The organism is Leifsonia sp. 10L418, from assembly GCF_056395445.1.
Map to the genome: position 1 here is coordinate 55,897 of NZ_JBFTJN010000008.1, position 56,231 is coordinate 112,127.

At 64.1% G+C, this 56,231-nt stretch carries 52 protein-coding genes (1 of these 52 running past the window's edge); 25 read left to right on the forward strand and 27 right to left on the reverse strand.

The window, feature by feature from the left end; all coding sequences use genetic code 11:
* Positions 1-48, forward strand: partial view of a hypothetical protein gene (locus tag AC1DCF_RS15310; protein ID WP_441789701.1) — the 3' portion only. Its footprint begins 237 nt before the window's first position; the window shows 48 of its 285 coding nt (coding positions 238-285); its start codon lies beyond the left edge, outside the window; its stop codon occupies positions 46-48.
* Here the strand turns inward: AC1DCF_RS15310 and AC1DCF_RS15315 are convergent.
* Positions 45-1,718 (reverse strand): FAD-binding dehydrogenase, encoded by a 1,674-nt coding sequence (locus AC1DCF_RS15315; RefSeq protein WP_477211786.1) that lies wholly within the window; start codon positions 1,716-1,718, stop codon positions 45-47. The genes AC1DCF_RS15310 and AC1DCF_RS15315 overlap by 4 nt on opposite strands.
* Before the next feature lie 69 nt (positions 1,719-1,787).
* Entirely contained in the window at positions 1,788-2,537 is a 750-nt protein-coding gene (locus AC1DCF_RS15320) for an SDR family NAD(P)-dependent oxidoreductase (protein ID WP_477211787.1), read from the reverse strand.
* 97 nt (positions 2,538-2,634) lie between these two features.
* Here AC1DCF_RS15320 and AC1DCF_RS15325 point away from each other — a divergent pair, with 97 nt between their 5' ends.
* From AC1DCF_RS15325 to AC1DCF_RS15335, 3 genes are all read left to right on the forward strand, one after another.
* Complete coding sequence (locus tag AC1DCF_RS15325; RefSeq protein WP_477211788.1) at positions 2,635-3,243, forward strand: TetR/AcrR family transcriptional regulator; 609 nt, start codon at positions 2,635-2,637, stop codon at positions 3,241-3,243.
* Between the two features lie 74 nt (positions 3,244-3,317).
* On the forward strand, positions 3,318-3,785 hold the full coding sequence (locus AC1DCF_RS15330) for a hypothetical protein (protein WP_477211789.1): 468 nt from the start codon (positions 3,318-3,320) through the stop codon (positions 3,783-3,785).
* A 1-nt stretch (position 3,786) separates the two neighbouring features.
* The gene (locus tag AC1DCF_RS15335; protein ID WP_477211790.1) at positions 3,787-4,590 is read left to right on the forward strand and encodes a hypothetical protein; all 804 of its coding nucleotides are present in this window, start codon (positions 3,787-3,789) and stop codon (positions 4,588-4,590) included.
* 9 nt (positions 4,591-4,599) lie between these two features.
* Here the strand turns inward: AC1DCF_RS15335 and AC1DCF_RS15340 are convergent, their stop codons facing one another.
* From AC1DCF_RS15340 to AC1DCF_RS15370, 7 genes are all read right to left on the reverse strand, one after another.
* Positions 4,600-5,010: a VOC family protein gene (locus AC1DCF_RS15340; protein ID WP_441789921.1), complete on the reverse strand. Its 411-nt coding sequence runs from the start codon at positions 5,008-5,010 to the stop codon at positions 4,600-4,602.
* A 25-nt stretch (positions 5,011-5,035) separates the two neighbouring features.
* Positions 5,036-5,467 (reverse strand): helix-turn-helix transcriptional regulator, encoded by a 432-nt coding sequence (locus tag AC1DCF_RS15345; RefSeq protein WP_441789707.1) that lies wholly within the window; start codon positions 5,465-5,467, stop codon positions 5,036-5,038.
* A 41-nt stretch (positions 5,468-5,508) separates the two neighbouring features.
* Complete coding sequence (locus tag AC1DCF_RS15350) at positions 5,509-5,943, reverse strand: globin (protein WP_477211791.1); 435 nt, start codon at positions 5,941-5,943, stop codon at positions 5,509-5,511.
* Positions 5,933-7,069, reverse strand: coding sequence for a mechanosensitive ion channel family protein (locus tag AC1DCF_RS15355; protein ID WP_477211792.1), 1,137 nt, complete (start codon positions 7,067-7,069; stop codon positions 5,933-5,935). Before AC1DCF_RS15355 ends, AC1DCF_RS15350 begins: the two co-directional genes overlap by 11 nt.
* 265 nt (positions 7,070-7,334) lie before the next feature.
* Positions 7,335-9,878: an aminopeptidase N gene (gene pepN, locus AC1DCF_RS15360; RefSeq protein ID WP_477211793.1), complete on the reverse strand. Its 2,544-nt coding sequence runs from the start codon at positions 9,876-9,878 to the stop codon at positions 7,335-7,337.
* 192 nt (positions 9,879-10,070) lie between these two features.
* On the reverse strand, positions 10,071-10,289 hold the full coding sequence (locus AC1DCF_RS15365) for a hypothetical protein (protein ID WP_477211794.1): 219 nt from the start codon (positions 10,287-10,289) through the stop codon (positions 10,071-10,073).
* A gap of 120 nt (positions 10,290-10,409) precedes the next feature.
* On the reverse strand, positions 10,410-11,516 hold the full coding sequence (locus AC1DCF_RS15370) for a magnesium and cobalt transport protein CorA (RefSeq protein WP_477211795.1): 1,107 nt from the start codon (positions 11,514-11,516) through the stop codon (positions 10,410-10,412).
* 186 nt (positions 11,517-11,702) lie between these two features.
* Between AC1DCF_RS15370 and AC1DCF_RS15375 the strand changes: the two genes are divergently transcribed.
* Positions 11,703-11,843 (forward strand): hypothetical protein, encoded by a 141-nt coding sequence (locus AC1DCF_RS15375; RefSeq protein ID WP_441789713.1) that lies wholly within the window; start codon positions 11,703-11,705, stop codon positions 11,841-11,843.
* A gap of 102 nt (positions 11,844-11,945) precedes the next feature.
* Here AC1DCF_RS15375 and AC1DCF_RS15380 read toward each other — a convergent pair whose 3' ends face one another.
* Positions 11,946-13,436 (reverse strand): SDR family NAD(P)-dependent oxidoreductase, encoded by a 1,491-nt coding sequence (locus tag AC1DCF_RS15380; RefSeq protein WP_441789714.1) that lies wholly within the window; start codon positions 13,434-13,436, stop codon positions 11,946-11,948.
* Positions 13,437-13,505: 69 nt separating this feature from the next.
* Here AC1DCF_RS15380 and AC1DCF_RS15385 point away from each other — a divergent pair, with 69 nt between their 5' ends.
* Positions 13,506-14,108 carry a mycothiol-dependent nitroreductase Rv2466c family protein gene (locus tag AC1DCF_RS15385; protein ID WP_477211796.1) on the forward strand — a complete coding sequence of 201 codons (603 nt, stop codon included), beginning with the start codon at positions 13,506-13,508 and terminating at the stop codon, positions 14,106-14,108.
* Positions 14,109-14,208: 100 nt separating this feature from the next.
* Here the strand turns inward: AC1DCF_RS15385 and map are convergent, their stop codons facing one another.
* Positions 14,209-15,075 (reverse strand): type I methionyl aminopeptidase, encoded by an 867-nt coding sequence (map, locus tag AC1DCF_RS15390; RefSeq protein ID WP_477211797.1) that lies wholly within the window; start codon positions 15,073-15,075, stop codon positions 14,209-14,211.
* 12 nt (positions 15,076-15,087) lie between these two features.
* Here map and AC1DCF_RS15395 point away from each other — a divergent pair, with 12 nt between their 5' ends.
* Complete coding sequence (locus AC1DCF_RS15395; protein ID WP_477211798.1) at positions 15,088-15,276, forward strand: SPOR domain-containing protein; 189 nt, start codon at positions 15,088-15,090, stop codon at positions 15,274-15,276.
* On the opposite strand, the gene panB is transcribed toward AC1DCF_RS15395, so the two are convergent.
* Entirely contained in the window at positions 15,277-16,140 is an 864-nt protein-coding gene (panB, locus tag AC1DCF_RS15400; protein ID WP_477211938.1) for a 3-methyl-2-oxobutanoate hydroxymethyltransferase, read from the reverse strand.
* A gap of 90 nt (positions 16,141-16,230) precedes the next feature.
* Here panB and AC1DCF_RS15405 point away from each other — a divergent pair, with 90 nt between their 5' ends.
* Both AC1DCF_RS15405 and AC1DCF_RS15410 read left to right on the forward strand, forming a co-directional pair.
* The gene (locus AC1DCF_RS15405; RefSeq protein WP_441789718.1) at positions 16,231-17,568 is read left to right on the forward strand and encodes a glutamine synthetase family protein; all 1,338 of its coding nucleotides are present in this window, start codon (positions 16,231-16,233) and stop codon (positions 17,566-17,568) included.
* Between the two features lie 24 nt (positions 17,569-17,592).
* Positions 17,593-20,598 (forward strand): bifunctional [glutamine synthetase] adenylyltransferase/[glutamine synthetase]-adenylyl-L-tyrosine phosphorylase, encoded by a 3,006-nt coding sequence (locus AC1DCF_RS15410; protein ID WP_477211799.1) that lies wholly within the window; start codon positions 17,593-17,595, stop codon positions 20,596-20,598.
* Between the two features lie 49 nt (positions 20,599-20,647).
* Here AC1DCF_RS15410 and AC1DCF_RS15415 read toward each other — a convergent pair whose 3' ends face one another.
* From AC1DCF_RS15415 to glnA, 3 genes are all read right to left on the reverse strand, one after another.
* Positions 20,648-21,262, reverse strand: a complete 615-nt coding sequence (locus AC1DCF_RS15415; RefSeq protein ID WP_477211800.1) for a hypothetical protein — start codon at positions 21,260-21,262, stop codon at positions 20,648-20,650.
* Between the two features lie 278 nt (positions 21,263-21,540).
* A complete protein-coding gene (locus AC1DCF_RS15420; protein ID WP_477211801.1) occupies positions 21,541-21,972 on the reverse strand; it encodes an SRPBCC domain-containing protein in 432 nt (143 codons plus the stop codon).
* A gap of 161 nt (positions 21,973-22,133) precedes the next feature.
* A complete protein-coding gene (gene glnA, locus AC1DCF_RS15425) occupies positions 22,134-23,558 on the reverse strand; it encodes a type I glutamate--ammonia ligase (protein WP_441789721.1) in 1,425 nt (474 codons plus the stop codon).
* A 286-nt stretch (positions 23,559-23,844) separates the two neighbouring features.
* On the opposite strand from glnA, the gene AC1DCF_RS15430 reads away from it, so the two are divergent.
* The gene (locus tag AC1DCF_RS15430) at positions 23,845-24,447 is read left to right on the forward strand and encodes a hypothetical protein (RefSeq protein ID WP_477211802.1); all 603 of its coding nucleotides are present in this window, start codon (positions 23,845-23,847) and stop codon (positions 24,445-24,447) included.
* Positions 24,448-24,456: 9 nt separating this feature from the next.
* Positions 24,457-24,885 (forward strand): RDD family protein, encoded by a 429-nt coding sequence (locus AC1DCF_RS15435; RefSeq protein WP_477211803.1) that lies wholly within the window; start codon positions 24,457-24,459, stop codon positions 24,883-24,885.
* Positions 24,886-24,933: 48 nt separating this feature from the next.
* Here the strand turns inward: AC1DCF_RS15435 and AC1DCF_RS15440 are convergent, their stop codons facing one another.
* Positions 24,934-25,644: a DUF4191 domain-containing protein gene (locus tag AC1DCF_RS15440; RefSeq protein ID WP_477211804.1), complete on the reverse strand. Its 711-nt coding sequence runs from the start codon at positions 25,642-25,644 to the stop codon at positions 24,934-24,936.
* 176 nt (positions 25,645-25,820) lie between these two features.
* Here AC1DCF_RS15440 and AC1DCF_RS15445 point away from each other — a divergent pair, with 176 nt between their 5' ends.
* Positions 25,821-27,464, forward strand: a complete 1,644-nt coding sequence (locus tag AC1DCF_RS15445; protein ID WP_477211805.1) for a hypothetical protein — start codon at positions 25,821-25,823, stop codon at positions 27,462-27,464.
* A 46-nt stretch (positions 27,465-27,510) separates the two neighbouring features.
* Here AC1DCF_RS15445 and AC1DCF_RS15450 read toward each other — a convergent pair whose 3' ends face one another.
* The 3 genes from AC1DCF_RS15450 to AC1DCF_RS15460 all read right to left on the reverse strand — a co-directional run bounded on the left by AC1DCF_RS15450 (position 27,511) and on the right by AC1DCF_RS15460 (position 31,928).
* Positions 27,511-28,917 carry a 2-oxo acid dehydrogenase subunit E2 gene (locus AC1DCF_RS15450; RefSeq protein ID WP_477211806.1) on the reverse strand — a complete coding sequence of 469 codons (1,407 nt, stop codon included), beginning with the start codon at positions 28,915-28,917 and terminating at the stop codon, positions 27,511-27,513.
* 66 nt (positions 28,918-28,983) lie between these two features.
* Positions 28,984-30,357 carry a dihydrolipoyl dehydrogenase gene (gene lpdA / locus AC1DCF_RS15455; protein WP_441789727.1) on the reverse strand — a complete coding sequence of 458 codons (1,374 nt, stop codon included), beginning with the start codon at positions 30,355-30,357 and terminating at the stop codon, positions 28,984-28,986.
* Between the two features lie 107 nt (positions 30,358-30,464).
* The gene (locus AC1DCF_RS15460) at positions 30,465-31,928 is read right to left on the reverse strand and encodes a leucyl aminopeptidase (protein WP_477211807.1); all 1,464 of its coding nucleotides are present in this window, start codon (positions 31,926-31,928) and stop codon (positions 30,465-30,467) included.
* A gap of 135 nt (positions 31,929-32,063) precedes the next feature.
* Between AC1DCF_RS15460 and AC1DCF_RS15465 the strand changes: the two genes are divergently transcribed.
* The 5 genes from AC1DCF_RS15465 (at position 32,064) to AC1DCF_RS15485 (ending at position 37,901) form a co-directional block, all read left to right on the forward strand.
* On the forward strand, positions 32,064-32,987 hold the full coding sequence (locus AC1DCF_RS15465) for a proteasome assembly chaperone family protein (RefSeq protein ID WP_441789729.1): 924 nt from the start codon (positions 32,064-32,066) through the stop codon (positions 32,985-32,987).
* 75 nt (positions 32,988-33,062) lie between these two features.
* The gene (locus AC1DCF_RS15470) at positions 33,063-34,391 is read left to right on the forward strand and encodes an MFS transporter (protein WP_477211808.1); all 1,329 of its coding nucleotides are present in this window, start codon (positions 33,063-33,065) and stop codon (positions 34,389-34,391) included.
* 243 nt (positions 34,392-34,634) lie between these two features.
* The gene (locus AC1DCF_RS15475) at positions 34,635-35,900 is read left to right on the forward strand and encodes an RNA polymerase sigma factor (protein WP_441789731.1); all 1,266 of its coding nucleotides are present in this window, start codon (positions 34,635-34,637) and stop codon (positions 35,898-35,900) included.
* A 10-nt stretch (positions 35,901-35,910) separates the two neighbouring features.
* Positions 35,911-37,176: a MurT ligase domain-containing protein gene (locus AC1DCF_RS15480; protein WP_477211809.1), complete on the forward strand. Its 1,266-nt coding sequence runs from the start codon at positions 35,911-35,913 to the stop codon at positions 37,174-37,176.
* Positions 37,173-37,901 (forward strand): type 1 glutamine amidotransferase, encoded by a 729-nt coding sequence (locus tag AC1DCF_RS15485; protein WP_477211810.1) that lies wholly within the window; start codon positions 37,173-37,175, stop codon positions 37,899-37,901. Before AC1DCF_RS15480 ends, AC1DCF_RS15485 begins: the two co-directional genes overlap by 4 nt.
* Positions 37,902-37,977: 76 nt before the next feature.
* On the opposite strand, the gene AC1DCF_RS15490 is transcribed toward AC1DCF_RS15485, so the two are convergent.
* Positions 37,978-38,214, reverse strand: coding sequence for a DUF7455 domain-containing protein (locus AC1DCF_RS15490; RefSeq protein ID WP_345062831.1), 237 nt, complete (start codon positions 38,212-38,214; stop codon positions 37,978-37,980).
* Between the two features lie 172 nt (positions 38,215-38,386).
* On the opposite strand from AC1DCF_RS15490, the gene AC1DCF_RS15495 reads away from it, so the two are divergent.
* Positions 38,387-40,465 carry a DNA gyrase/topoisomerase IV subunit B gene (locus AC1DCF_RS15495; RefSeq protein ID WP_441789734.1) on the forward strand — a complete coding sequence of 693 codons (2,079 nt, stop codon included), beginning with the start codon at positions 38,387-38,389 and terminating at the stop codon, positions 40,463-40,465.
* A gap of 373 nt (positions 40,466-40,838) precedes the next feature.
* Here the strand turns inward: AC1DCF_RS15495 and AC1DCF_RS15500 are convergent, their stop codons facing one another.
* On the reverse strand, positions 40,839-43,313 hold the full coding sequence (locus AC1DCF_RS15500; protein WP_477211811.1) for a DNA gyrase/topoisomerase IV subunit A: 2,475 nt from the start codon (positions 43,311-43,313) through the stop codon (positions 40,839-40,841).
* Between the two features lie 98 nt (positions 43,314-43,411).
* Between AC1DCF_RS15500 and AC1DCF_RS15505 the strand changes: the two genes are divergently transcribed.
* On the forward strand, positions 43,412-44,554 hold the full coding sequence (locus AC1DCF_RS15505; protein ID WP_477211812.1) for an alkaline phosphatase family protein: 1,143 nt from the start codon (positions 43,412-43,414) through the stop codon (positions 44,552-44,554).
* A 66-nt stretch (positions 44,555-44,620) separates the two neighbouring features.
* Here the strand turns inward: AC1DCF_RS15505 and AC1DCF_RS15510 are convergent, their stop codons facing one another.
* Complete coding sequence (locus AC1DCF_RS15510) at positions 44,621-45,220, reverse strand: DUF3043 domain-containing protein (protein ID WP_441789737.1); 600 nt, start codon at positions 45,218-45,220, stop codon at positions 44,621-44,623.
* Between the two features lie 38 nt (positions 45,221-45,258).
* On the opposite strand from AC1DCF_RS15510, the gene AC1DCF_RS15515 reads away from it, so the two are divergent.
* The 6 genes from AC1DCF_RS15515 to AC1DCF_RS15540 all read left to right on the forward strand — a co-directional run bounded on the left by AC1DCF_RS15515 (position 45,259) and on the right by AC1DCF_RS15540 (position 51,088).
* On the forward strand, positions 45,259-46,680 hold the full coding sequence (locus tag AC1DCF_RS15515) for a M20/M25/M40 family metallo-hydrolase (protein ID WP_477211813.1): 1,422 nt from the start codon (positions 45,259-45,261) through the stop codon (positions 46,678-46,680).
* A gap of 196 nt (positions 46,681-46,876) precedes the next feature.
* Positions 46,877-47,248: a HesB/IscA family protein gene (locus AC1DCF_RS15520; RefSeq protein ID WP_477211814.1), complete on the forward strand. Its 372-nt coding sequence runs from the start codon at positions 46,877-46,879 to the stop codon at positions 47,246-47,248.
* A gap of 213 nt (positions 47,249-47,461) precedes the next feature.
* Positions 47,462-48,349, forward strand: coding sequence for an aa3-type cytochrome oxidase subunit II (gene ctaC, locus AC1DCF_RS15525; RefSeq protein WP_441789740.1), 888 nt, complete (start codon positions 47,462-47,464; stop codon positions 48,347-48,349).
* Between the two features lie 3 nt (positions 48,350-48,352).
* Positions 48,353-50,098, forward strand: coding sequence for an aa3-type cytochrome oxidase subunit I (gene ctaD, locus AC1DCF_RS15530; RefSeq protein ID WP_477211815.1), 1,746 nt, complete (start codon positions 48,353-48,355; stop codon positions 50,096-50,098).
* Positions 50,099-50,521: a cytochrome c oxidase subunit 4 gene (locus AC1DCF_RS15535; protein WP_477211816.1), complete on the forward strand. Its 423-nt coding sequence runs from the start codon at positions 50,099-50,101 to the stop codon at positions 50,519-50,521.
* 120 nt (positions 50,522-50,641) lie between these two features.
* Complete coding sequence (locus tag AC1DCF_RS15540; protein WP_477211817.1) at positions 50,642-51,088, forward strand: hypothetical protein; 447 nt, start codon at positions 50,642-50,644, stop codon at positions 51,086-51,088.
* A 24-nt stretch (positions 51,089-51,112) separates the two neighbouring features.
* Here AC1DCF_RS15540 and AC1DCF_RS15545 read toward each other — a convergent pair whose 3' ends face one another.
* The 5 genes from AC1DCF_RS15545 to qcrC form a co-directional block, all read right to left on the reverse strand.
* The gene (locus AC1DCF_RS15545) at positions 51,113-51,691 is read right to left on the reverse strand and encodes a GNAT family N-acetyltransferase (protein ID WP_477211818.1); all 579 of its coding nucleotides are present in this window, start codon (positions 51,689-51,691) and stop codon (positions 51,113-51,115) included.
* A gap of 96 nt (positions 51,692-51,787) precedes the next feature.
* A complete protein-coding gene (locus tag AC1DCF_RS15550) occupies positions 51,788-52,630 on the reverse strand; it encodes a methyltransferase domain-containing protein (protein ID WP_477211819.1) in 843 nt (280 codons plus the stop codon).
* Between the two features lie 42 nt (positions 52,631-52,672).
* Positions 52,673-54,292, reverse strand: coding sequence for a cytochrome bc1 complex cytochrome b subunit (qcrB, locus tag AC1DCF_RS15555; protein WP_441789746.1), 1,620 nt, complete (start codon positions 54,290-54,292; stop codon positions 52,673-52,675).
* Entirely contained in the window at positions 54,289-55,359 is a 1,071-nt protein-coding gene (gene qcrA, locus AC1DCF_RS15560; protein ID WP_441789747.1) for a cytochrome bc1 complex Rieske iron-sulfur subunit, read from the reverse strand. Before qcrA ends, qcrB begins: the two co-directional genes overlap by 4 nt.
* A gap of 48 nt (positions 55,360-55,407) precedes the next feature.
* Positions 55,408-56,223, reverse strand: coding sequence for a cytochrome bc1 complex diheme cytochrome c subunit (gene qcrC / locus AC1DCF_RS15565; protein WP_441789748.1), 816 nt, complete (start codon positions 56,221-56,223; stop codon positions 55,408-55,410).
* Between the last annotated feature and the right edge of the window lie 8 nt (positions 56,224-56,231).

The following is a 56,231-nucleotide window of genomic DNA, read 5'->3' on the forward strand; positions in this document are numbered from 1 at the left end:
GATCCGAAGGCGCAGGTCGCTGAAATCGTGGAGGCGTCGGTCGTCTAGAGTGCCGCCGCAACCGCCCGCCCGGCCACACGACCCGAGAACAGGCATCCGCCGAGGAACGTGCCCTCGAGCGAGCGGTAGCCGTGCACGCCTCCGCCGCCGAATCCGCTCGCCTCGCCGGCCGCATAGAGACCGGGCACCGGTTGCCCGTCGGCGCCGAGCGCCCGCGCCGAGAGATCCGTCTCGATGCCGCCGAGGCTCTTGCGGGTGAGAATGTGCAGCTTCACCGCAATCAGCGGTCCGGCTGCCGGGTCGAGGAGCTTGTGCGGACTGGCCACTCTGATCAACTTGTCGCCGCGATAGTGGCGCGCCTGCCGGATCGCGTTGATCTGGGCATCCTTCGAGAAATCGTTGTCGACCTCCCGGTCGCGCGCGGCGATCTCCCGTTCGATGCGTTCGAAGTCGAGGGCGACCTCGGGGGAGAGCTCCTGCATTCCGGCCAGCAGCTCAGGGAGGGTGTTGGCGACAACGAAGTCGACGCCCTTCTCCTTGAACGCCTCGACCGGACCAGGCGCGCCGGGAGCAACACGCTTGGCGAGGAGTTTCAGGTCTTTGCCGGTCAGATCGGGATTCTGCTCGCTGCCCGACAGCGCGAACTCCTTCTCGATGATCTTCTGGGTGAGCACAAACCAACTGTGCTCATACCCGGTCTGCAGAATGTGTTCAAGCGTGCCGAGGGTGTCGAATCCCGGAAAAAGCGGGCCGGGAAGTCGCTTGCCGGTCGCGTCGAGCCACAGCGATGACGGGCCGGGAAGAATTCGGATGCCGTGGGCCGCCCACACCGGATTCCAATTGGTGATTCCCTCGGTGTAGTGCCACATCCGGTCGCCGTTGATCAGGCGGGCCCCGGCTTTTTCGGCAATGCCGAGCATCAGGCCGTCGACGTGCGCAGGGACCCCGGAGAGCAGATGCGCCGGGGGAGTGCCCATCCGTTTCGGCCACTGTTCGCGCACCAGGTCGTGATTGCCGCCGATGCCGCCGCTCGTGACGATCACTGCCGAGGCGCGCAGTTCGAAGTCACCGATCACCTCGCGGGAGCTGGCTTCGCCCCTCGCAGCATTCGACTCAGCCAGTCTGCTGCCACGCACACCGACGACCGCGGCGCCCGGCGCGGTGCCCTCCACAATGAGTTCCTCGACCCGGTGCCGGTGCAGTGCGGTGACGAGTCCGGCCTGCACGCCCTCGCGCACCCGGGTGATGAAAGGTTCGAGCACGCCGGGACCAGTGCCCCAGGTGATGTGAAAGCGAGGCACCGAGTTGCCGTGTTCGAGGGCGGTGTATCCGCCGCGCTCGGCCCACCCGACGACGGGAAAGAATCGCACGCCCTTCTCGTGCAGCCAGGCGCGTTTCTCGCCGGCGGCGAAGTCAAGATAGGCCTCGGCCCAGCGTTTCGGCCAGGCGTCCTCCTCGCGGTCGAAGCCGGCACTGCCATACCAATCCTGGGTGGCGAGAGCGAGGGAGTCCTTGACGCCCATGCGGCGTTGCTCGGGGGAGTCGATCAGAAAGAGTCCGCCGAATGACCACCAGGCCTGGCCACCCAGTGAGGCGGCGGGCTCCTGGTCGACAAGCAGCACGCGTTTGCCGGCATCCACCAGCTCAGCCGTGGCGACGAGCCCGGCGAGGCCGGCCCCCACGACAATGACATCGGCTTCAGTGGGCGGGTACGACATGCGTGTCTCCTTCGTCACAGTGTGTGCCGAGTCTAGGCGTCGGCACACACTGTGAACGGAAGGCGCGGGTCAGCGTGCCGAGTAGGCGCCGTCGACGAGGTGGTAGCTGCCGGTGATGAATGAGGCGTCGTCGGAGAGCAGGAAGACGACGAGGGCGGCGACCTCATCGGCCGTGCCGAGGCGTCCGATCGGGTGCAGAGCGACGAGGCCGTCGAGCAGGGCCTGCGGCGCGGAGGAGAGCAGCGGGGTGTCGATGTAGCCGGGGCCGACCGCGTTCACCCGGATGCCGTGGGGCGAGACTTCGAGAGCGGCCGACTTGGTCAGGCCGACGACGGCGTGCTTGGCCGACACGTACGCGGCCGAGTTCGCCTGACCGTTGGTGCCGAGGATCGAGGAGAGATTGACGACCGAGCCGGTGCCGCGGCTCATCATGTGGGCCAGCTGGTGGTGCAGACCGTAATAGACGCCATTGAGGTTGATGTCGATGACGCGGCGCCAGTTTTCGAGGGTGCCTTCGGCGATGGACTCCTGGCCGCCACCGATTCCGGCGTTGTTCACCGCGTGGTCGAGCTGGCCATAGGTCGCGATGGCGAAATCGACGGCCTTCTTCGAATCCTCTTCACGCGCGGTGTCCTGTTGCAGCGCCTCGGCGGTTCCGCCGGCGGCGCGAATCTCCGCGACGACACTCTCGGCTCCGGCCAGGTTGATGTCCGTCACGACGACGGATGCGCCGGCTGCGGCCAGGCGCTTGGACACTGCCTCGCCGATGCCAGAGCCTCCGCCGGTGACGAGTGCGACGCGTGAATTGAATGATGACATTGAGTACCTTCCGTTTGGCTACATGTGTAGTTGAAACAAGACTACGCTCGTGTGCCAGAGTCTTCAATGCGATAGTCGCTTCTCAAAGGAGTTCAGGATGGATGTTCGCGCCGAGCGCACCGTCACGGCACTGTACGGGGCGATTCTGTCGTTGGCCGAAACTCACGATGTCTCCGAACTCACCGCGTCGCAAGTCGCCCAGGCCGCCGGCATCAACCGCGTCACCTTTTACAACCACGCATCGTCACCGGCGCAGCTCCTTGTTGATGCGTTGCGGGTCGAGCTCGACGGCATCCGTCAGCGCTTTCTGATCTCGTCGGGGGAGACGTCCCTGCAGAGCACCGCACGTCGGACGACATTGGCTGTCGCGGCCCACATGATCGAGCGGCGCGCGGTGTACCGGCGGTCCCTCCCGGCCGACGCCCATGGGATCCTCGCCGACTTTCTGAGCGAGCATTTCGCCGCCTCGGTGCGGTTGTTGTTGGCCGATCGCCCGAACGTTCACATCGGGTCATCTCGTCGTTCCCCGGTTTCCGCCCCGGTCTTCTCTGAGGCGACTGCGCAGTTCGTCGCGCACGGCTGCATCGGTGCGTTCGCGGTCTGGCTGCACACCGACGACCCGCTCATTCCCGCAGACGTCGTCGATCTCATTGAAGACCTCATGCCGGCCTGGTGGTCGGCGGCCGACGACGCTTCCTCGCGCTGAGTAAGAAGACTCTGAATATGGAAAGCCCGCCCCCGCATCCCCTCACCAGAGAGAAGGCGACCTAGGATCACCGTATGAGACGACATTCTTTTCTGACCGTCACTCTCGCGGTGATGGGGCTGACGGCAGGCCTCACGGCGTGCACCGCTGGCCCGGTTCCGACGACGAGCGATTCCGCCCCCACGTCGCCCGCCACATCGACCCCCAGTCCCACGTCCAAGTCGGAGACCGCTGGCGCCTGGCAACAGCAGTTCCTTGACGGAGGAGACAATCTGGTCCGCTGGGGAGATGACGTCAGCCCGCACATCATTCTCTCGACGTACGGCAGCGGGACCTGCCCAACGACGCCGGCAACATTGGAACTGACCAACTCCACGACACTCACCGTGACACTCGCGCCACCGCCCACCGGCCCGTGCACAGCGGATTACCGTCGTACCTCATTCGCAGCTGAGCAACCTCCGAATCTCGACTTGTCCCAGGTGATCACCGTCATTGTCGACGGAAAACCGTATGGAACTCTTCCCGCACTGACCAGCTGAGATGAGTGACCGCAAGCGAAAACTCGCACTCCCGGCCCTCATAATGCTGTGCCTGTCGGCTGCTGCCACCGGATGCGCCGGGATTCCGGGCGGTGCGCCGAGCTCGGTACCCACCTCGACCTCTTCTGTCGGCGCATCGGTCACGCCCAGCGCCGGGCCGACCGGAACGCCGACATCCGCTGTTCCCGTCCCGACGGCGTCGGCTGCCGGCTGCGCACCGAACGGCGCGAGTGTCCCCGTCGGAGCTACGACGGCCACGATCGAGGATGTCGATGGCGACGACAAGCCAGACGTCGAGTTTTACTCGGAGTCGCCGGCATTCGAGTACGGCATTCAGACCGCTTCGGGTGCGACGATTTCACTTGCCGACGACCTGGCCGGTCCGGGTCGTCACAGTGGCTGGTCAGCACCACTGGAGAGCGGCGTGGTCGTGACCGTTCTCGATGACAGTCGGACGGCGACGCTCCACGCCTTCGTCGGCTGCGCATTTGTGACGACGAAGGGTGTCGACGGAAACCCATACCGGTTCACTCTCAACGGATTCGGTGACTATGGCACCGGCGTCCAATGCAGCAACGGCAACGGCGGGCGCCAACTGCTCGGGGTGCTCGCGACGCAGCAGCAATCGGATGGCCTCTACGACATTGCGCGCACGGTCGTGGACGTGTCGCGCGACGGACTCGTGGCGACCAACGGATCGGCGGCGACCGGAGCGTCTGGCCTGGCGGCCAGCGATCCGCAGGTTGTTCTCGCTCTGACGTCGAGTTGTGGTGACATTCCGAAGGTGCAGACGAGTGGGAGATAGCGGGTCGGGCTACGCAGCTGCCGCTTGCGAAATCCGCACCATGTTGCCCGACGGGTCGCGGAAAGCGCAGTCGCGGGGTCCCCACGGCTGGTCGATAGGCTCCTGAAGCACTTCGGCTCCCGACGCCCGCAGTCTTTCGAATGTCCCGTCGAGGTCATCGGTGCGAAAGACGAGCATCGGCAGCACGCCCTTGGTGAGCAATTCCTGCATGGTGTCGCCATCCGCCTTCGAACGTCCGGCATGTGGGTCGGAGATCACGATCTCGACATCCGGCTGCGCATCACTGCCGAGTGTCACCCAGCGGTGGTTGCCTGACGCGACATCGTTGCGCACCTCGAGGCCAAGCGCATCGCGGTAGAACGGAAGTGACTCGTCTACGTCGTGGACGGTGATGTTGGTGTAGTGAAGTGAGATTGTCATGACACCAACACTAGGATCGCCACAGTTAGACCGCTTCTTGAATCCTGCTCGATCTCGTCTTCATCGGAGCCGGACGCGTGCGCACCTGCGCGACGCAGGAGGGCATCGCCTCGACGGCGTCATGTTCACGGGCGCGGTACGCACTCGGCGTCTCCCCAACCAGTTCACTGAAGCGTGAGCTGAACGAGCCGAGCGACGTACACCCGACGGCCATGCACGCGTCGGTGACGCTGACCCCGGCCCGCAGCAGGGCCATGGCGCGTTCGATCCGGCGGGTCATCACGTAGGCGTAGGGCGTCTCGCCGTAAGCGGCCCGGAACTGCCGGGAGAAGTGGGCAGGCGACATCATCGCGTGCGCCGCGAGCGACGGTACGTCGAGCGGGAGCGCATAGTCCCGATCGATCAGGTCACGTGCTCGGCGCAGGTGCGCGAGAGTCGCGAGCTCATACGGGGTCATACAGCGAGGCTAGCACTGGGAATCCGGTGCTGCGCGGGAACCTACTCGTCGAACGTGTTGACCATGGCGTGCGCGGCACGGTCCAGGTAGTCCCACAAAACCTCGCGGTGCAGCGGGGAGATCTCCATCGTGTCGAGGGCATCGCTCATGTGCCCCAGCCAGCGATCGCGGGCATCCGGATTCACCTTGAAGGGCTGGTGCCGCATCCGCAGGCGGGGGTGCCCACGCTGCTCACTGTAGGTGCCGGGGCCACCCCAGTACTGCTCGAGGAACATCGTGAAGCGTTCGATCGCCCCGGCGAGATCTTCCTCGGGGTACATCGGCTTGAGCACGGGGTCGCCGGCAACGCCGCGGTAAAACTCGGTGACGAGTGCCGAGAAGAATTCACGGCCGCCGACCTGCTCGTAGAAGGAGGGGCCGATGGCTGCGCCGTTCTCGCCGTCGCGGAGGTGCACTCCTGTGGGGTCAGGCTTCATGAGGGTTCTCCGGTGGGGTGGCCTTCGGCGTGGGGCGCACGCGAGGCATGGATGCGGGATGTGCGGTCGTTGAGGTCGACGTCGCCGTCTTCGAGGTGCTGGCCGCGGGCGCGTCGGCGGCCGGCGCCGAGCGCTTCGACTTGCGCAGCGGCTTGAGCTCGGGAACGACCGGCATCGGGCGGGTGCGCGGCGGGCGTGCACCGGTGATGCTGTCGGCGCCGTCGAATCCGGTCAGCACAACGCTGTTGAGCGATGGCAGCTTGACGCCCATCTCGTCGAGCGCCTTCTTGAGTCGCATGCGCAGCTCGCGCGATACGTCGTCTTTAGTGGAGGTGCGTGTCTTGACGACGAGGCGGATGAGGAGGGCATCTTCGGAGATCGACTCGAGACCCCAGACCTCGGGCTTTTCGAGAATGCGCGAACGCCACTTTCCGGCCGAGGCCATCTCTGTCGCGACGCGCAGGACCTCCGCCTGCACGGCGTCGACGTCAGATTCGTAGGGCACGGCGAGGTCGATGATCGCCCGAGCCCAACCCTGGGACATGTTGCCGACGCGCAGGATCTCACCGTTGCGCACAAACCAGAGAATGCCGTTCACGTCGCGCACCTGAGTGATACGGATGCCGACGCCTTCGACCATTCCGGTCGCGGGGCCGACGTCAACGACGTCGCCGACACCGAGCTGGTCTTCCATCACCATGAACAGGCCGTTGAGCGTGTCTTTCACGATGTTCTGGGCGCCGAAACCGAGGCCGGCGCCGATGGCGGCGGTGAGTAGCGCGAAGGATCCGAGGATCGTGTTGTCGAGCACATTCACGATCAGAAGAACCGTCACAACAAGGATGATGACGTTCACGACGTTCGTCAGCACGGAGCCGAGGGTACGGGTGCGCTGTACCAGCCGAACGGCGGCTAGCGGCGAGACGATGAGCGCCTGCGTGTCGATGGCGTTCTGTTTCTTCTTCGCACCGGTGACGATCTGCTGCACCACGCGGTCAATGACGAAATGCAGCACCCACCGCACGAGGAGTGCGACGGCCAGGATGATGATGATTGCGATGAGTTTGGGGAAAAACTCGACGCCGAAGAAGGTGCCGAGGTCTGCCCAGAAAGAGTCAAAATTCATATCCGGTCCAGTCTACTGAGAGCCACCTCGGCAAACCCTGAAGCTACCGACTGCTCGTCCCGGCATCCGCCGGGTCCCGAAATTAGGAGTGGAGGTGTGTCGGCACCCCTCCGTCCGCGGAGGAGTCCGGCCGTCGCTGCCCCGACACGCCTCCACTCCTTACTTTGGTGCCGGTGAGCTCACCGGATTAACGACCGACAGGCCCGGCCCCCGGAACACCGGGGATCGAGCCTGTCGAGATCGTACGATCGAGTGAGCGAACTCCCTACTCGGCGTCGCGCGCCTGCACGGCGAGTGCCCGCTCGACGCCGGCGACGTTCTCGATCACGAGACGGCGGAGGGCCGGCGGTTCGGCGTTGGCGTTCAGCCAGGCGTGGGTCGCGTCGACGAGTTCCTGGTTCGCCAGCGGCGACGGGTACAGGCCGATGATGAGCTTCTCGGCGATCGCGTAGGCGCGCGACTCCCAGACGGTCTGCAGCGCGTCGAAGTATTTCGCGACGAACGGTTCGAGCAGCGCGGTGTCGTTGGCGCGGAGGAACCCGGCCGCGGTCACCCGCACGATGGTGTTCGGTGCGGTGTCGACGTCGATCAACGACGACCACGCGGCGAGCTTGCCCTCGGCGGTCGGGATCGACGCGCGGGCCTGGGCGGCGGACTGGGCGCCGTTCGCCGTGTTGTCCTTCGCCAGCGCGGCGTCGATCTCGGCGGTTCCGGCGCGGCCGCCGGCGACGAGTGCGGTGAGCAACTCCCAGGCCAGGTCGGTGTCGATTTCCAGCGAAGCCAGCGGCGCTGAGCCGTCGAGGAGCGCCGCGATGGCGTCGAGCTGCGCGTCGGTGCCGGCGATCGCGGCGAAGAACTTGACGAACTGGAACTGGGCGTCGCTGCCGGCTTCAGCGTTCTGAGCCAGAGCCCAGAGCGCGTCGCCGACCTCGGTGACCGTCGCGGCACGGTGCGCCTCGGACACATAGTTGGTCGCGGTCAGCACGACCTGGCCGAGCACCGTGCGGAGCGTCGTCGACTCGGTCTCGGTGGCGATGTTGTTCAGCACCAGGCGCACGAAGTCGCGCGGCGACGTTTCGGCGTCGCGGGTCGCATCCCAGGCCGAACCCCAGACGAGTGAGCGGGCCAGCGGGCTTTCGATCGCGGCCAGGTTCTCGATGGCGACCGCCAGCGACGCGTCGTCGAGACGGATCTTCGCGTAGGCGAGGTCGTCGTCGTTGAGCAGAATGAGGTCGGGACGGGCCTGACCGACGAGCTCGGCGACGTCCGTGCGCACACCGTCGACATCGAGTTCGATGCGGTTGTTGCGCACGAGAGCGCCGTCCTGCATTGAGTAGAAGCCGATCGCGAGGCGGTGCGGGCGGATCGTCGGGTAGTCGGCGGCGGCAGTCTGCAGCACGGCGAAACCGGTGATGACACCGGACGCGTCCACCTCGATCTCGGGACGCAGCGTGTTCACGCCGGCCGTCTCGAGCCACAGCTTCGTCCATTCAGAGAGGTCCCGGCCGCTGGCGGCCTCGAGCTCGACCATCAGGTCGCCCAGTTCGGTGTTGCCCCAGGCGTGCTTCTTGAAGTACGCGGCGACACCGGTGAAGAACGCGTCGATGCCGACCCAGGCGACGAGCTGCTTGAGCACCGAACCGCCCTTGGCGTAGGTGATGCCGTCGAAGTTGACGAGCACGTCTTCGAGGTCGTTGATCGTCGCGACGACGGGGTGCGTGGACGGCAGCTGGTCCTGCTTGTAGGCCCAGCTCTTCTCCATCGCGGCAAAGGTGGTCCAGGCTTCAGTCCACTCGGTGGCCTCGGCGGTGGCGATCGTCGACGCCCACTCGGCGAACGACTCGTTCAGCCAGAGGTCGTTCCACCACTTCATGGTGACGAGGTCGCCGAACCACATGTGGGCCAGCTCGTGCAGCACGGTGACGACGCGGCGTTCCTTCATCGCGTCGGTGACCTTGGAGCGGAAGACGTAGCTCTCGGTGAACGTGACGGCGCCGGCGTTCTCCATCGCTCCCGCGTTGAATTCGGGAACGAAGAGCTGGTCGTACTTGTCGAACGGGTAGGCGAAGTCGAACTTCTCCTCGAAGTAGCCGAAGCCCTGGCGGGTCTTCTCGAAGAGGTAGTCGGCGTCGAGAAACTCCGACAGGCTCTTGCGGCTGAACAGGCCGAGCGGGATGGTGCGTCCGTCGCGGGAGGTGAGCTCGCTGCGCACGACGGCGTAGGGGCCGGCGATCAGCGCGGTGATGTAGCTCGACATGATGTGCGTCGGGGCGAACGCCCACGTCTTCGCGCCGTTGCCGGCATCCACGGGCTCGGGCGTGGTGGAGTTGGAGACGACCTCCCACGCGGCCGGGGCGGTCACGGTGAAGGCGAAGGAGGCCTTGAGGTCGGGCTGCTCGAACACCGCGAACATGCGGCGGGAGTCGGGCACCTCGAACTGGCTGTAGAGGTAGACCTCGTTGTCGACGGGGTCGACGAAACGGTGCAGGCCCTCACCGGTGTTGGTGTACTCGGCGTCGGCGACGACGGTCAGCTCGTTCTCGTCGTCGAGATCGTCCAGCTGAATGCGGATGCCGTCGCTCACGACGGCCGGGTCGAGCTCGACCCCGTTGAGGGTGACCGAGTGCACGGTGCGCGTGATGGCGTCGATGAAGGTCGAGGCGCCGGGCGTCGACGCGAACGTCACGGTGGTCGTGCTCGCGAAGGTCTCCGCACCGGTGGTCAGGTCAAGCACGACGTCGTAGCTGTGAACGGTGACGAGCGCGGCACGCTCCTGGGCTTCGACCCTGGTCAGGTTTTCTCCGGGCAACGATTTCTCCAATTCAGTTCAGGGAATCACCAGCGCTCGTGGCGCCGGTGCACAGAGATCAAGCCTAGCCATCTCTGGAGGTCGACACCCCGTTTTCTGGGGTGCAGCAGGGCGCAACACATGCGCCGAATTCACTGAACGAACTCAGTGGTTGAACTGAGCGGTTGAACTGGACGAGTGGGGTGACCGATCTCAGTCGACTGACTCCATTTGCGTGGTGATGAAGTTGTGTTCGGCAGTGGTGAGCTTGATCTCGCCTTCCGGCGTGATCTCGAGGTTGCAGAGCAGGGAGATCTCGGTGACTATATGCACCGGCAGCGGCTCCTCGGGGTGCTCCAGCAGCCAACGCTTGGCCGGGATATCAAGCCCGGGCCACCACCGCTCGATTGACGGTAATTGTGTCGTGTTCATGAGGGTCCTCCTCTGGGCGCACTTCGACAGCACTGAGGCCATCGATGTCTACATCTCACGATACGCGCGTCAGTTGTGCACGGGCAGGGGTGGTCGGAGGCGGTGGAGCTTCGGCCTGCGCTACATCCATTTCTTGAGTTTGAAGGTGATGTACAGTACGGCGGCGAATGCGAGCATTCCACCGACCGCGAGCGGATACCCGAACGCCCAGTGCAGCTCAGGCATGGTGTCGAAGTTCATTCCATAGACGGCAGCGATCAGGGTGGGGGCGAAGAGAATCGCGGCCCAACCGGAGATCTTCTTCATGTCTTCGTTCTGCCGTTGCGACACGAGTGTCGCGTTAACGCTCAATATCTGCGACAGCGCATCTCGAAGCTCCGAGACGCGGGCGTCGACCACGGTCAGATGATCGGCAACGTCTTGCAGGTAGGTCTGCAACGCGTCGGGGATGCCATATCGATCAAATCCCTTTCTGAGCGACTCGAGCACGTCGATGAGTGACGAGGTTGCGTGCCTGAGATCGATCACTTCTTGACTCAACCGATAAATGCGCTCTGTGACGGCGGAATCCCCGCTGAACACCTGTCGTTCGATCTGTTCCTTGTCGATCGCCAACCCGCGCAGCACGGGCGTGTAGCCATCGACGATGGCGTCGAGCAACCGGTAGACGACCGCTTCCGGGCCGAGGCTGAGAAGGCTTTCGTTGTCAAGAAGGGTTTTCCCTTCGATGTCGACATCACTGTTCGGGAGAGTCGAATCATCGGTCCCGTCTATCCACCGGCCGTCCTGGCACAGTACAGCGACGGCGTTGGGCCGCACGAGGATGTGGAACTCAGAGAAGTCGACCTCTTCAACCTCGTCGACGTAGCGCGCCGACCGCACAACGAGAAACAGCACATCGCCATAGCGCTCCAACTTTGGACGCTGGCCGGCCTGTTGCAAATCCTCGATGAGCACGGGATGCAGGTCCCATGCCTCCGCCAATTCGTCGATGTCTGCACCGGTCGGGGTGGGAAAAAGGCACAACGCGATGCGGCCTGGCGCCGCGGCGGAGAACGTGAGGGCCTCCGCTATCGAGGTGTTCAGCGGCGCAGTGGTCAGCCGTCCGTCGACGATGTAGCGGGTGCGTCGAGTCGTCGCGGCGTCGCTGGGCGCGTCGCCCGCCGTGCCACGTCGAAACAGGCCGCTCCGCCGCGGTTGTGCGCCGTCCTGCTGTCGCTGAGGCATCTCATTCGCTTTCGTTGGTTCGGGCGAGGTATCCCTGCAAGCGTAATGTTCGACCGCGATCGCCCGTCGCGAGACATAATGACGCTCAGCGTGAAAGTCGGGTGCGTTTTGAGGAAAAAGGCGTACCGTGCGCTGTAGCAAAACGCAGAGCCCCGGGCCTCCGGGCCCCCAACGGAGGAGCAGACAATGCCTGACAAGTCGCCGCACCATCACAACGACAAGAAGCACGGGCTGACCATCAAACAGAAACGCGCGGCCAAGAGGGAAAAGGCTCACCCCTCGGAGGAGGATGTCGATACCATCGCGCATATGAGGAAGCGCACCTAAGCGCGTGAGACAGCCCCGATGTGCGCTGTGCGGCGAAGAGTGCCGCACAGCGCACTGTGCTGACTACTTGGCGCCAGTCGATTGAGCCGCCAGCGGCAATGGCTACCAGGTGCCGGGCTTGTAGTCCTTCATGAAGACACCGGTCAGATCTTCGCCGGCCTCGCCGCGCACGATCGGGTCGTAAACCCGCGCCGCGCCGTCCACCAGGTCGAGCGGAGCGTGGAAGCCCTCTTCGGCCAAGCGCACCTTGGTCGGGTGAGGCCGCTCGTCGGTGATCCAGCCGGTGTCGACGCTCGTCATCAGAATGCCGTCGCTGAGCATCTCCTTGGCGCTGGTTCGTGTGAGCATGTTCATCGCAGCCTTCGCCATGTTCGTGTGCGGGTGGCCTGGACCCTTGTAGCCGCGACCGAAGACACCCTCCATCGCTGAGACGTTGACGACGTAGGTGCGTCGGGCCGGTGACGAGGCCATGGATGCGCGCAGCCGACTGACCAGGATGAATGGCGCCGTCGTGTTGCAGAGCTGCACTTCGAGCATCTCCAGCGGATCGACGTCTTCGACGTTCGCCGTCCAGCTGTTTTCCTTGTGCAGATCGGGAACGAGGCCGCCGGCGTCGATGGCGGTGCCTGCCGCGAGGCGGGCCAGCGACGAGGAGCCGGGTGCCAGCGCCAGGTTGGTCAGGTCTTCGGCGGTCAGCGGTCCGGCGCCGGCGAGCGACGCGGCGGCCAGAATCGGGTGGCTGGCGACCGAAGCGGCCAGGGCAAGCGGATGCGCATCGTTCGTGTGCCCGAAGCTCACGATCTCCGGCATCTCGCCCTCGGGCAGCGGCGACGACTCCGCCTCGACCAGCGGGGAGTAGGAGCCGGGGGAGCGGCGCACGGTCTGCGCAGCGTTGTTGATCAGGATGTCGAGCGGACCCTGCTCGGCCACGGAATCGGCCAGGCCGATCACCTGGGCCGGATCGCGCAGGTCGATGCCGACGATGCGCAGGCGGTGCAGCCAATCGGCGGAGTCGGGCATCGCGGCGAAACGGCGCACCGCATCGCGCGGGAACCGCGTCGTGATCGTCGTGTGCGCGCCGTCGCGCAACAGCCGCAGTGCGATATACATGCCGATCTTGGCGCGTCCCCCCGTGAGCAGGGCACGCTTGCCGGTGAGGTCCGTGCGGGCGTCACGCTTGGCGTGGCTCATCGCCGCGCAGCTCGGGCAGAGCTGGTGGTAGAACGCGTCAACCAGGGTGTAGCGCTGCTTACAGATGTAGCAGGGGCGTGCGACGAGCAGCTCGCCGGCGGTGGGGGCATCCGTGCCCCGTGTCAGTTGGGCGCCACGCGTTTCGTCGTCGATGCGGGTCGGAGCGCCTGTTGCGGTGGCGGCGATGACGTCGCGGTCGGCTTCGGCGATGGCCTGGCGCTTTTCGGCGCGGCGCACGACCTTGACCGACTTGAACATCTTGGCGGTCGCCTGGCGCACCGTCGTGAAGTTGGGGTCGTCGGGGTCGACGTCGGCGAGCGACGCCAAAACCCGCAGGGTGACCTCAAGGTCGTGAGGGTCGATGTGCGAGGCGGTCGCGGGGGATTCAGGCTCCGAGGTCATCAGATAATTCTACGATGACCACGCTGGGAGTCGGCGTTGCATGCAGGAGCCCACGTTTAGGGTTATCGCATGACTGATTCCGTTGAGTTCTGGTTTGACCCGTCGTGCCCTTGGGCCTGGATGACTTCCCGCTGGGTGGATGAGGTGGCCGCGCAGCGCGATCTCGACGTCACCTGGAATGTGATGAGCCTGGCCGTGCTCAACGAGAACAACGATGTCAGCGAGGAATACAAGGCGTTCTTCCCGCGTGCACTCAAGTACACCCGCCTGGTCGCGGCGGCGAAGGAAGTGCACGGCCAAGAGATCGTCAAGCCGCTCTACGACGCTCTCGGAACCCGCATTCACCCCGGCGGTAGCAACGACCCCGACGAGGTCATCCCCGCCGCACTGGCCGAGCTCGGCCTTCCCGCCGAGTTCGCCGCGCACGCCGACAGCGACGCGCACGACCCGCAGATGCGCGCCAGCCACTTCGAAGGAATCAGCCGGGTCGGCCAGGATGTCGGCACGCCCGTGATCTCGGTCAACGGCGTCGCTTTTTTCGGCCCGGTGGTTTCGCCCGCGCCGAAGGGCGAGCAAGCCCTCGCGCTCTGGGACGGTGTCGTCGCGGCTGCGGCCTACGACGGCTTCTTCGAAATCAAGCGTTCGCGCACGCGCGAGCCGATCTTCGACTAACGAGCCAACCCGCCGCATCCGCCGAGTGTGGCCGTTCAGACCGAGAGTCGCCGTTCCTGCGGCGATTCTCGGCAGAAACGGCGACTCTCGGCACGTTGAGCTACGGGAGCGTCAGAATTTCGGCACCACGCTCGGTCACCACGAGAGTGTGCTCGAACTGTGCGGTGATGCTCTTGTCTTTGGTCGTGACCGTCCAGTCGTCGGCCCACATGTCCCACTCGTGGGTGCCGAGGGTGAGCATCGGCTCGATCGTGAAGACCATGCCCGGTTCCATCACCGTGTTGTAGGTCGGGGCAGAGTCGTAGTGGGGGATGATCAGGCCCGAGTGGAAGGCCTCGCCGACGCCATGACCGGTGAAGTCACGCACGACACCGTAGCCGAAGCGCTTGGCGTAGCTCTCGATGGCCCGACCGATCACGTTCACCTCGCGGCCGGGGGCAACGGCCTTGATGCCGCGGGCGAGCGCCTCACGCGTACGCTCCACGAGATCGGTGACCTCGGTGCTCGCCTCGCCGACGATGAACGTCATGTTGCTGTCGCCGTGCACACCGTTCTTGAAGGCGGTGATATCGATGTTCACAATGTCGCCGTTCTCCAGCACCGTGTCGTCGGGGATGCCGTGACAGATCACTTCGTTGACCGAGCTGCAGAGCGACTTGGGGTAACCGCGGTAGCCGAGCGTTGACGGGTACGCGCCGTGAGCAATCACGAACTCGTGCCCGATGACATCCAGCTCTTCGGTTGTCACGCCGGGACGCACAGCACGGCCGACGGCCTCGATCGCCTGCGCCGCAATCCGACCCGACTCACGGATCAGCTCGATCTTCTCCGGCGAGTACACGTCGGAGCCGGTGAAGGGCGACGGCCCCTTCTTTCCAACATATTCCGGACGCGGAATAGAAGAAGGGACGGGACGGGTCGCTGAGACCGTTCCAGGAACAAGGTGACCGGCAGAATCCTTAGGCATAGGATCAAGCTTATGGCCGAGGACACTGAGAAACTGTTTTGGTACAACATGCGCACCGGTGATGTCGAGCAAGGCTACGTCTCACCGTCGATCGATCGCGTTGGTCCATTCAACACGCGCGAGGAGGCTTCGCACGCCCTGGAGAAGCTGCGTGAGAACAGCGCCAAGTGGGCTGAGGAAGACCGCGAAGAGGGTCGCTAGCTACTCGTAGTTGTGTTCCGGCGCCGGGTACGCGCCGGTGGCGACGTCGTCTCTGAACTGATGCACGGCATCATTCAGAACGTTGCGCACATTCGCGTATTGCTTGACGAACCGGGGAACCCGGCCTTCGCTCATGCCCGCAAAATCAGTCCAGACCATCAGTTGGCCGTCGACATCCGGTCCGGCGCCGACGCCGATCGTCGGGATTTCCAGCCGCTTGGTCACTTCGGCGGCCACTGAGCCCGGCACCATCTCCAGCACGACGGCGAACGCGCCGGCATCCTGAACGGCCAGGGCATCTTCGATCAATTTCTCGGCGCCTGAACCGCGGCCCTGGATGAGGTGCCCGCCCAGCCCGTGCTCGCTCTGGGGCGTGAAGCCGATGTGTGCCATCACCGGGATACCGGCCGAGACGATGCGCTTGATCTGCTTGCGGCTGCGCACCCCGCCCTCGAGCTTGACCGCGTGTGAGTGTGACTCCTTCATGAAGCGCACTGCGGTGTGCAATGCCTCTTCCTTGCCGCCTTCATACGAGCCGAACGGCATGTCGGCAATGACCAGCGCGCGCTTCACAGCCAGCGCCACCGCGCGGGTCAACGGAATGAGCTCGTCAACAGTAACCGGCAGGGTGCTCTCGTAACCGAAGACGTTGTTGCCCGCCGAGTCGCCCACAAGCAGAAAGTCGATGCCGGCCTGATCGAAGATCTGCGCCGTCATCATGTCGTAGCTGGTCAAACCCGTGATCGGGATACCCTGCTGTTTCGCCGTCTGAAAGTGCCGGGTGCGCACCCGTTTGGGTCCGGCCGGAGCCGCCCCATACGGATTCTGTTCTGAGGGCGTGCTTGAGGCGTCTGATGCTGTCATCTCTGGCATGAGTTCAGTGTAGTCACGGCCCGATTTCGCTCGTAAACCAGGACAGAGCAAGTAGCCTAGACACGACAAGAAAGGGCGTGGATGGATAAGCAACGCGACTTCGTACTTCGAACTATCGAGGAACGGAGCATCAAGTTCATTCGACTCTGGTTCACGGATGTCGTCGGCACCCTCAAATCAGTTGCCATTGCGCCCGCAGAGGTCGAGGGAGCCTTCATCGAAGGCCTCGGGATCGACGGCTCGGCCATTGAGGGACTGACCCGGTCGTTTGAGGCCGACGTGCTCCTGCATCCGGACCCCACCACGTTCCAGATTCTGCCCTGGCGCGGTGAAGTCGACCCGACCGCTCGCATGTTCTGCGACATCACCACGCCCGACGGGCAGCCGGCTGTCGCCGATCCGCGCAACGTCCTGAAGCGCACCCTCGCGAAGGCCGCCGAACGCGGGTTCACGTTCTACACGCATCCAGAGATCGAGTTCTACCTGCTGAAGTCGTCGAAGGTCGGCAAGGACGGGCCGGTTCCGGTCGACTCGGCCGGCTACTTCGACAACGTTCCCGGTGGCACCGCCCACGACTTCCGTCGCCGTTCCGTTCGCATGCTCGAAGACCTCGGCATCTCGGTGGAGTTCAGCCACCACGAGGCCGGCCCCGGTCAGAACGAGATCGATCTGCGCTATGCCGACGCGCTCACCACCGCCGACAACATCATGACCTTCCGCACGGTCATCAAAGAGGTGGCCATCGAACAGGGCGTCTACGCCACGTTCATGCCGAAGCCGATGTCGGACCACCCGGGATCGGGCATGCACACCCACGTGTCGCTGTTCGAGGGTGACACCAACGCCTTCTACGAAGCCGGTGCGCAGTACCAGCTGTCGAAAATCGGTCGTCAGTTCATCGCCGGCCTGCTGCGTCACGCGCCGGAGATCACTGCGGTCACCAACCAGTTCGTCAACTCCTACAAGCGTCTCTGGGGTGGCGACGAAGCTCCGAGCTTCGTCTGCTGGGGTCACAACAACCGTTCAGCGCTCGTGCGTGTTCCGCTCTACAAGCCCAACAAGGGCCAGAGTTCACGCATCGAGTACCGGGCCATGGACTCCGCGGCCAACCCCTACCTCGCCTACTCGCTCATGCTTGCCGCCGGCCTCAAGGGCATCGAAGAGGGCTACGAGTTGCCGCCCGAGGCAGAAGACAACGTCTGGAGCCTGACCGACACCGAACGTCGTGCGCTCGGTTTCCACCCGCTGCCGGCCAGTCTCGATCAGGCCATCGAAGCAATGGAGAACTCAGAGCTCGTCGCCGAAACGCTGGGGGAGCAGGTGTTCAACTACGTGCTACTCAACAAGCGTCAGGAGTGGAGGGACTACCGCGCCCAGGTGACGCCGTTCGAGCTTCGCAAGAACCTCGAGATGCTCTAACCGCCAGGGGTGTAACGCAACACCATGGCACGTGATCAACTGAACCTCACTGCGCTGGCCCGCGTCGGCTTCAGCGAGCTCAGCGCCGTGCGCGCTCGGCTCGCTGAAGCCGAGGACCTCGGTGCTCCCGACACGGCCGAATTGTTGCCGATGCTGGCTCGGGCGGCGAGTCCGGATGCCGCGCTCGGCTCGCTGCTCGAGCTGCTCCGTCAGTCGCCGGAGCAGGTGAAGGCGCTCCTGGCCGACCCGGTCGCCGCCCAGCGTCTGCTGGTCGTGCTCGGCGCCTCAGACGGGGTGGCGGAATTCTTCTTGCGGCATCCGTCTGAGCTGTCGGTGCTCGCCGCCACCCGCACCGACGTTCCGGATGCCGCCGAACTCCTGGCCGACCTTCTCGACTCCGTCGGGGCCGTCAACGGTTTTGCGACGCTCGTCGCCGAGCCGGCCTGGGTCGCGCTGCGCGTCCGCTACCGGCGGCGCCTGGCCGAACTCGCGGCCTTCGACCTCGAGCAGGAGGATCCCGTCGCCGGGGTTCCCCGCATCGCCGAAACGCTCGCGCATCTCGCCGCTGCCGCACTGGAGGCCGCGCTGGCCGTTGCCCGCACTATGTCGGCTGCCGAGGTTCCCGCTCCGGGCGTCTATCCGACGGCCGAGGTCACCGCCACCCGGTTCGCGGTGATCGGAATGGGCAAAGCCGGCGCGTCTGAACTCAACTACGTCAGCGACGTCGACGTCATCTTCGTGGCCGCCGGCGACGAAGAGGCCGGGCTGTCCAGCGCGCGCGCTGTCGAGGTCGCCACCCGCCTGGCCATTGTGATGATGCGAGGCATCAACGAGGCGGCGCTGGAACCCGAGTTATGGGAAGTCGACCCCAATCTCCGCCCCGAGGGCAAAGACGGCGCGCTCGTGCGTTCTTTGGAGTCGCACCTCGCCTACTACGACCGGTGGGCGAAGAGTTGGGAGTTCCAGGCGTTGCTCAAGGCGCGTCCGCTTGCCGGCGATCTCGAACTCGGACGTACCTATGTCGACGCCCTGGCGCCGAAGGTGTGGTCGAGCGCGAGCCGCGACAACTTCGTCGAGTCGGTGCAGCGAATGCGCGAGCGCGTCACGGCCAATATCCCCGACGACGAGGTCGACATCCAGCTGAAACTGGGTCCCGGCGGCCTACGCGACATCGAATTCACCGTGCAGCTGCTGCAGCTCGTGCACGGGCAAGTCGACCCGGCGGTGCGCCAGCCGGGCACGCTGCCCGCCCTCACAGCGTTAGCCGACGCCGGCTATATCGGCCGTGCAGAAGCCACCGACTTCGCCCACGATTACCGGGTGCTGCGATTGATGGAGCACCGGCTTCAGCTCGCCCGTCTCCGACGCACCCATCTGCTGCCGCGCGATGAGGAGCACTTGCGGGTGCTGGCCCGCGCAACCGGCTTGGCCACGAGTGCGGCAGGCCTCCGCACGCTCTGGTCGGAAACGAAACAGCGAGTGCGTGGGCTGCACGAGCGACTGTTCTACCGCCCGCTACTCTCCGCAGTCGCTGCACTTCCGGCTGAGGGATTGAACCTCACGAGCGGGCAGGCTGAGGCCCGCCTGGCGGCGATCGGTTTTCGCAACACCGCCGGCGCCCTGGCCCATATCGCCGCGCTCACCGGGGGAGTGTCCCGCCGGGCGACGATTCAACGGCACTTACTACCGGTGCTGTTGCAGTGGTTTTCGGAGGGTGCTGACCCGGACTACGGACTTCTCGCGTTCCGCCGGCTGAGCGACGACCTCGGCTCGACGTATTGGTTCTTGCGCATGCTACGGGACTCCTCGGGGGCGGCCGAGCGGCTCACCCGGGTGCTCTCCGGATCGCGTTTCATCGGCGAACTCCTCGAAACCATTCCCGAGGCCGTCGCCTGGCTTGAAGATCCCGATGATCTGCGCCCACGCCCGCTGTCGGTGCTGCAGGAAGAGGCCAGGGCGGTTCTGTCCCGCCATTCCAGCGCGGATGCCGCGGCCGGCGTCTTGCGCACCGCGCGCCGCCGTGAAGTGCTGCGTCTCGCTTTCTCCGCGCTCCTCGGCGAGCTCAGCCTCGACGAGCTGGCGCGCGGCCTGTCGGATGTCACGGCGACCCACATCCAGGCGGTCACTGCCGCAATTCGCGGGAGCGGCCTCGCCGCCGACGAAGGCGACGGCGACGGCATCGAGTTCTGCGTGATTGCCATGGGACGGTTCGGTGGGGCCGAGCTCGGTTTCGGTTCCGACGCCGACGTGATGTACGTCTTTCGTGCCGCGGCCCTGGAGGGCGATGCCGCTCACGACCGTGCCAAGTTCATCGTGCGCGAGCTCAACCGGCTCACCGAAGACAATCGGTTGCCGCTCGATCTCGACATCGGGTTGCGGCCAGAGGGCAAGAACGGCGTTGTCGTGCGGTCGCTGGACTCCTACGCCGCGTACTACCGTCGCTGGTCGCTGACCTGGGAGGCGCAGGCTCTCCTCCGCGCGCGTGGCGTTGCGGGTAACAGAGATCTACTGCGCGACTTCGAAGAGATCGCTGACACCGTGCGCTACCCGACGGCGATCGCCGAGCAAGACGTGCGTGAGGTCAAACGCATCAAGGCCCGGGTCGAGAGCGAGCGTTTGCCGCAGGGCGCAGACCCGACCCGGCACCTGAAGCTCGGCCGCGGGTCGTTGAGCGACGTCGAATGGTTCGTGCAATTGCTGCAGTTGCAGCACGCTGCGGACATCCCGGCGCTTCGCTCGACTTCGACGCTGCACACCCTGCACGAAGCGAGTTTGGCCGGACTGGTCGCCGAGCCGGATGCGGCGACGCTGCGTGCGGCGTGGGTGTTCGCGTCGCGGGCGCGGTCGGCGATCACCCTGTGGACGAACAAGACCTCTGATGTGCTCCCCATCGATCGCACCCAGCTCGAGGGGATCGCCCGAGTGATGGAGTATCCGCCCGGGTCGGCCAACCAACTCGACGAGGACTACCTTGCCGTCACCCGTCGCTCGCGTGCAGTCTTCGAGCGGGAGTTCTACGGGCCGGCCTAGCCACGCTGCTCTCTGTGCCGGCCGTCTGAGCACCTAAAAGAGCGAGCATCTAAAAGAGGCTGAGATTCCAGAGGCGCGGGCGCGGAGTCGTATATGAGTCAAAAACGGTAGCTGTGGCATCTGGACCGGCTTCAGTAACGAGGACATCGTTGCCGAATTCTTGGTGAATTTGATCCGCGATCGCAGATGTCAGCCCCCGAACTGAAATAACGACCTGGGGACCCGGGCCAATGCCGCTCGACCTGATGTCGATGCCCTCCGCGGAGAGAGATCCGAATCTGCTGGTCACCAGATCGTTCTGTTCCGTCACCGAGGAATAGGTACGGGGCGCGGGTTCGAACGTCACCAGCGTGGGATCGGCCGAGGCAGCCTGCAAGAGCGCGGATTCGAGAGACAGCGTTGGGTTGATGAGGCGAACGATCAAGCCATCCCCGGCCGCATTAAACTCGACGCCCCCAAAGGAGCTCGCAAACTCAGTTGTTGCGCCGACGCTCGCAAGGGCGTCTGCCGTTTGAATCAACGTCATGGTGGTGGAGGCATCTTGGGAGGTCGACAGCGGCCGTTGTGGTTCTGAGGCGGCCGACGGCAGCCCACTCAGGACGACGGCCCCAGCGGTCAGGCCGAACGCCACAATGATTCCAGCCGTTTTTTGCAATACGTTCACGACAACCCCCTTGAGAAACACCGCGTTCTGGCTCTCGCTTCACAACGCTGCGTGAAATCAGTCCTTGATGCTCCCGAAATCCTGTCACAACGTGAGCGGCCTGTCGAGGGTCCCGCTCGTATGGACGGGCTGCCGTTGGTGACGGTTTGTGCAGCTCGTTGCGGACTGAAGTAAGTTCAGCCAGGTGAATTGGCCGGGGTTCGCGTGCGTTGTTCGAGCGGGAGTACGGGCCGACTCAGTCGTATCTGCCTGCTGGGCCTGGCGAGTAGCGAGAAGCTCTACTCGTGCTCGGCGATGGCCTTCACCTTCGCGACCAGGCGATCCCACATCTCTTTCGAATGCGCGGCAGCTGCGGCGCTGGGATTATTGTCTTGCGACAGCGTGAGCGTCGTCGTGTCGCCCTCATCATCGAGAGTCCATGTCAGCGTATGGCGGTTCTCCGGCGCATCCGTTTGTCCGCTCAACGGACTGAAGTGGGTGTTCACGAGTCGTCGGCCCGGTTCGATTTCCACGATCACGCCCGTGTCGGCGTAGGGCTTGCCCTCCCAGATGCCATGCCAGGCAATCGGACCGCCGACGGACCAATCGGTCTCGACATCCGTGCCGAACATGAACTCCTTGATCGCTGCAGGGTTGGTGAGTACCTGCCACACTCGCTCCCGCGGCGCGATAATCGTGATGCTCGAGGTCGCTACATAGTTCTCGGCCATCGTGTCTCCTCCTCGTTCGCCAGCATTCTGGTGCGGGCTGTGTCAGCTCGCTGGCCGCCACGCTACTCCGCAGGCCCGACAACCCCCTTGCGCACCCGCCGTTAACGACGTTGGGGCCGAATCCTCGAAAGGATGCGGCCCCAGCGTGTGCGCTGTGCGGCTTAGACGCCGTAGTACAGCTCGTACTCGAACGGGTGCGGACGTGCAGCGAGCGGCTTGATCTCGTGCTCGCGCTTGAATGCAATCCAGGTCTCGATGAGCTCCGGCGTGAAGACGTTGCCGGCGAGCAGGAAGTCGTGGTCGGCTTCCAGCGCGTCGAGCGCGGCGTCGAGCGACGCCGGCAGCTGCGGGATGTTCTTGGCTTCTTCGGGCGGCAGCTCGTAGAGGTCCTTGTCGACCGGTTCGTGCGGCTCGATACGGTTTTTGATTCCGTCGAGGCCGGCCATCAGCTGGGCGGCGAAGGCGAGGTACGGGTTGCTCGCGCCGTCGGGCACGCGGAACTCGATGCGCTTGGCCTTCGGGTTGGTTCCCGTGATCGGGATGCGGATGCATGCCGAGCGGTTTCCGGCCGAGTAGACCAGGTTGACCGGGGCTTCGAAGCCCGGAACCAGGCGACGGAACGAGTTCACGCTCGGGTTGGTGAAGGCGAGCACAGCCGGGGCGTGCTTGAGCAGGCCACCGATGTACCAACGGGCCAGGTCGGAGAGTCCGCCATAGCCGGCCTCATCGTAGAACAACGGCTTGCCGTCGGCCCAGAGCGACTGGTGGGTGTGCATGCCAGAGCCGTTGTCGCCGAAGAGGGGCTTCGGCATGAAGGTGGCGGTCTTGCCCCACTCGTGCGCCGTGTTCTTGACGATGTACTTGAACTTGAGGATGTCGTCGGCTGCGGCGACCATCGTGTCGAAGCGGTAGTTGATCTCGCCCTGTCCGCCGGTGCCCACCTCGTGGTGGCTGCGCTCGAGGATGAGTCCGGCGTCGATCAGCTTGAGGCAGATGTCGTCGCGCAGGTCGGCGTGCTGGTCGACCGGGCTGACCGGGAAGTAGCCGCCCTTGAAGGGGGTCTTGTTGGCGAGGTTGCCGCCCTCTTCCTTGCGGCCCGAGTTCCAGGCGCCTTCGCTGGAGTCGACCGAGTAGAAGCTGGAGTGCTGGTTCACTTCGTAGCGCACGTCGTCGAAGATGTAGAACTCGGCCTCGGGAGCGAAGAACGCGGTGTCGGCGATGCCGGTGGAGGCGAGGTATTTCTCGGCCTTCTTGGCAACCTGACGCGGGTCCTTCGAGTAGATCTCGCCGTTGCGCGGGTTGTAGATGTCGAAGAGCATGATGAGCGTGCGCTCGGCGCGGAACGCGTCGATGTACGCCGTGGTGACGTCGGGGATCAGCTGCAGGTCCGACTCGTGGATCGACGCGAAACCGCGGATCGAGGAGCCGTCGAACAACTGGCCGACGGTGAAGAACTCCTCATCGACTGTTGCTGCCGGGATGTTGAAGTGCTGCTGCACACCCGGCATGTCGGTGAAACGGATGTCGAGGAACTTGACATCGGTTTCTTTGATGAATTTGAGCACTTCTGAGGAATCGCGGAACATGCTGGAACTCCAAACGGCGTGGTTCTGGGACAGTCGCGCACTGCGGCCATGGTCGAGCGTAGTCGAGCGTCGTTTCTCGAGAGTGACGCGAATGTTTCGCGCATGTTACGTGGCGCCCCCGCGAACTGCCTCGTTCTTGCTCGACCAACGTCGCAGGACTAGATTCACGAGCAAACGAACCAGGGTGGTGGCATCAGTGACGCACCATCGCGAAACCGAGAATGTCCGACGGAATCCCGTACCAGCAGCCGCAGCCAGCGTGATGCACCGCGCTCCCGCTCGACGCATGGCGATCATCGCGTTGGGCGCCCTCTGCGGACTGGCCTGGGCCGCAGGGTTTCGCGCCTACATGGTCGAACTCGCCGGCGCCGCATCTGCCTTCTCATGGTGGGGCACATTCGGCGCGTTACTCCTCCCGGGCGCCCTGGTCGGCGGACTGCTCGGCTGGGCTGAAGTGATGAGACGCGACGGCGGGCGCAGAGGATGGCGCTGGCTCGCACTCGCGCCGCTCGCGTTTGCGATCGCCCCACTCCTCGGTCCCGGAGCGATCGTCGTCCTGTTGACGCAAGGTCTCGGCGGTGGGGCCGTCGCGGTAGCCCTGATCGGACTCGGTGGCGGCTACGCCGTGTCCCGCCGGGGTCCGGGCTGGGCGCGCATTCTCTGCGGAGTTGTGAGCGCCGCCCTGGCTATAGCACTCGTACTCGCGACTCCCGCGATTGGCGGTTCCCGCCTTGCCCTCACCGAACCGAGGGGTGCCTGGGTCGGAGTGTTGGCGTTCTCCTTCCTCATTCTGCTGGCGCTTGCCTCGGCCATCCCGCACCGGCGGGTTTGCACGGCCACGGTCCCACCGTCGGTGCCCGGCGGCACATCGTCCAGACGCGCTGGTTAGAATTGAGACGTGTCTGACTCCTCATCGAAATCCGTCTCTTTTGGGCAGCTTGCCCCGAGCGAATGGCCGGGGGAGCGCCTCGGTCTTCCCGAACGTGGACCCCGCTCTGTGGCACGGGTCGGGCGCCGCTTCGCTGCTTTGGCGATCGACTGGGCTCTCGCCGTCGTCGTGTCGAGCCTCTTCTTCGACTACAACGGCTTCGCCACGACGCTCGTCTTCGTCGGCATGCAGATCATCTTCATCCCCACACTCGGCGGCAGCATCGGCCACCGCCTGCTCGGTCTGCGCGTCGTCGCATTGGCAGGCGGCTGGGTCGGCCCCTGGCGACCGGTCGTCCGATCGGTGCTACTCGGCATCGTCGTACCGGCACTCGTCTGGGACTCAGACCAGCGCGGCTTTCATGACAAAATCGCCGGCACGGTTCTGATCCGCGCGTAGCGAACCGAGATACCGTGCCGGCGATGAATGACGCTGGCGGGGTGAGGCCTAGCGGCCGCGCTGCGGACGTGCCTTGAACGGGTCGACGCCCTTCGGAATCGGCAGTGCGGTTCCGAGCGAGCTGAGACGGTTGTTGACCGCGAGCACTTCGGCCTTGGTGAGGGTCGGCTTGATGCGCGTCAGGCGACGGGCCAGCTTGTGCAGCGGCACGGCATCCGCGTCGGGGCCAACCGAAATCGTCGTCACTGTAACGTTGCCGAGCACCTTGGTGACCTTGCGACGCTCATCGTCGATCATCCGAGCGGTGCGGGAACGCGGGCCCTCGCTGATCAAGACGACGCCACCACGGCCGACAGCCCGGTAGACGGCATCCTGCGTCTTGCCGTTGACGGCAACCGGCATTTCGCTGCCGACCCAGCCGCGCTTCAACGAGCTGCGTAGAACGGCGCCGACGGCGCCCGGCTGGCCTTCGATCTGGGAGTAGGCGGCCTTCTCGGCACGACGGCCGAGAATGATGAGCATGGCCAACACGCCACCGAGAACGCCGGCGACGATCCAGAGCACCAGCGACAGCACGTTGCCGGGCGAGAAGATGAAGGCAAGTGCAAGACCGAGCGCAACCGGAACGAGGAACGCCAGAATCAAGAAGAGTGTGATCTTCGAGTCGTAGCGTCTCGTCATCTGGAAGACCTGCCACATTTGCTTCAAGCGGCCTGGTTCTTTGGGTTTGCGGGGAGTCTTATCCTTGCTGCGTGCCATGGTTCTAACACTACCGAGTCCGTCGAATGCCGCGTGACCGATTCCGGCCCCTGACTGACGCTCAATCCTCGTTTCAGCAGATTCCGAGGTTCTCACCAGGGCGTGTGACTGGCCGGTTATCCACGAATCGTGACAGGTAGCGGATGTCCGAGCGCCGGTCAACGACGATGGCAGGCGTGAGATCACGCAAACAGAAGTCGCCTCATGCCGGCGACCCCCTCAGCCCAGTTGATGCCGTGACGTGGAACGTCGAGCCGACACCGACGGCAGCGGCTGAGAGATTGTCGGAGATTGCCGGCTACCAGCTCGGACGGAAGCTCGGCACCGACGCCGACGCCGATCTCTACCTCGGCCACAGCGCGCATGGTGCACCTGGCGATGGCGCCTCAAACAACATCGTGACACTCAAGCTGTTTCGGACTGAGTCAGCGAGCTCCCAGATCGACCACGAGCTCGCCGTGCGGTCCGTGCTCGTCCCCGGTTCGATCGGTGCTCTTCACGACGTGGCGACCCTGGCCGACGGACGAGTGGTTCTGGTGCTGGAGCATCTGGCCGGCGGTTCCCTGGTTCATTACCTGCGCGCGTACACGCCGCTGTCCCCGGGCGAGGCCGTGACCATCCTGGCCCCGATCGTGTCCTCGCTCGCGGCGTTGCACGAAGCCGGGTTCGCCCTGCCCGACCTGTCGGTGACAGCGATCACGCTCACCGCCGAAGGGCGGCCTGTCATTGACAGGTTCGGTGCACTCGAGCTTCTCCCACCGCCGGCGACGGCTGCGCGAGTGCGCCGGGACCTGCTGCGCAACGACTACGAGCGGTTGATCAGAGTGATGCGCGAGGTTTTCGCAGCGGTTGACCCCGCCAGCGGCGGAGCACGGCATGCCGAGGGGATTGCGGGTTGGGGCGAAGAAGCGGCCGATCACCTCTCGATTCCTGAGTGTCTCGACGGGCTGGAAGCCGCATTGTTCGCGTGGGCGCCGGGCGAGGCGCTGCGGATGCGCCGACCGGTCGTCGCCCACGATGCACCGCTGACGGACTTCCCCCTGCGGAGGATTGAACAGGTCGCCGTGCCGCCGCCACGTGAGCGCGCTGTTGCGGAGCGACCGCCGCCAGTCGTGCGATTCGGAATCCAGCGTGCGGCCGATCGGATCGCGACTGCCCTCCGCGGCCCGTTTGCCGAGCGCGATAGTGCCGAGCATGGAGTAGCCGAGCTGAGCACGTTCTCGGCACGGCTGCGAAAACGTCTTCTTTCCCGGCCGATTCTGGTTGCGGCGGCTCTGGCGATCGGGCTCAGCAGTCTCGCTTTCGGCGCGCTATCGACGGGGGCGGTCGACGAAGAGGTTGCGGCCGAGAACTCCGATGCGGTGACCGCCGAGTCTGATCCTTTGCCAATCGTCGCTGGCACGGCTGCCGAACGTGAGGCGATCGCCGCTGACGACCCGGTGGCTGCTGCAATGGCCCTGCTCGCCATGCGAGCCGTCTGCCTCGCCGAATCGTCGGTGCTGTGTCTTGACACGGTGGATCAGGCCGGCTCGGCAGCGATGGCAGCTGACCGAAATACCGTACGCATTGCACAGCAGAATGCGGGCGATCCGGTGGTGCAGGTGTTCGAAATCGATGCTCGGCTCGTCGAACGGAACGGAGACTCGGCACTGGTTGAAGTCACCATGAAGCCGGCGGCGGAAGATTCAGCTGGCGCAACCGCAGCAGCGACTGAGCCAGGAGAAGCGCCGGCAGACGAACGGGGATACAGCAAACCGGCCTCGCTCCTGGTGATCAGGGGCGAGGCCGGTTGGCGTGTACGTGAGATCTTCGACTACTGATTCCGACAGACGCCACAGTGACGTGGGCTGTCAGAACCGATTCGACCTACAGGCCGAGGTTTGCTTCGAAAGCTCCGGCTTCCAGGCGCTTCTTCATGGTGACGAGGAAGCCGGCTGCGTCGGCACCGTCGATGATGCGGTGGTCGTACGACAGCGCCAGGTAGACGGTCGAGCGGATGGCGATCGAGTCGAGGCCGTCATTGGTGACAACGACCGGCTTCTTGTACACGATGCCGGTGCCGAGGATGGCGCTCTGCGGCAGGAAGACGACGGGGGTGTCGAAGAGTGCGCCACGCGAACCGGTGTTGGTCAGCGTGAACGTTCCACCGGACAGCTCGTCGGGCTTCAGCTTGTTCTCGCGAGTGCGCTCAGCCAGATCGGCGATCTGTGCTGCGAAACCTGCGATGTCGAGGCCTGCAGCGTCGCGCACGACGGGCGTGAGCAATCCGCGCTCGGTCTCAACGGCAATGCTGATGTTCTCCTGCGCCGGGTAGACGATGGAGTCGCCCTCGATCGTCGCGTTGATGATCGGGTTTGCCTGCAGCGCTTCGGCAGCAGCCAAAGCGAAGAACGGCAGGAACGAGAGCTTGTTGCCGGTCTTCGCCAGGAACTCGCCCTTGATCTTGTCGCGAAGAATTGCGACGCGGGTGACGTCAACCTCGACGACGGTGGTCAGCTGGGCTGACGTGTTCATCGAGATGACGGCGCGCTCGGCCACAACCTTGCGCAGTCGCGACATCGGGACGGTGGTGCCGCGCAGCGGTGACACTGCAACGACCGGTGCGGCTGCCGGAGCAGTCGAGGCCGAAGCCGAAGCGATGTCCTGCTTGCGGATGCGTCCACCGACACCGGTGCCGGTGATCGTCGACAGGTCGACGCCGGCCTCGTTGGCGAGCTTGCGCACAATCGGGGTGACGTAGCCGGAGGTGCCGGCGTGCGAGCCGCGGGCAGCCGGGGCTGCTGCGGGTGCCGGTGCGGCTGCGGGTGCCGGTGCGGCGACGGGTGCCGGAGCCGCAACCGGTGCCGGTGCGGCGACAGGTGCGGGAGCTGCAACCGGGGCTGGTGCGGCGACGGGTGCCGGTGCAACGGGTGCTGCTACCGGTGCGGCAACGGGTGCCGGTGCGGCGACAGGTGCCGGGGCGACGGGCGCCTCAGCGACGGGCGCCTCAACAACAGGTGCCTCAGCAACAGGGGCCGGTGCTGCGGCAGCAGCTGAACCGTCACCGATGGTGACGAGAATCGTTCCGACCTCGACGGTCTCGTCTTCCTGAACCAGGATTGCCTCGATCACGCCGGCGACGGGGGAGGGGATCTCCGTGTCAACCTTGTCGGTCGACACTTCGAGCAGGGGCTCGTCGACCTCCACGCGGTCGCCTACATTCTTGAGCCAGCGGGTAACCGTGCCCTCTGTGACACTCTCTCCGAGTGCCGGGAGGCTGACGGATTCGCTCATGCGCTTGTCTCCTTTGAAACCATTTGTCTGGGGTTAGATTAGTGAAATCAGTGAACCGGAAGCCGGTTACATTGCGTGAAGCGGCTTGCCGGCGAGGGCAAGGAACGCTTCGCCGAGTGCTTCGTTCTGCGTGGGGTGGGCGTGGATCAGCGGGGCGATGTCTTCTGGGTATGCTTCCCAGTTGACCGCCAGCTGGCCTTCACCGATCAGTTCGCCGACGCGGGCGCCGATCATGTGTACGCCGACGACGGGGCCGTCGTTGACACGAACAACCTTGACCGAACCCGTGGTGCCGATGATCGCGCTCTTGCCGTTGCCGCCGAGGTTGTACTCGTAGCTCGTGACCTGGTCAGCGCCGAACTTCTCAGCAGCCTTCGCTTCGGTGTAACCGACAGACGCTACCTCGGGGTCACAGTAGGTGACCTTCGGGATGTTGACGTCTTCAACGATGATCGGGTTCAAGCCGGCGAGCTCTTCGGCGACGAAGATGCCCTGCTGGAAACCGCGGTGTGCAAGCTGCAGGCCGGGAACGATGTCGCCGACGGCGTAGACGCCGGGCACGTTGGTGGCGAGGCGCTCGTTGGTGAGAACGAAACCGCGGTCCATCGCGATGCCGACTTCTTCGAAGCCGAGGCCGGCGGTCGACGGGCCACGGCCCACGGCGACGAGCAGGAGTTCGGCTTCAATCGTCTTGCCGTCTTCGAGCGTGACGACGACGCCGGTCTCGTTCTGCGTGACACTTGCAAAGCGCACGCCGAGCGAATACTCGATGCCGCGCTTGCGGAACGCGCGCTCCAGCTGCTTGGAGATCGACTCTTCTTCGTTCGGAACGAGGTGGGGCAGAGCCTCAATGATCGTCACGTCGGCGCCGAAGGACTTCCAGACGCTCGCAAACTCGACGCCGATGACGCCGCCGCCGAGCACGGCAACCTTCTTCGGAACGAAGTTCAGCTCGAGAGCCTGCTCGCTGGTGATGACGCGGCCACCGAGTTCGAGACCCGGAAGCGAACGGGAGTAGGAACCCGTGGCGAGGATGACGTTCTTGCCGACGATGGTGTCTTCGCCGACCTGCACGGTCGTCGGGGAGATCAGGCGACCTTCACCCTGGATGACCGTGATGCCGCGAGCCTTGATCAGGCCCTGCAGACCCTTGTACTTGCTCGAGACGATGCCTTCGCGGTACGCGGTGACGCCCTGGATGTCGATGCCACCGAACGTGGTCGACACCCCGTACTTCGACGACTCACGGCTCACATCGGCTACCTCAGCCGAGTGCAGCAGCGCCTTGGTCGGGATGCAACCACGGTGCAGGCAGGTGCCGCCGAGTTTGTCCTTCTCAATCAGACCAACGGAGAAACCGAGCTGGACTGCACGCAGCGCTGCTGCATATCCACCGCTTCCTCCACCGAGAACGACAATGTCAAAATTCTGTTCCGACACCCAGCTACTCCCTCGCGCATTACGAATTCAGCTACGACTCCGCCAACGGATTCATGATCTACATGGCGGGCCTTCTGCGGCAAGATATTCTTGCCTCTACGACTGTACTACGGGCGAGAAAAGTCCTCGGCCAGTCTGATCAGGGCACGCACAGAAACACCGGTGGGTCCCGGCTTCGTGAAGCCCCATGCTCCGCCTTCGTTCTGGGCGCTTCCGGCGATGTCCAGGTGAGCCCACGGAATCGTCGTGTCGGTGAACTCCCGCAGAAACACGGCGGCCAGGAGCATCCCGGCAGCTTTGTTTCCGATTTTCGCGTTGGCGATGTCCGCCACATCGGAGTTGAGCAGCGCCCGCAATTCGCCGGGCAACGGCATCGGCCAGGCGAGCTCGCCCGTTGCCGTGCTGGCCGCGAGCACCTGGTCGACCAAGGCGGTGTCGCCCATTGCCGCGAAGTAGCGCGTGCCGAGTGCGACCGTCGCCGCACCGGTCAGCGTCGCGACGTCGACGATGGCGTCCGGCTTCTCCTCGGCTGCGGCGACCAAGCCGTCGGCCAGAACAAGGCGGCCCTCGGCATCCGTGTTCAGCACCTCGACGGTGCGCCCACCGCGGATACGCAGAACATCCTCCGGACGAGTCGCGGTGCCCGACGGCATGTTCTCGGCGATGCACAACCAGGCGGTGATGCGCACCGGAAGGGCGAGCTTCGCTGCGGCGACTGCCACAGCCAGAACTGTCGCAGCGCCGGTCATGTCGTACTTCATGCCGACCATCGAGGCCGCGGGCTTCAGTGACAGGCCGCCGGTGTCGAACGTGATTCCTTTGCCCACGAGCGCCAAGTGGCGGGAGGCATCGGCGGGGGAGTAGCTGACCTTCACCAAACGTGGGGGCCGCGTCGACCCCTGGCCGACGCCCAGGATGCCGCCGAAACCGTCGGCGGCCAGGGCTGCCTCGTCCCAGATCGTCACGTCGATCGGCAAATCGCGCGCCGCAGCCTCTGAGCGTTCGGCGAGTGACTGCGGGAACAGGTCGGAGGGCGGGGTGTTGACGAGGTCCTTGACCAGTTGCATCGCCTCGGCGATCGCCAGTGCGTGAGCGACGGAGTCCTGATTGCCGAGCGTGGAGTGAACGTCGATGCGTGTGGCGCTGAGCTTGGCGTCGGCCAGGGAAGTGGTGCGGTATTCGGTGAAGGAATAGGCGCCGAGCAGTGCGCCCTCCAACAGGGCGTCGAGCTGCTGTTCATCGGCCAGGGGGAGTGCAAAGGCGAGGTGGTCAGCACCGGTCAGCTGACGCACGGCCGAGCCTGCAGCCAGGCGGAGCGCATCCGGCGTCATCACGGTGCCGATTCCGACAATGGCGATGGCGCCGGCCGCGCCGATTGTCGCGGGAAGCCGGACGACCTCGTCACGGCGACCTGTGACGCCGAGAGCGGTGAAATGCTCGGCCAGCCTGGCGAAGGCGGGGTCGGCGACCAGTGTTGGCCCGTCGGGAGTACTGACCGCGGCGAGCACGAGAATTTCGGCGACAGAATCGACAGCGGGCTGGGTGGACAGTGACAACGACGGGAGAACCATAGGTCAATGCTAATCACCGGGCGTCGGTACTCCGTTCCCGACCGTCCCGCTCGCTCCGTCAGTTGTTCGCTCTCGGCACTATCGCCAAGACCGCTTTTCAGTTTGCTTCGAGAGGGCGCGGCCTAGAGTTAATGCATGCGTGATCCAGGTGACCTCTACGAACTGACCGATGCCGCCGCCGGCATCCCCGAGGGCCTGCATCTCGTCGCCGGATTGACGGGTTTCGCGGATGCCGGTGGTGCAGTTTCGCAGTTCACCGAATATTTGCTCGGTGCGCTTCCGAACACCGTGGTCGCCAGATTCGATGCCGACGTGCTTCTCGACTACCGGGCGCGTCGCCCGATCATCTATTTCGATCAGGATCACCTCAGCGATTACCAGCCGCCGACGCTCAGCCTCTATCTGGCGCGAGATGAGGTCGGGCAACAGTTCCTGCTGCTCGCCGGCTACGAGCCCGATTTTCGGTGGGAACAGTTCACTGCTGCGATTCTTCAACTGGTCGAACGCTTCACCATCTCGTCGACCACGTGGGTGCACGCCATCCCGATGCCGGTGCCGCACACGCGCCCGATCGGAGTCACCGTCAGCGGTAGCCGCTCAGACCTGGTGGAGAGCATGTCGGTCTGGCGCCCCCACACGCAGGTGCCCGCAAACGTGCTGCACCTGGTCGAGTACCGGCTGCTCGAGTCTGACGCGTCGGCCGTCGGCTTCGTGCTCTTGATTCCTCACTATCTTGCCGACACCGAGTTTCCGTTCGCCGCCTTGTCGGCGCTCGAAAGCACGAGTGCGGCGACGGGACTCATCTTCCCGACCGATCACCTGCGCGAAAAGAACCGGGAGTTCATTGAGCGGATCGACGAGCAGGTGGCGGACAACCCCGAACTCGCGAAGCTGGTCGGCACGCTCGAACAGCGCTACGACTCCTATATGGAGGGCAGCACGCTGCGTTCGCCGCTCACCGACGAAGACGGCGAGCTTCCCACGGCCGACGAAATTGCCGCGGAGCTGGAGAAGTTCCTCGCGATCCGACGCAATAAAGATGACGGCTCGCCGCTCTAGCCGCCCAGGCCTCTGACCCTCCCACAGCCGCCTCGCCGTCATGGGGGTGCTGCACCGGGCGGTAGGTTGGGATGAGTGAACTCTTCTCGATCCTGGCTTATCTTCTCTCTCGGATCGTTCGCGTACCTCTCTGCTGTGCTGCAACGCACCTCGATGGGCATTGCCGGCGTCGCGGCCACCGAGCGGTTCGGCGGTTCGGCCGCAGTGCTGTCCAGCCTCGCCGTCGTGCAACTGATCGTTTACGCGGCGATGCAGATTCCCGTCGGCGTTCTGATCGACCGGTATGGGCCGCGCGTGCTGATTATCACGGGCACCGCGCTGATGGTCGTCGGTCAGATGGCCCTGGCCTTTGCGCCGAGCATCACCATCGCGGTGATCGGACGCATCCTGGTCGGCGCCGGCGATGCGATGATCTTCATCTCAGTGATCCGGTTGATCAGTTCGTGGTTCACCGGCCGAATCGTTCCGCAGTTGTCGCAGTGGATGGGTCAGATCGGCCAACTCGGTCAGGTGCTCTCGGCAATTCCACTCGCCTGGGTACTGTCGGAGTGGGGGTGGACACCCGCGTTCCTCTCGGCGGCATCCGTCGCGGTGGTCGCATTGATCGCCGTCATCCTTGTCATCAAGGACAGGCCCGCCGATTCCGAAGAACACCCCAGGGCCAACAGCTGGCATGTCGCGGTCACCCAACTGCGGCACAGTTTCAAGCGTCCGGGCACCCAACTGGGTTTCTGGTCGCACTACGTCACCCAATCGTCGGGCACCGTGTTCAGCCTGCTCTGGGGTTTTCCGTTCATGGTGTTCGGGCTGGGCTATGAACCGCACTTCGCAGCGGCGATGCTCACGATTTTGGTGGGGTCAGGTCTCGTCTTCGGCCCGATCCTCGGACTGCTGTCCGCCCGGTATCCGCTGCGACGCAGCAACATTGTGCTCGGTATTGTGACGGCGATCGGGCTGGCCTGGGCCGTGGTGCTGCTCTGGCCGACCGCGCCGCCGGTCTGGCTGATTGCCCTGCTGCTTGTGGTTCTCGGCATCGGGGGGCCCGGTTCGCTCATCGGTTTCGACTTCGCGCGCACCTTCAACCCGCAACGCAGCCTGGGCGCCGCGAATGGCGTCGTGAATGTGGGCGGCTTCACCGCCAGTTTCGTGTCGATGTTTCTGATCGGTGTGCTGCTCGACCTGCAAGACGGATGGCGCGTCGCCGGCGGTCAAGCCAGCGACCTGTACGCGCTCGACGCATTCCGTGTCGCGTTTGCCGTGCAATACCTGGTGATCGGGATCGGCGTCTTCTTTTTGGTGAGTGCGCGGCGCCGTACCCGCAGGGGACTTTCCCGCGACGAGGGAATAGAAGTGGCACCGATCTGGGTTGCACTCTCACGAAGGTGGCGTCGGCGCAAGGCCTGAGGCGAACAAAGTGGCTTGTTCCCCCGCCAAACCGTGCAATAATTGAGAACAGGACCCGTTCTGGTTCCGGAGTTTTTGACGCCAGCGTCAAAGCATGCGTTGCCTCGTTGCAGCGCCCCGGACTTGACATGGGTCCTTGTACTGCCCAAATTCAACTGCTTGATCACAATCCGCTCGTTTTAGCGGGTTGCGAGCAGGCTGAGGAACTGGCCAGTGCACCAACCCAGCATGAGAGGTGTTCGAATGGCAACCCCCGCAAAGTCAGAAGCGACGGAGACCACTGAGAGCAAGGAGTCCGCTGTCAAGACTCCCGCGACCAAAGCCGCTGCAACCAAGGCTCCGGCCAAGGCAGCTGCACCCAAGACTGCCGCAGTGAAGAAGGCCGCAACTGCAGCCCCGCGCAAGCGCGCTTCCAAGAAGGCCGACGACGAAGAAGTTGTCGAGCCGGTTGCCGCCGACGACGCGTTCGCCGATGACGACGAAGACGGCACCAAGCGTCCGGTCTCGACCGAGCCGCTTCCGACCGGCGCCCTCGTGCTTTCGCTCGTTGATGACGACGACGAGGTTCCGGTCTACTCGAGTGCCATCACCGGTGCGACGGCCGACCCTGTCAAGGACTACCTGAAGCAGATCGGTAAGGTCGCCCTGCTGAACGCGGCCGAAGAAGTTGAGCTGGCCATGCGTATCGAGGCCGGCCTGTTCGCCGAAGACAAGCTGTCGGTCATGACCGATGCCGAGAAGAAGAGCCCGCTCGGTCGTGAACTTCAGTGGGTGGCGAAAGATGGCGCCCGCGCGAAGAGCCACCTCCTCGGTGCCAACCTGCGCCTCGTCGTTTCGCTGGCCAAGCGCTACACCGGCCGCGGGATGCAGTTCCTCGACCTGATCCAGGAAGGAAACCTGGGCCTCATCCGTGCCGTCGAGAAGTTCGACTACACCAAGGGCTTCAAGTTCTCCACCTACGCCACCTGGTGGATCCGTCAGGCCATCACCCGCGCCATGGCCGACCAGGCCCGCACCATCCGCATCCCGGTGCACATGGTCGAGGTCATCAACAAGCTGGCCCGTGTTCAGCGTCAGATGCTGCAGGACCTGGGTCGCGAACCCACGCCTGAGGAGCTGAGCCGCGAACTCGACATGACGCCTGAAAAGGTCGTCGAGGTGCAGAAGTACGGTCGCGAGCCGATTTCACTGCACACTCCGTTGGGTGAAGACGGTGACAGCGAATTCGGTGACTTGATCGAAGACACCGAAGCCGTCGTTCCGGCCGACGCTGTCGGGTTCACCATGCTGCAGAAGCAGCTGGAAAGCCTGCTTGACTCGCTGTCCGAGCGTGAAGCCGGCGTGATCCGTATGCGTTTCGGTCTCGGCGACGGCATGCCGAAGACGCTCGACCAGATCGGCGACACGTTCGGCGTCACACGCGAACGCATCCGTCAGATCGAGTCGAAGACCATGGCCAAGCTGCGTCACCCGTCGCGTTCGCAGTCACTGCGCGACTACCTCGAGTAGGAGCGACGGGGTGCGATATGCCCCGGCGATCCTCATTGGCAGGGTCGTCAGGAAGCTTGCCCGGTGGCGTAAACCGGGTGGTGGCTCGGCGATTCCGGGCGTTGTCGTCAATGCGATTGCGCCCGGATTCCTTCCGCGCACCCTGAACAGCTTTCCCGGAGGGCTCGTCATCGTGACGGGTTCGAGTGGCAAGTCGACGACGACGAAGATGCTCGTTGCGGCTCTGCGCGCGCACGGGGTCAGTGTCTTCACGAACCCCTCCACGGCCAATATCAGCCAGGGGCTGACCTCGGCGCTGCTCGAGCAGGTGTCGCTCGCCGGTCGCATCGACGGCGACATCGCAGTGCTCGAGATGGATGAAGGCCATGGCGCCTTGATCTCCGCATCACTCACGCCGCGGGTCGTCGCCTTGACCAATGTGATGGTCGATCAGATCGATCGTTTTCACGATTCTGAAATGGTCGCGACGATGCTCGCGAAAATTGCGGCTCGGGCAACCGAGGCGGTCGTGCTGAATAGCGACGACCAGTACCTTGTCGAACTCGGTGAACGGCTGAGTGGTGTCCGGGTCGACCGGTACGGCGTCAGCGCCGAGGTGCTGGACCAGAACCCGCGCGGCCTCGGCTACACCCAAACGGCCCGCGACCGGTTGCCGGCGGGGGAGGGCGTTGTGCTCACCCGGGTGAAGGGCCGCGATGCCCAGTTGAATCTCGATGGTCGCACCTATTCGTTCACTCTGCCGGCCCGTGGCACTCACTATGCGGTCGACGCCGTCACGGCATTGGCCACCGCGCGCTCGGCCCTCGGTGAGCGGTTCGATCCGGTCGTCGCGCTGGCGGCCATCTCGGCGATCCCTCCGGTCTTCGGGCGTGGGGAGATCGTCTCGGTGCGTGGGCGCATGGTCGAGTTCGTGTTGGTTCAGAACCCAGCGAGTTTTCAGCTCAACGTGGACAGCCTGGAACCTGGCACTGAACAGATCATGATCGCCATCGGTTCGGATGTGCGTGACCCGTCCTATTTCTGGCCGGTCGACACGTCGGGGCTCGGTCACGTGCTGCTCGCCTCAGGTTCTAAAGCCTCTGACATTGCCCTGCAGCTGGCCTACGACGGCGTCTCCGTTGATCGGGTGGAACCCGATCTCGGTCAGGCGCTCGACGCGTTCCTTGCTCTTCCCGACCCGGCTCACGGGCTGAAGACAATCATCTTCTCTGCCGACTCGATGCGCCGCACGCGTGCACATCTCGGGTTGACTTCCAACGACGAGGAGCCGGCATGACCACGTCGCTGACCATTGTTTCGGTGCTGCCCGAACTTCTCGGCACGAACGGGGATGCAGCGAATGCTCGCGTGCTCCGCCGCCGGGCCGAGTGGGCGGGCTTCCAGGCGAACGTCGTCGAGGTGCGCACCGCGGCCGATCTCCCGTCGATCGTCGATGCGGTTGTCGTCGGTTCGGGAACCGATGGCGACCTGGCCGTGGCGCGGGACATCCTGGCCACGATGACAGACGAGTTTCGCGCGTGGTCGACCGGCGGGGTTCCGATCCTCGCTGTCGGCACCGGGTGGGAACTGCTCAGCTGGGGCATCGAACAAGCCGATGGCCCGGTGATCGAAGGCCTGGGTCTCGTCGCCGGCCGCGCTGTTCCGCGCACGGAGCGGGTGACCGACGACCTCATCGTGAAGACCAAGTACGGCCGTTTGATCGGGTTCGAGAACCACGCGCGCGACTATGTCGGCGCCGAGGGTTCGCCGCTCGGACGAGTGCTGTCCGGAACCGGAAACGGTGCCGGCTCCGAAGGCCTGGTGATGGGGGAGTTCTTCGGAACCCACCTCCACGGCCCGGTGCTCGCCCGAAACCCGCAGTTTGCCGATCACCTACTGGAGATCATGGCGGCCCGGCACGGTGTGTCTTATCGCCGCGGCGACGACGCAGTTTTTGCCGATGAAATGGCGCAAGCCGCACGCAATCAAATTGCAGTGCGGCTTGCTCAGGCTGCTGAGTAGCGAGCCGTTAAAAGTAATCAGCCAAGCTCCGGTGTTCCGGTGCTTGGCTGATTGAGCTCTCGAGGAGCTGAGCGTTCTACGAGCGCTGGTCTTCGAGGAGTCGGCTCGACTCGTCGTGCCAGCTCTCGGCGATAGCCGACAGCTTCTCCTGGTGCTTACGACCGTGGTGCGCGCAGAACAGCAGTTCACTGTTGTTCACGACGACCCGAATGTAGGCCTGGGCGCCACAAGCGTCGCAGCGATCGGCTGCGGTGAGCTGGTGGGGGGCGCCCTGCTGGTCGACGGCACCATTATCGGTGGCGATCTGGGACATGTTCTCCTCCTCCAGTTTCGAAGCCTGAAACCCAAGCTTTAAGGCTGATACTCAATCAAAACACGCCTTTGCCTTCCCAGCGAGCATTCTGGCTGTTATTTCGCTGACCGCGTAGTAACGCCAAGGAGTGTCAGCCGGGCAGTGTCAGGCTTGTTCAGTAGTGTTAACCGTTGTGAGTTCTGACTATTCCGCACGCCACCTTTCGGTCCTTGAGGGTCTCGAAGCAGTTCGCAAACGTCCCGGCATGTACATCGGGTCAACCGACTCGCGGGGACTCATGCACTGTCTCTGGGAAGTCATCGACAACTCGGTCGACGAGGCGCTGGCCGGACACGGCAACAGCATCGATATCGTGCTGCACCCCGACCAGAGCGTTGAGGTACGTGACACGGCGCGAGGGATCCCGGTCGACATCGAGCCGAAGACCGGCCTGACGGGTGTCGAAGTGGTCTTCACCAAGCTTCACGCCGGCGGAAAGTTCGGCAGCGGGTCCTACGCCGCATCCGGCGGCCTGCACGGTGTCGGCGCCTCGGTGGTCAACGCCCTGTCCGAGCGCCTCGACGTCGAGGTCGACCGTGACGGCAAGACCTATGCGATGTCCTTCCACCGCGGCGAGCCCGGCAACTTCGCCGACACGGGCGAGAAGAGCCCAGATGCCCCGTTTACGCCGTTCGAGAAGAAGAGCGAGCTGCGTGTCATCGGAAAGGTGAAGAAGGGGGTCACCGGCACACGCATCCGTTACTGGGCTGATCGCCAGATCTTCACCAAGGGTGCGACATTCCAGAACGATGAGCTTCTCGCCCGTGCGCGTCAGACGGCTTTCCTTGTGCCGGGGCTGGCCATTGAAATCGACGACCTGCGTGCCGAGGAGCCGATCCACGAATCGTTCAAGTTCGAGGGCGGCATCTCAGAGTTCGTCGATCACCTGGCGACGGATGCCCCGCTCACCGACACCTGGCGCCTGACCGGTGACGGTCACTTCACCGAGACGGTTCCCGTGCTCACCGACTCCGGCACGATGGTGCCGACCGAGCTGAAGCGCGACTGCCACGTCGACATCGCGCTGCGGTGGGGAACCGGCTACGACACTGTCGTGCGCAGCTTCGTCAACATCATCGCAACGCCCAAGGGTGGCACCCACCAGGCCGGCTTCGAGGCCGGGCTCCTCAAGTTTCTGCGTGCCGAGGTCGAGAAGAATGCCCGCCGGCTCAAGGTGGGTTCCGACAAGCTGGAGAAAGACGACGTGCTGGCCGGTTTGACGGCCGTGCTCACCGTGCGTCTGCCCGAGCCGCAGTTCGAAGGTCAGACCAAAGAGGTTCTCGGCACCCCGGCCGTGCGCGCGATCGTGGCCAACGTCATCGCGAAGACGATGAACGAACGCTTCACCTCGAGCAAGCGTGACGACAAGGCGCAGTCCGCCCTCGTGCTCGACAAGATCGTCGCCGAAATGAAGTCGCGCATCTCAGCGCGTGCGCATAAAGAGACGCAGCGCCGCAAGAACGCGCTCGAGAGCTCGTCGCTTCCGGCCAAGCTCGTCGATTGCCGCAGCAACGACGTCGCCACCAGTGAGCTGTTCATCGTCGAGGGTGACTCGGCGCTCGGCACGGCGAAGCTGGCGCGCGACAGCGAGCACCAGGCCTTGCTGCCCATCCGCGGCAAGATCCTGAACGTGCAGAAGGCATCCGTCTCCGACATGCTGAGCAACGCCGAGTGTGCGTCGATCATCCAGGTGATCGGGGCCGGGTCGGGGCGCAGCTTCGATCTGTCTGCAGCGCGCTACGGGCGGATCATCATCATGAGCGACGCCGACGTCGACGGCGCCCACATCCGTACCCTGCTGCTCACCCTGTTCTTCAGGTACATGCGCCCGATGATTGAAGACGGTCGTGTCTTCGCTGCGGTGCCACCGTTGCACCGGGTCGTGGTGATGAACCCGGGATCCAAGCCCAACGAGACGATCTACACCTATTCCGAAGCCGAACTTCAGGGCGTTCTCGCGGGGTTGAAGCGAAGCGGAAAGCGCTACCAAGACCCGATCCAGCGGTACAAGGGCCTCGGTGAGATGGATGCCGATCAGCTGGCGACAACCACCATGGAACGTGCGCACCGCACCCTGCGCCGCGTGCAGGTTTCTGACGCAGAGGCCGCCGGCGCCATGTTTGAGCTTCTGATGGGCAACGAAGTTGCTCCGCGCAAGGAGTTCATCATCGACAGCTCGGCCACGATGTCGCGGGACCGCATCGACGTCTAGACAGCAACACGCACGGATACACAGTGCCGTGCTCACAGGGTTCTCAGCCCCGGGAGCACGGCACTTCGTCATTCTGAGCGTCAGTTCCTATTGCGCAGTATCGCTGCTTTCCTCGCTGCGCTTCACGTTGCTTCTCGCGGGGCAACCGGGGCTGACTTCGCCGCTCCAGCCGTCGTTCACTGAGCGGCCGCCCCACGTCGGCCGCTGCCGCACAGCCCCGGCGCGGTCTATCCCGCTGGGCGAGGGGTAGACCCCGCGCCAGCGGGGATACTTCGCGCCGAGAAGGGCGGGGGCTCGTGGCTGCCAGTCGCGCGAGACGCAGAAGAGCCCGCCTCAACGAGGCGGGCTCTTCACAATTCACCGGATGCACCAACTAGCTCAGTGCTGCACCGATCGCGCCGACAACGGCGTCGAGCATGGTTCCTGAGGCGTCACGGCGTGCGCCCGATTCGGGAAGTGCGCGGGGTGTTCCGTCGAGAGCCACCGCGTGCGCCGGTGCCGGACCGACCCAGGCCAGAGCCAGGGTGTCTTCGCCCTTGAGGAAACGCTGCGACCGCACGCCGCCCGTCGCCCGGCCCTTGGCCGGGTACTCGGTGAACTCCGACACCTTGGCGCTGCCGGGATCGATGCCCAGTAGCGTCTGGCTGCCGATCGCGACGGTGGCGACGACCGCGGTCTCCGCCTCCTCGGGGCTCAGGCTGGTGAAGAACACGACCTGGGCATCCGCTGCCAGCTTGATGCCGGCCATGCCGCCGGCGGCACGCCCTTGCGGGCGCACGCCTGACGCGGGGAAACGCAAGAGCTGAGAGTCGGAGGCGACGAAGACGAACTCATCGTCGTCACCGCCCTGAACGGCTCCGATGACTTCGTCTTTCGGCTTCAGAGCAATGATCTCGAAATCGGGCTTGTTGGCCCAATCGCCGGGGGTGACGCGCTTGACGATTCCCTGCTTGGTGCCGAGCGCAATCGCGCGCGGAGATTCCAGTGAGACGAGAGCGAGAATTTTTTCGCCTCGATTCGGCAGCGCCAGGTAGTCGGCAACCTTGACGCCGGCCGCAAGCTGAATCGACGTCGGTGGCATCAGGGGCAAATCGACCGGGGTGAACCGGATGAGGCGGCCCAGGTTCGTGACCGCACCGATCTCGGCACGGCTGGTGGTGTCGAGCACCGAGAGCACCGCGTCATGCTTGCTGCGTCGTTTGGCGGGGCCGACGCGGTCGGCCTGGGCGTCGTCGCCCTCCTGCAGTTCGACCCGGGCGATGCGCCCGGTCACGCTCAGGTAAACCCGGGTCGGGGTGTCCTGAACTTCGAGCACCACTGCGCCACGCTTCGAGGCGGCGCCGGCGATGCTCGGCTTGGCTTCGGTGAGGAGGGTGCGCCGGGGCGTGCCGAACTTCTCGGCAACCGCCGCCAGCTCGTCGGACACGAGGTTGCGAATTGCCAGCTTGCTTCCGAGCAGTTTCTCCAAAGCCGCGATCTCAGCGAGCAACTGGTCACGTTCGCTTTCCAGCTCGATGCGGGAGAACCGGGTGAGTCGGCGCAGACGCAGCTCGAGAATGTACTCCGCCTGAAGCTGGCTGAGCTCGAACACGTCGATCAGGCGGGTCCGTGCCTGCTCGCTGTCATCACTGGTGCGAATGACCTGAATGACCTCGTCGATGTCGACGATGGCGATGAGGAGGCCCTGCACCAGGTGCAGGCGTTCCTTGCGGCGTGCCAGGCGGTAGGCCGACCGGCGGGTGACAACCTCGATACGGTGGCCGACATACACGACGAGCAGCTCACGCAGCCCGAGCGTCTGTGGTCCACCGTCGACCAGTGCGACGGCATTGATGTTGAACGAGTCTTCGAGCGGCGTCACCCGGTAGAGCTGCTCGAGCACCGCCTCCGGGCTGAACCCGGTCTTGATGCCGATGACCAGGCGCAGGCCCTTGGTACGGTCGGTGAGGTCGGTGACATCGGAGATGCCGCTGAGTTTCTTGTTGTTGACGCCATCCTTGATCTTTTCGATGACCTTCTCAGGCCCGACCAGGTAGGGCAGCTCAGTCACGACCAACCCGGTCTTGCGCGCGGTGATCGCCTCGACCGAGACCCGGGCGCGCGTCTTGAAGCTGCCGCGGCCGGTCGCGTAGGCGTCCTTGATGCCGGCCAGCCCGACGATGGTGCCGCCGGTGGGCAGATCGGGGCCGGGAACGAACTCCATCAGGTCTTCGAGCGTCGCATTCGGATGCGCGAGCAGGTGCCGGGCGGCGCCGACGACCTCGACCAGATTGTGCGGGGCCATATTGGTGGCCATGCCGACCGCGATTCCGCTCGCACCGTTGACCAGTAGGTTCGGGTAGGCGGCGGGAAGCACATCGGGCTGGGTCAGCTGATTGTCATAGTTGGGAACGAAATTCACGACGTCTTCGTCGAGGTTCTCGGTCATCGCCAGCGCCGGGGCCGCCAGCCGCGCCTCGGTGTAGCGCGAGGCGGCCGGGCCGTCGTCGAGCGAGCCGAAGTTTCCGTGGCCGTCGATGAGCGGAACGCGAAGCGTGAACGCCTGCGCCATGCGCACGAGGGTGTCGTAGATGGCGGTGTCGCCGTGCGGGTGCAGCTTGCCCATCACCTCGCCGACAACCCGGGCCGACTTCACATGGCCCCTGTCTGGTCGCAGGCCCATTTCGCTCATCTGGTACAGGATGCGGCGCTGCACGGGCTTCAGGCCGTCTCGCGCGTCGGGGAGGGCGCGCGAGTAGATCACTGAGTAGGCGTATTCCAGGAACGAGCCTTGCATCTCGACGGAAACGTCGACGTCTTCAATGCGTTCGGTAATCGAGGCGGGGGGAGTGCTGTCTTTGCGGCTCATTCGTGACTTCTGCTTCAGGCGTGCGCTGTGCGTGAGGCAGGCACTGTGCACTTCGGTGAGATGCGGACGTGCGGAACAGCTGTGAAAGACTTGTCCCGATGCCTTCAATTCTACCGGCCCGCCAATTCGGAGCCCTGCGCCTGGCCGATGTTCTGACAAGTTCTCTTGCCGCAATCTGCGGCGAACCCAACACCTTCGGGCTTCCCCCCGTGGCCAAGGCCGTGGTGGTGCTCGCTGACGGGCTCGGCGTGAGCTCGATCAAAGCGCGCGCCGGGCACGCCCGGTTTCTTGCGTCGAGGCTGACCAAGACTTCGGTGATCGAAGGTGTCTTCCCGGCGACGACGGTGGCCGGCATCGCCGCGCTGACCACGGGTGTGCAACCAGGAATGCACGGCCTGGTTGGCTACCGCGTTCTCGATGAAGCCAATGACCGTGTGGTGAACCAGATCAACGGCTGGGATGAGGGAATGCCGCCCGAGACCTGGCAGCGCGCGCGCACCGTTTTCGAACAGGCAACGGATGTCGGCGTGCCGTCGTTCGTGATCGGGCCCAGGCGCTACGACGCCTCGGGCCTCACCCAGGCGGTGCTTCGCGGAGCGACCTACGTCGCTGCAGACTCGGTTGCCGACCGCTTCGCCGCGGCCCGGCGAGTGCTTGACGGGAATGAACGGGCGCTCGTCTATCTCTACGTCGCTGAGCTCGACATTGCCGCCCATGCCCACGGCTGGGAATCGGCGAAGTGGCTGGGGGCCCTCGAAACCCTCGACGGCGAGATCGCCGCCTTCGCGGGAGGGTTCGGCGCTGACGAAGGCCTGCTGCTCACCGCAGACCACGGAGTAATTGACGTGCCGCACACCAAACACATACTTTTCGACACGGTTCCGGAGCTGGTTGCGGGAGTCCGCCACATCGGGGGAGACCCGCGCTGCCTCTACCTCTACCTGGAGTCTCCGACGCCCGGTGCGGCCGATGCGTTGGCCGAGGACTGGCGCAGCGTCGAAGGGGACCGTGCCTGGGTGTTCACGCGTGACGAGGCGATCGCATCCGGTCTTTTCGGCCCGGTCGCCGACGAGGTACTGCCGCGCATCGGCGACGTAATCGTGGCGGCGCGCAAACTCGTCGCCTATTACGACTCCCGCGAACCCAATCAGACTGCGCGACAGATGATCGGCCAGCACGGCTCAATGACCGATGAAGAGGTGCGCGTTCCGCTGATTCGTGCGGGCGCCTTCAGTAACTGAGGCTCAAGAAACAACTGACCCGCAGCCGAATCGGCTGCGGGTCAGTTGTTTCGTTCAGGGTGTAGATCAGCTCGGGTACTGGCCGCGCTTCACCTGAGGCTTCGGCAGACGCATCGGGCGCAGCTGGAGTGCGCGCATCGCGGCGTACCAACGCACCTTCTCCGCCTTGTCGGCACCGAACTTGGCGGCAACCTTGCGGGTGACGATGAAACCGAGGATGACGCAGTCGACAACTGCAACGAGGAAGAACGCCCAGAGGGCGAGGATGCCGTACGTCTGCACTGCAGGGTCGGGGAAGAAGGTGAGCAGGATCACCAGGAACATGACCGGAATCATGAACTCGCCCACGTTGAAACGCGCGTCGACGTAGTCACGCACGTAGCGCTTCTGCGGTCCACGCTCGCGAAGGGGGAGGTACTTGTCTTCGCCGTTTGCCATTCCGATGCGGGCGCGTCCTCGCGCCTCCATCGACTTTTCACGGGCTTGCTTGGCGGCAATCTTGCGATCACCGGGGACGAGCGGACGCTGGTTGGCAGCTTCTTGCTGCTTGCGCGTCGGCGTCGCCTGACCTTTTCCGGTCGTGGCCGCAGCAGCGAGGCGAGCTGCAGTTTCGTCGGCAGTCTCAATCGACGGCTGGGCGTCGGGGTTTACAGGGTTCTTAGCCACATCAATTCCTTGCGATTGGTTGCTTTAAGATTACCTCCATGACGGATACCCAGAAGCCAGTCTCTGAAGTTGTTCCCGAACTCGATTCCGCGTTGCGCGCGGCCGTTGAACGCGGCCTACCCGGCACGATCGCCGACCTGTCTGCGCTCGTGCGCATCCCGTCGGTTTCGTGGGCGGCATTCGACCGAAACCAGGTCGCCGCCAGCGCCGACGCAGTCGCCGCCCTGGCCCGTGATCTCGGAGTGTTTGACGTTGTCGAGGTGAAGCAAGCCGGCATTCCCGGCACCGACGAGCTCGGCCAGCCCGCCGTGATTGCAACGCGCGCCGCCCGAAACGGGCGGCCGACCGTTGTGCTCTACGCCCACCACGACGTGCAGCCTCCAGGCAAAGACGAAGAGTGGGAGTCGAACCCGTTCGAGCCCACCGTGCGCGGTGACCGCCTCTACGGCCGTGGCGCCGCCGACGACAAAGCGGGCGTCATGGCCCACATCGGTGCCATCCGCGCGTTGGTCGAGGCGGAAGGGGCCGACTTCGATCTCGGCCTCACCCTGTTCATCGAAGGCGAGGAAGAGTTCGGCAGCCGCTCATTCGCCACCTTCCTCGAAGAGAATCATGCAGCGCTCTCGGGTGACGTGATCGTCGTCGCCGACTCCAATAACTGGGACATCGACACGCCAGCACTGACGATCGGCCTGCGCGGAAATGTCACCTTCCGGTTGACGGTGCGTACGCTCGCCCATGCCTCGCACTCCGGAATGTTCGGGGGAGCGGTACCGGATGCGATGCTGGCCACGATTCGCCTGCTGTCGACACTTCACGACACTGACGGCGGCGTCGCCGTGGCCGGGCTGACCAGCCACCACCAAGAGACACCGCCCTACTCTGAGGAGCAATTGCGCCGGGAGACCGGGCTGCTCGATGGCGTGTCGCCGATCGGACACGGCACTATTCTCAGCAGGATCTGGGCTCAGCCATCGATTACCGTCACCGGAATCGATGCGCCGACTGTCGCGAACGCGTCAAACACTCTCTCCCCAGCGATCAGCGTGCAAATCAGTGTGCGCGTCGCCCCCGGTCAGGAGGCGCAGTCGGCATATGAGGCGATCGAGAAGCACCTCAGAGAGAACGCACCGTTTGGCGCGCACCTCGAGATCGATGACGTCGACACGGGGGAGCCGTTCCTCGTCGACACCAGCGGCTGGGCGGTCGCCTCGGTGCGGCAGGCGATGGCCGATGCGTGGGGCGTGCCACCGGTTGACATCGGAGTCGGTGGGTCGATCCCGTTCATCGCCGACCTCGTTCGGGTGTTCCCGGCCGCGCAGATCCTGGTCACCGGCGTCGAAGACCCTGACTCCCGTGCGCACAGTCCCAACGAGTCGCTGCACCTCGGCGTGTTCAAGCGGGCGCTTCTGACCGAGGCCTACCTCTTGGGGCGCTTGAACCGCCGCGACGCCGTCTAGAACCGGCTGCCATCGTTGAATTCGCCAGACGCATCCGCGACGTCAGTGACGCCCGATATGACGCCCGGGAATGTTCACGGCGAGTTCAACGTTGCCGGAGTTAGAATCTTTTCAATACCGGCCCCCGTGCCGAGCTATCCCAGTGCCGAACGACCGAACCGACGCGATCACTCACCTGATCGAACCGAGGAGCACCATGACTGACACCATCACCACTGCGTCCCAGACCGCCGACGCCGCAGTTCACGCCGTCGGGCTGAGCGACGCCGCAGCCGACAAGGTGCGCAGCCTGCTCTCGCAGGAGGGCCGTGAAGACCTGCGTCTGCGCGTAGCCGTGCAGCCGGGCGGATGCTCAGGGCTGATCTACCAGCTTTACTTCGACGAGCGCACTCTCGATGGTGACGCCGTGCGTGACTTCGACGGCGTCGAAGTGATCGTCGACAAGATGAGCGTTCCCTACCTGGAGGGCGCCACCATCGACTTTGAAGACACGATTCAGAAGCAGGGGTTCACCATCGACAACCCCAATGCGGGTGGAAGCTGCGCGTGTGGAGATTCTTTCCACTAGTTAGCCGAAGCACGTCAACCTGGGAGATCATCCGTCTGGATGGTCTCCCATCTGGCTTTTTCGGCCCTTTTTGGCGGGAAATTTTCAGGCAGACGGCGACTTCTCGAGCGACTCGGCCCCCAGAGTGCACATTGGGCGGCATCTGCCGGAGTAGGCTAGAACCGGTCAAAGCACTTCCTGTGAAGTGCCCTCGAGTCTCCCGAAAGGTCACCGGTGCGCACAAATCGCCGTCTCCGATGGGCTGCAATTCCGATCGCAGCGACGTTAACCATTGTTCTTGCCGGGTGCACTACCGCCCAGCTGAATGGTTTTCTCCCCGGCTTTGTTGATGGCGAATCGGCGGTGACAAATCACACCGAGCGCATTTCAGGGCTTTGGACCACTTCGTGGATCGTGTTGCTCATCGTCGGTCTCATCACCTGGGGCCTTACTATCTGGGCGGTCGTTGTCTACCGACGCCGCAAGGGTCAGACCGGTCTTCCGGTCCAGATGCGTTACAACATGCCGATCGAGATCTTCTACACAATCGTGCCGCTGATCTTGGTGCTGGGCTTCTTCGCCTTCACCGCGCGTGACCAGGCTGCGATCGAAGCTCGCTTCGACAAGCCGGACGTGCAGATTGAGGTCATGGCCAAGCAGTGGGCTTGGGACTTCAACTACGTGAACGAAGACGTCTACTCGGCGGGCATTCAGGCCCAGCCGAAGCTCGATGCTCCGGCCGGCACGATCAAGGAAGCCGAGCTGCCGAAGCTGGTTCTTCCGGTCGGCGCGAAGGTCGAGTTCAAGCTCGAGTCTCGCGACGTCATCCACTCGTTCTGGGTTATCGACTTCTTGTACAAGAAAGACGTGATTCCGGGCAAGACGAACTACATGTCGCTGATCCCCGAACGCGTCGGCACGTACGCCGGCAAGTGTGCGGAACTGTGTGGCGAGTACCACTCCCTCATGCTCTTCAACGTCGAGGTCGTCTCACAGGCTGACTACGACACGTACATCGAGTCGCTGCGTGCAGCCGGCAACACCGGTCAGCTCGGTCAGGAATATGACCGAAACAGCAATCTTCCGGGCACGGGTGCCCCGACCATCGAGGAGGGCCACTAACCCATGAGCACCATCACAGCACCCGCCCCGACACCGACGGCGTCACAGGGCTCATCGCCCGTGACCTCGCCGACGGCTGAGCGCAAGGGCAACATCCTGGTCAAGTGGATCACCTCCACCGACCACAAGGTCATCGGGTACATGTACCTGATCACCTCGTTCATCTACTTCTGCATCGGCGGCGTGATGGCCTTGGTCATCCGCGCACAGCTCTTCGCCCCGGGTCTTGAGATTGTTCAGACCAAGGAGCAGTACAACCAGCTGTTCACGATGCACGGCACGATCATGTTGCTCATGTTCGCCACCCCGCTCTTCTTCGGGTTCGCGAACGCCCTCATGCCGCTGCAGATCGGTGCTCCCGACGTGGCATTCCCGCGTCTGAACGCCTTCTCCTACTGGCTCTTCAACTTCGGTAGCCTCATCGCCGTCGCTGGGTTCCTCACCCCGCAGGGTGCTGCATCCTTCGGTTGGTTTGCTTATCAGCCGCTGGCATCGACGACGTTCTCGCCCGGTGTCGGTGGAAACCTCTGGATGGTTGGCCTGGGTCTCTCGGGATTCGGCACGATCCTCGGTGGTGTGAACTTCATCACCACGATCATCACGATGCGTGCCCCCGGTATGACCATGTTCCGCATGCCGATCTTCACGTGGAACGCGCTCGTCACCTCGATCCTGATCCTGATGGCGTTCCCGGTTTTGGCCGCAGCCCTGCTGGCCGCCGCTGCAGACCGTATCTTCAACGCTCATATCTACGACCCAGCGAATGGTGGCGCCATCCTCTGGCAACACCTGTTCTGGTTCTTCGGACACCCTGAGGTCTACATCATTGCGCTGCCGTTCTTCGGCATCGTTTCCGAGGTGTTCCCGGTGTTCAGCCGCAAGCCGATCTTCGGGTACAAGACCCTCGTCTACGCCACGATCTCGATCGCTGCTCTCTCGGTCACGGTGTGGGCTCACCACATGTACGTCACCGGCTCCGTGCTGCTGCCCTTCTTCTCGCTGATGACGATGCTCATCGCGGTTCCGACCGGTGTGAAGATCTTCAACTGGATCGGCACGATGTGGCGCGGGTCGTTGACCTTCGAAACCCCGATGCTCTGGGCGATCGGCTTCCTGGTCACGTTCACCTTCGGTGGTCTGACCGGTGTCATCCTCGCGTCGCCGCCGCTCGACTTCCACGTGTCTGACACCTACTTCGTCGTGGCGCACTTCCACTACGTCGTCTTCGGCACCGTCGTCTTCGCCATGTTCAGTGGCTTCTACTTCTGGTGGCCGAAGTGGACGGGCAAGATGCTCAACGAGACTCTCGGAAAGTGGCACTTCTGGTTGCTGTTCATCGGCTTCCACACCACCTTCCTCGTGCAGCACTGGCTGGGTGTCGTTGGTATGCCGCGTCGTTACGCGACCTACTCACCGGAAGACGGCTTCACCTGGATGAACGAGTTGTCGACCATCGGTGCAATGATCCTCGCGGTCTCGCTGATCCCGTTCTTCTTGAACGTGTACATCACCGCTCGCAAGGCGCCGAAGGTCACGGTCAACGACCCCTGGGGTTACGGTGCTTCCCTCGAGTGGGCCACGTCGTGCCCGCCGCCGCGTCACAATTTCACCTCGATTCCGCGTATCCGGTCTGAGCGCCCCGCGTTCGACCTGAACCACCCCGAGGTGGGCATCCCGGTCGGCATCGGTCCGGCGAAAGATGCACCAGACGCACCCATCTATGACGCCGCCTCGGAAAAGGTCAAGTAAATGAAAGCCAACGTCAATCTCTTCTGGATCCTGACGGTCTTCTTCGCACTCTCCACCGTCACCTATGTGGTCTGGAGCCTGCTTGACCCGAACCACCTGGCTGTCGAGTGGGCCGGTACCTTTGCCCTCGCGTTGTCGACGATCCTGTCGGCCTTCCTCGCCTTCTACCTGGGCCGCGTCCACGCCGCTCAGGGTGGAGAGCTTCCGGAAGACCGCCTCGATGCAAACATCGATGATGGCGATCCCGAGATGGGCTTCTTCAGCCCGTGGAGCTGGTGGCCGATCATGCTGGCCGGAAGCGCAGCGTTGCTGTTCCTCGGCCTCGCAGTCGGTTTCTGGATCTGCTTCATCGCGGTCGGTGTCGGCGTCATCAGCCTCGTCGGATGGGTCTACGAGTACTACCGCGGTCTCTTCGCCCGCTAACGCTGGCAGGCATCTGCTTTCTGAACGCGAAACGCCCTCCTTCGGGAGGGCGTTTTGCGTATCCGGACGCCGTGCACCTGTACGCTCAGTGACAGACAGCGTTGGGGGGGGCGTGGGCAAATGGTTACATCACGGATCTGGGCAGGAGCACTCGCCTGCAGCGCGGCACTGGTTCTCACGGGGTGCGTGGGCGACGATCAAACAACTCAGATTCGCAAGTTCCTGTCTGCGGAAAGCAGCCCGATCGAGGCCTTGCCCGTTGACGTGAAGGAAGTGGCGAGCGGCGCCGCCACCGGTCGCCTCGTCGGCGAGCTCGCCGGTGTGAGCTACTTTGTGACCGACTACGTCGAAGCGGAGTCCGGGATGCCTGGAATCTGTTTGGTGCTCACCAATCCGCCGAAGGGCAGTGTTTCGGGCTGCACGACCGACGCCAACGCCTCACGGCTTTGGATAAGCGGCAGCGCAACCGGAATTGCCAGAATCGTGGCCCCGGATGACCCGGTACCGGACGGCTGGACGAAACTCGGAGGGTTTCTGATCGTGAACCCCGACACGACCTCTTCGTAAGCCTTCAGTGAAGCCGCACTGAATCTAGCTGTGCAGATCCAACCGCATGACGACGCGGGGAAAACCGTTCAACACGGATTCGGTGTCGGCCGCCTTGGTGAATCCGGCCCGCTCGAAGAGTGAGCGAGTGCCGACATAGGCCATCGTGAGATCGACCTTCTCGCCTGCGTTGTCGACCGGGTAACCCTCGATCGCCGGAGCGCCATGTTCGCGTGCGAATTCGACGGCGCCGGCCAGCAGCCGGTGTGAGATCCCGGTTCCACGATGCCCCGGGCGCACGCGGATGCACCAGACCGACCAGACGTCGAGCTCGTCGACGTGCGGAATCTTCCGGTTGCGCGCGAACCCGGTGTCGGCGCGAGGATGAACCGCCGCCCAGCCGACTACTTCGCCGACGTCGTCGTAGGCGAGAACCCCAGGCGGCGGGTCTTCGCTCGTCAGGCGTTTCACTCGCTCACCGCGCTCAGGCCCACGCAGCGCGAGGTTCTCGGTTGACGGGATGCGGTAGCTCAGACACCAGCACACGTTCGCATCGGCGCGTTTCGGCCCCACCATCGTCTTCACGTCGTCGAAGACCGTCGCTGTGCGCACCTGGATCGCCATGCACTCACCCTGGCACTCCCATTCGACGGCGACAACACCGGTCTTCGGTCAGGAGAGCGCTTTGGCCAGATCCCGCTGAGCGCGGGGGAGCAGTGATCAGCGGGAGAGTCGGCGGAAGCCGAACACTTCGAATGACGTCGTCACCGGGTGTCGGTCGACCGTGAGGTTGTCCGCATCCTCACGCAGGTCATCTGCGGCGGACTGGTGATGGGCCGACGGCCCCATCCCAACAAGTGCCGTGATCTCTGACTCCGTGAGCCAGACCTCCGCAGAGAGCTGCTGGCGGGAGTGCACGGCGAAATACTCGGCGAGGCCGGAGATCAAGACGGCAGCTTTGTCTTCTTGAACGCCGAGGGCACGACCCGCCTCGCGCAATTCGCGTAAGTGGGAAGGCTGGGGGATGACCACGACGAGTAAGCCGTCCGGTCGAAGTACACGTGCGAACTCCGCAGCATTGCGGGGCGCGAAGACGTTGAGGATGACATCGGCTGCGCCATCCTTGATGGGCAGTGGCGACCAGACATTGGCAACGAGGCCGTCAGTTCGGTCCACGTTGCGTACCGTTCGGGAGACCGCCGCAGGCGAGATGTCGACGGCCAACGCGCGCGCCGCCGGCACCTGGTCAAGAACACCGCCTAAGTAGTAGCCGGTACCGCAGCCGATGTCGACGACGGTGAGCGGCGACTCCGACGCGACGACACGGGTGACGGCCTCCCTGAGCGACGCGTACCAGCCGGCACCCAGAAAAGCATCGCGTGCGGCAAGCATCTCAGCGCTGTCGCCGATCAAACCGCGGGAACGCAGAAGGGTGATGAAGCCCCGCTTGTTCACGTCATAGGAATGCCCGGCGTCGCAGGTGACCATGAGCGGTTCCTGCGGGCTGAGCGCAGAAAAACAGACCGGGCATCGAAGCCACTCCGACAAAGTCTGGAGTGACATCGATACCCGATCTGTTATGTGTGTTCCGATCAGCCGTGGTGACTAGTGGTGATCGCCGTGCGACTGGTCGAGTTCCTTCTGGCTGACCGGTGCGATCCGGTCTTCGAAGAACCAACGGGACATCGCGGCACGGAAGTGCTGGCCGGCGGTGATCTGACCCTTGGCGTTCGGGCGGATCATCAACGGCTTGTAGTCCGTGTGGTTGATGAGCTTCCAGCGCTCGTACTCGTCAACGGGCTGGTGCACCTCGATGTACTCGCCGCCGGGGAGGCGAACGATGCGGCCTGACTCGTAGCCGTGCAGCACGATCTCGCGATCCTTCTTCTGCAGCGCCAGACAGATGCGCTTGGTGAGGAAGTAGGCAAGAACCGGTCCGAGGATGGTGATCGCCTGGATGGCGTGGATCACGCCTTCCATCGTGAGGTGGAAGTGCGTCGCGATGATGTCCGACGACGCGGCAGCCCAGAGGCCTGCGTAGAAGGTCACGCCGGCGGCGCCGATCGCGGTGCGGGTCGGAGCGTTGCGCGGGCGGTCCAGGATGTGGTGCTCGCGCTTGTCGCCGGTGATCCACGCCTCGATGAACGGGTAGAACATCACGAGCATGATGAAGATGCCGATGACGATCAACGGGATCAAGATGTTCCACGAGTAGGTGTGGTCAAGCCACACGACCTCGAGTCCCGGCGGAATCAGGCGCAGTGCACCGTCGGCAAATCCGATGTACCAGTCAGGCTGGGTACCGGCGGAAACAGGTGACGGGTCGTACGGGCCGTAGTTCCAGATCGGGTTGATCGTGAACAGCGCAGCCATCAGCATCACGACGCCGAAGACGATGAAGAAGAATCCACCGGCCTTCGCGGCGTAAACCGGGAGAACCGGGAAGCCGACGACGTTCTGGTTGGTCTTGCCCGCACCGGGGTACTGCGTGTGCTTGTGGACAACCACAAACAGGAGGTGCAGTGCGATGAAAGCGACGACCAGAGCGGGCAGCAACAGGATGTGCAGCGAGTAGAGGCGGCCGACGATGTCTTCACCCGGGAACTCGCCGCCGAAGAGCAGGAAGGAGATCCAGGTTCCGGCGACCGGAATGCCCTTGATGATTCCGTCGATAATGCGCAGACCGTTTCCGGAGAGCAGGTCATCGGGGAGGGAGTAGCCGGTGAAGCCTTCAGCCATCGCGAGGATGAAGAGCACGAAGCCGATCACCCAGTTGAGCTCACGCGGCTTGCGGAACGCACCGGTGAAGTAGATGCGCAGCATGTGCAGGCCGATGGAGGCAACGAAGAGAAGCGCAGCCCAGTGGTGAACCTGGCGCATGAGCAATCCACCACGAACATCGAAGGAGATGTCGAGGGTCGACGCCATGGCGGCAGACATCTCGACACCCTTCAACGGAACATACGAACCGTCGTAGTGCATTTGCGTCATCGACGCCTGGAAGAAGAATGTCAGAAAGCTTCCAGAGAGAAGGATGATGACGAAGCTGTACAGCGCCACTTCACCGAGAAGGAATGACCAGTGGTCAGGAAAGATCTTTCGACCCAGTTCCTTGACCGCTGTAGAGATGCTGGTGCGCTCATCGAGGTAGTTCGCCGCGGAAGCGGTGAAGCCGCCCGACTTTTTAGCCTCGGCGGGTGCGCTCGTGGTGGTTGACGTGCTCAAGAACGCTCCCAGAAGCTCGGTCCGACGGGTTCGGTGAAGTCGCTCTGCGCGACCAGGTAGCCCTCAGAGTCAACGGCGATGGGCAGCTGGGGGAGCGGCCGCTTGGCCGGTCCGAAGATAACTGCACACTCGTTTGAAACATCAAACTGTGACTGGTGGCACGGGCAGAGCAGGTGGTGTGTCTGCTGCTCGTAGAGAGCAACAGGGCAACCGACGTGGGTGCAAATCTTGGAGTACGCGACGATGCCGTCATACGACCAGCTCTTGCGTGAAGGCTGCTCGTGGAGATCTTCCGGCTTCAAACGCATCAGCAAGACTGCGGACTTGGCCTTCTCTTCGAGCTTGCCGTGCTCCAGGTCGACCAAACCCTCGGGGATCACGTGGAACACCGAGCCGAGCGTGACGTCCGATGCTCGGATCGGGGTGCCGCTGGGGTCGACCGTCAGGCGCATGCCCTTCTTCCACATGGTGTGCTCGAGGAGCGCTACCGGATCCTGGTCCTGCGGGCCGAGGCCGCGGAACAGCACCACTGCGGGAAGCGGGAACACGACGAGTGCGCCGATCAGGCTGTTGCGGATGAGGGTGCGACGGCCGAAGCCTGACTCCTCATTCGCTTCCTGGAAGATCTCCACGGAACGGGCACGGGTTTCATCGCTGCCCTGAACCGGGTGACGCTCATCGACGCCTTCGTGGTCGGACATCAGTGCCTTGCCCCAGTGGACCGCACCAATACCGAGCGCTAGAAGCGCGAGCGCCAGACCCAAACCGATGAACAGGTTGTTCAGTCGAACTGATCCGACGTCTTCACCTTCCATCGGGAAGATCATGTAGGCGGCGATCGCCCAGATGCTGCCCACGATTGACAGGTAGAAGAGCGTGTACACAGCGCGCTCGGCGGTGCGTTCAGCTTTCGGTTCGAGATCTGTCACACGCTTGCGGTGCGGGGGGAGACCTGGGTTGGCGACGGCATCCCGTGCGACGACGGCGATACCGGAGGATTCCTCCGCGTGTGCGCCGGGCGAGTCGGCGGCGATCAGGTCCTTCCCGCCGTTATCGTCCTTGGCCATTGTTCTCCTTCAGGGGCTTTATACGCTGTGTCATGAACCGGTATCCGGTTAGTTCGACTTTGCCGTGATCCACACGGTCAACGCCACGACTGCACCCAGGCCGAAGATCCAGAGGAACAAGCCCTCTGAAACAGGTCCGAGCGAGCCCAGCGCAAAACCGCCCGGCGACGGGTTGTTCTCGAGGTACTTGAGGTAGCTGATGATGTCGCGCTTGCCCTCAGGGGTGATGTTCATGTCATTGAAGACCGGCATGTTCTGCGGGCCGGTGACCATCGCCTCATAGATGTGCTTGGACGACACACCCGTCAAAGGGGGAGCGAACTTTCCCTCGGTCAGGGCGCCGCCTGCGCCGGCCACGTTGTGGCACATTGCGCAGTTGATGCGGAACAGCTCTCCACCGTTGGAGAGGTCACCCTGGCCGTCGAGCACTTCGCCCTCAGGAATCGCGGGGCCGGGAGCCAACGAAGCGACATAGGCGGCAAGAGCTGCAACCTGTTCGTCGGTGAACTGCACGGGCTTCTGTTCTGCCTGTGGTCCATTGACTGCCATCGGCATCCGGCCGGTTCCGACCTGGAAATCGACAGCAGCAGCGCCGACACCGATCAAGTTCGGGCCGTCGGCCGTGCCGTCGGCAGCGAGGCCGTGGCAGGTGGCGCAGTTGGCGGCGAAGAGCTTCTTGCCTTCGTCAATGGTCTGCTGGCTCGTGGCATCTGCTTGCGCAGTCGCGGAGCTCGTTGCACTGAAAGCTGCGTAGGCGCCTCCGGTGAAGAGCAGGCCGATGGCGATCAGGGCGACGCTGGCCAAAGGATGGCGACGACCGGCCTTGCGACCCTGCCGGGTAGTGAGTTTTCTGTTCTCGGGCATGCTGTGGT

What these genes read in the sequence shown, in the direction of transcription:
- AC1DCF_RS15465 (WP_441789729.1), top strand. Translation starts at nt 32,064, where the DNA reads ATGCGTGATCCAGGTGACCTCTACGAACTGACCGATGCCGCCGCCGGC.
- qcrA (WP_441789747.1), bottom strand. Translation starts at nt 55,359, where the DNA reads ATGGCCAAGGACGATAACGGCGGGAAGGACCTGATCGCCGCCGACTCG.
- AC1DCF_RS15475 (WP_441789731.1), top strand. Translation starts at nt 34,635, where the DNA reads ATGGCAACCCCCGCAAAGTCAGAAGCGACGGAGACCACTGAGAGCAAG.
- AC1DCF_RS15385 (WP_477211796.1), top strand. Translation starts at nt 13,506, where the DNA reads ATGACTGATTCCGTTGAGTTCTGGTTTGACCCGTCGTGCCCTTGGGCC.
- AC1DCF_RS15505 (WP_477211812.1), top strand. Translation starts at nt 43,412, where the DNA reads ATGCCTTCAATTCTACCGGCCCGCCAATTCGGAGCCCTGCGCCTGGCC.
- AC1DCF_RS15520 (WP_477211814.1), top strand. Translation starts at nt 46,877, where the DNA reads ATGACTGACACCATCACCACTGCGTCCCAGACCGCCGACGCCGCAGTT.
- AC1DCF_RS15345 (WP_441789707.1), bottom strand. Translation starts at nt 5,467, where the DNA reads ATGACCCCGTATGAGCTCGCGACTCTCGCGCACCTGCGCCGAGCACGT.
- glnA (WP_441789721.1), bottom strand. Translation starts at nt 23,558, where the DNA reads ATGTTCCGCGATTCCTCAGAAGTGCTCAAATTCATCAAAGAAACCGAT.
- AC1DCF_RS15365 (WP_477211794.1), bottom strand. Translation starts at nt 10,289, where the DNA reads ATGAACACGACACAATTACCGTCAATCGAGCGGTGGTGGCCCGGGCTT.
- AC1DCF_RS15545 (WP_477211818.1), bottom strand. Translation starts at nt 51,691, where the DNA reads ATGGCGATCCAGGTGCGCACAGCGACGGTCTTCGACGACGTGAAGACG.
- AC1DCF_RS15335 (WP_477211790.1), top strand. Translation starts at nt 3,787, where the DNA reads ATGAGTGACCGCAAGCGAAAACTCGCACTCCCGGCCCTCATAATGCTG.
- AC1DCF_RS15395 (WP_477211798.1), top strand. Translation starts at nt 15,088, where the DNA reads ATGGCCGAGGACACTGAGAAACTGTTTTGGTACAACATGCGCACCGGT.
- AC1DCF_RS15450 (WP_477211806.1), bottom strand. Translation starts at nt 28,917, where the DNA reads ATGAGCGAATCCGTCAGCCTCCCGGCACTCGGAGAGAGTGTCACAGAG.
- AC1DCF_RS15535 (WP_477211816.1), top strand. Translation starts at nt 50,099, where the DNA reads ATGAAAGCCAACGTCAATCTCTTCTGGATCCTGACGGTCTTCTTCGCA.
- AC1DCF_RS15460 (WP_477211807.1), bottom strand. Translation starts at nt 31,928, where the DNA reads ATGGTTCTCCCGTCGTTGTCACTGTCCACCCAGCCCGCTGTCGATTCT.
- AC1DCF_RS15550 (WP_477211819.1), bottom strand. Translation starts at nt 52,630, where the DNA reads ATGTCACTCCAGACTTTGTCGGAGTGGCTTCGATGCCCGGTCTGTTTT.
- panB (WP_477211938.1), bottom strand. Translation starts at nt 16,140, where the DNA reads ATGACAGCATCAGACGCCTCAAGCACGCCCTCAGAACAGAATCCGTAT.
- AC1DCF_RS15540 (WP_477211817.1), top strand. Translation starts at nt 50,642, where the DNA reads ATGGTTACATCACGGATCTGGGCAGGAGCACTCGCCTGCAGCGCGGCA.
- AC1DCF_RS15430 (WP_477211802.1), top strand. Translation starts at nt 23,845, where the DNA reads ATGGCGATCATCGCGTTGGGCGCCCTCTGCGGACTGGCCTGGGCCGCA.
- ctaD (WP_477211815.1), top strand. Translation starts at nt 48,353, where the DNA reads ATGAGCACCATCACAGCACCCGCCCCGACACCGACGGCGTCACAGGGC.
- AC1DCF_RS15350 (WP_477211791.1), bottom strand. Translation starts at nt 5,943, where the DNA reads ATGAAGCCTGACCCCACAGGAGTGCACCTCCGCGACGGCGAGAACGGC.
- AC1DCF_RS15420 (WP_477211801.1), bottom strand. Translation starts at nt 21,972, where the DNA reads ATGGCCGAGAACTATGTAGCGACCTCGAGCATCACGATTATCGCGCCG.
- AC1DCF_RS15315 (WP_477211786.1), bottom strand. Translation starts at nt 1,718, where the DNA reads ATGTCGTACCCGCCCACTGAAGCCGATGTCATTGTCGTGGGGGCCGGC.
- map (WP_477211797.1), bottom strand. Translation starts at nt 15,075, where the DNA reads ATGCCTAAGGATTCTGCCGGTCACCTTGTTCCTGGAACGGTCTCAGCG.
- AC1DCF_RS15330 (WP_477211789.1), top strand. Translation starts at nt 3,318, where the DNA reads ATGAGACGACATTCTTTTCTGACCGTCACTCTCGCGGTGATGGGGCTG.
- AC1DCF_RS15325 (WP_477211788.1), top strand. Translation starts at nt 2,635, where the DNA reads ATGGATGTTCGCGCCGAGCGCACCGTCACGGCACTGTACGGGGCGATT.
- AC1DCF_RS15355 (WP_477211792.1), bottom strand. Translation starts at nt 7,069, where the DNA reads ATGAATTTTGACTCTTTCTGGGCAGACCTCGGCACCTTCTTCGGCGTC.
- AC1DCF_RS15440 (WP_477211804.1), bottom strand. Translation starts at nt 25,644, where the DNA reads ATGGCACGCAGCAAGGATAAGACTCCCCGCAAACCCAAAGAACCAGGC.
- AC1DCF_RS15320 (WP_477211787.1), bottom strand. Translation starts at nt 2,537, where the DNA reads ATGTCATCATTCAATTCACGCGTCGCACTCGTCACCGGCGGAGGCTCT.
- AC1DCF_RS15485 (WP_477211810.1), top strand. Translation starts at nt 37,173, where the DNA reads ATGACCACGTCGCTGACCATTGTTTCGGTGCTGCCCGAACTTCTCGGC.
- qcrC (WP_441789748.1), bottom strand. Translation starts at nt 56,223, where the DNA reads ATGCCCGAGAACAGAAAACTCACTACCCGGCAGGGTCGCAAGGCCGGT.
- AC1DCF_RS15370 (WP_477211795.1), bottom strand. Translation starts at nt 11,516, where the DNA reads ATGCCTCAGCGACAGCAGGACGGCGCACAACCGCGGCGGAGCGGCCTG.
- AC1DCF_RS15515 (WP_477211813.1), top strand. Translation starts at nt 45,259, where the DNA reads ATGACGGATACCCAGAAGCCAGTCTCTGAAGTTGTTCCCGAACTCGAT.
- AC1DCF_RS15500 (WP_477211811.1), bottom strand. Translation starts at nt 43,313, where the DNA reads ATGAGCCGCAAAGACAGCACTCCCCCCGCCTCGATTACCGAACGCATT.
- AC1DCF_RS15340 (WP_441789921.1), bottom strand. Translation starts at nt 5,010, where the DNA reads ATGACAATCTCACTTCACTACACCAACATCACCGTCCACGACGTAGAC.
- AC1DCF_RS15405 (WP_441789718.1), top strand. Translation starts at nt 16,231, where the DNA reads ATGGATAAGCAACGCGACTTCGTACTTCGAACTATCGAGGAACGGAGC.
- AC1DCF_RS15375 (WP_441789713.1), top strand. Translation starts at nt 11,703, where the DNA reads ATGCCTGACAAGTCGCCGCACCATCACAACGACAAGAAGCACGGGCTG.
- AC1DCF_RS15380 (WP_441789714.1), bottom strand. Translation starts at nt 13,436, where the DNA reads ATGACCTCGGAGCCTGAATCCCCCGCGACCGCCTCGCACATCGACCCT.
- AC1DCF_RS15410 (WP_477211799.1), top strand. Translation starts at nt 17,593, where the DNA reads ATGGCACGTGATCAACTGAACCTCACTGCGCTGGCCCGCGTCGGCTTC.
- AC1DCF_RS15490 (WP_345062831.1), bottom strand. Translation starts at nt 38,214, where the DNA reads ATGTCCCAGATCGCCACCGATAATGGTGCCGTCGACCAGCAGGGCGCC.